We start from the raw sequence: 57,671 nt of genomic DNA, 5'->3' as shown, positions 1-57,671 counted from the left end.
GTTGAGTACGATTACTTGGCATATCAGGCGGACACCGAATATGTATTAAGTGTTAAGCCGCTCTCTGCTCAAGAAATTCGTGAAAAAGAGAAAGAGTTTCAGTTTGATGGTAAGAAGCTTTCGCTCAATTTTCAGGATATCGAAGTTCGCTCAGTATTGCAGGTAATTGCCGACTTTACCGACCTTAATTTAGTGGCCAGTGATACTGTTGAAGGTCGTATTACACTTCGATTAGATGGTGTACCTTGGGACCAAGCATTAGCCCTTATTCTTAAGGCTAAAGGCTTGGATAAGCGCCAGGAAGGCAGTGTCATTATGGTTGCGCCAGCGGCTGAGATCGCTGAACGAGAGCGCCAGGAGCTTGAAACCCGAAAGCAGTTAGAGGAATTGGCTCCGCTGCGAACGGAATACATTAGTGTCCGCTACGCTGACGCAGGGGAGTTGTTTGAACTCTTCTCTGGGGGACAGAGCGGAGGTGCTGGCCAAGGTGGATTTGCGGGAGGTGGTAGTAGTGGAAACTCAAACACTCCTACAATGCTTTCTGCCCGTGGTAGTGCAATTGTGGATGAACGCACTAATACAATTATCTTGACGGATACTGAAGATAAAATTGTACAGTTTAGAGCATTAATTGAGGCAATTGATATCCCGATCCGGCAAGTGATGATCGAGGCGCGAATTGTAACTGCTACTAGTGACTTCCAGAAAGAACTAGGTGTTCAGTGGGATTATGCTGATCTTACCGAAATTGGTGATGGTACTTATGGCCTAACCTCGGCGAGTAACTGGTTGGAAGAAGACACTTCCCTGGCAGAGCTAAGTACTGAATTTGACCCAATGTTGGTTGATCTTGGAGTCACTAACCCAGCCGGTAGTCTTGCCTATCATATTTTGAAGGATAACTTCTTCCTTGGCTTGGAATTATCCGCCTTAGAGGATAGTGGACTCGCAGAAGTTGTTTCCCAGCCAAAAGTTGTTACCGGCGATAAACAGGAAGCCACGATACAATCTGGTGTCGAGATTCCTTATCAGGAAACCACTTCTTCTGGAGCTGCTTCTATTACCTTCCGAGAGGCGGTATTGGAGTTGAATGTGACCCCTCAAATTACTCCAGACAATAACATTATTATGTCTCTAAATATTGAGCAGAATAGTGTGGGTGAGTATGTAAGTGTGGGTGATGGCCAGGTCCCTTCTATTAATATCAACACCTTGGCGACCAAAGTATTGGTACGCAATGGTGAAACAATTGTTCTAGGTGGTATTTTTGAAGGTACCGCTGTAGAGAGTGAAACCAAGGTTCCCTTACTGGGTGATATTCCTTATATCGGTAACTTGTTCAAACAGACTATACGCACGGACGATAAACGTGAGATCCTGATGTTTATCACACCGCGTATTCTTGAAGATGAGGCTTTCTACTCTAAGTGATCACCCGCTCTATTTTCCTGGTCGGCCCCATGGGGGCCGGCAAGTCTACTATCGGCAGGTTGTTGGCAGCTCAATTGCAGCTGCCTTTTGCCGATACCGACAAAGTGCTGGAAGAGCGCACTGGTGCGGATATTCCCTGGATTTTTGATGTGGAAGGCGAAGCCGGATTTCGCCGTCGTGAGACTGAAATATTGGAAGAGCTCTGCCAGGGTGAGTGCCAGGTTATTGGTACCGGTGGCGGAATAGTTTTGCTCGAGGAGAATCGACGCCAGCTACAAAAATATGGCCATGTAGTTTATTTGCAGGCCAATATCGATCAGCTTCTGGAGCGCACTTCAAAGAATACCAATCGCCCGTTGCTTCGTGTACCCAACCCCCGTCAGCGTATTGCGGAAATTTTGCAGGAACGCGAGCCTCTGTATCGTGAGGTTGCAGATATTATTTGCGACACCAATGACCTCTCCCCCAAACAAGCATCCCTCCTGGTCGCAGAACACTTAGGCAGCCTGCTGTCCGATTAGTCCCAAGCGTCTGTGCTAAAGTGCGTCTCACTTCTGTTGAGATAAGCACTAGGGGATTGAGAGCAGTATGCAAAGCCTTAACGTAGAACTCGGCGAGCGTAGTTATCCGATAATTATTGGTTCAGGTTTGCTCGGTGACCCGCAATATATCCTCCCTTACATTAAAGGCCGGCAAGTTTGCATTGTTACCAATGAAACTATTGCTCCTCTTTATTTGGCGACATTATTGGAAGGGCTAAAAGGGCTCGATAAAGTGGATGTTGTCGAGCTCCCCGATGGTGAAGCTTTCAAATCACTCGACACAGTGAATCGAATTTTTGATGTGCTGTTGGAAAAGCGTCACAACCGCACTACGACACTAATCGCGTTGGGCGGTGGTGTCGTTGGAGATATGTGCGGTTTTGCTGCAGCCTGTTATCAGCGCGGGGTTAACTTTATCCAGGTACCGACTACCCTGCTGTCTTTGGTTGACTCCTCTGTTGGGGGAAAGACCGGCGTTAACCATCCCCTTGGTAAAAATATGATTGGCGCCTTCCACCAGCCCCGCCTTGTCCTTGCGGATACCGGTACCCTTGCCACATTGCCTGCACGTGAATTTTCAGCAGGCCTCGCCGAGGTCATTAAATACGGATTGATCTGTGACAGCCCATTCTTCGAATGGATCGAGGAGAATTTACAAAAGTTATTAACGAGGGAGCCCGCAGCACTGGCTTACGCTATTGAGCGCTGTTGCGCCGACAAGGCGGATGTTGTTGCCAGTGATGAGCGCGAGAGTGGTCGTAGGGCGATACTGAATCTTGGCCATACCTTCGGCCACGCTATTGAGGCAGTCCAGGGGTATGGCAGTTGGTTACACGGTGAGGCCGTTGCCGCCGGCATGGTTATGGCGTTGGAGTTATCCAGGTTGCGCGGAGATATCGATGCAGAGCTGGTGGAACGGTTGCGAGCGATGCTAGAGGCGGCTGATTTGCCGCAGCAGGCACCGCAGGGCATGACAACCGATGAATTCCTCCAAGTAATGCAGGTGGATAAGAAGGTGCTGGACGGAAAATTGCGCTTGGTGCTGCTAAAGGCACTGGGAGAAGCAATTATTGTCGATGATACCCCCAGAAAAATGATTATAAATGCACTGAAAAATTGTGGTGCCGAGTGATAACCCTGCTCTTATTGTCTAAAAAATAGGACTGAGTACCAGAAAGGTTAGCTGCTAGAAGATAAGTTTGGTTTTATTTGATTTGACAGACTAATACACTGCTAAAAGTTGAAAATGTAGTGTTGGACAAGTAATATTGCGCCCCCCCGAAAGGAAAGGCGGGGCAAAAAACCGCCAATAACAACAAAAAAAGCCCCAGCAGAGGGCTTTTTTTATCTCGGGATCTTTTTCCAAGGGACCGCAGGAGAGCGTAGCGCGAAGCTTAAAGTGACATTCGCCCATAACAGGCACTTCTTTTTTTTTTAAGCGCCAGTGGTCCCCCAATCGATAGCGACGAGGAATTCTATGGGTAGCAGTCTGTATCAGTTGGATGAGTTTAAGGACAACTGCGGTTTTGGTCTGATCGCTCATTTGCACGGTGTGGCAAGTCACAAGTTAGTGCAGACGGCCATTGAATCCCTCACTTGCATGACCCACCGGGGTGGTATTGCCGCCGATGGTAAAACCGGTGATGGTTGCGGTCTTTTGCTGCAAAAGCCGGATGCTTTCCTCCGCGCAGAAGCCAAGACCCTGTTTGGTGCTGAGCTGACAGCAACCTACGCAGTGGGATCAATCATGCTCCCACTAGATCAAGCCGAAGCCGATAAAGCCCGCAAAATTCTCGAAACTGAGTTGCAAGCTCAGGGCCTAAAGACCGTCGGCTGGCGCACCGTACCGACTAACCCGGAATGCCTGGGCCCTATTGCCCGGGATTGCCTGCCACACTTTGAGCAGTTGCTGATCAACAATGCAGACGAGCCCCTCGGCGAGGCGAAATTCAATGCCCGTCTCTATGTGGCCCGTCGCAAAGCCGAGTTGCGCTTAAGTAGCGAAGTCTATATTGCCAGCCTTTCAACCAGTGTCCTCTCTTACAAAGGCCTGATGATTCCGGCTGATCTGCCCAAGTTTTTCCCAGAACTGGCCGACCCGCGCCTGGAAACCGCGATCTGTGTTTTCCACCAGCGCTTCTCTACCAACACCATGCCCCGCTGGCCCCTGGCTCAGCCATTCCGCTTGCTGGCACACAATGGTGAGATCAACACTATTACCGGCAACCGTAACTGGTCTGTTGCTCGCACCAGTAAATTTGCCACTGACCTGATTCCAGAGCTGAATGAGCTGGTGCCCCTGGTTAACCGTGAGGGTTCCGACTCCTCCAGCCTGGACAACATGCTGGAGATGCTGTTGGCGGGCGGCATGGAGCTGCACCGGGCCGTGCGCATGCTAGTGCCACCGGCCTGGCAAAATGTTGAAGGAATGGATGCGGACCTGCGCGCTTTTTACGAATATATCTCCATGCATATGGAGCCCTGGGATGGGCCGGCTGGATTGGTGATGACGGATGGCCGCTATGCCGTGTGTACCCTGGACCGCAACGGCTTGCGCCCCTCGCGCTGGGTGATTACCAAGGATGACCTGATCACTGTGGCATCCGAAGTGGGCGTGTACGACTATGCCCCTGAAGATGTTGTGGCTAAGGGCCGCCTTGGACCGGGGCAGATGCTGTCGGTGGACACCCAAGAGGGTAAGCTCTACCACACCGCTGACATCGATAATATGCTCAAGCGGGCACAGCCCTATAAGCGTTGGCTCAAGGATAAAGCACGCCGTATCCGCTCTACTCTGGTTACTGCGCCGGTGGACAACAACTTCTCCCACCAGCAATTCAAGGTTTACCAAAAGCTGTTCAGCTCCTCCCTGGAAGAGCGCGATAAAGTCGTCCGGCCCATGGCTGAGGCGGGCCAGGAAGCGGTCGGTTCAATGGGCGATGATACGCCGATGGCGGTTTTGTCCCGTTACAACCGCTCGCTCTACGACTACTTCCGCCAGCAGTTTGCCCAGGTAACCAACCCGCCAATTGACCCCCTGCGGGAAACCGTGGTGATGTCTCTGGAGACCTGCCTGGGTCGAGAGAAATCAGTATTTGAGGAAACTCCCGAGCACGCGGACCGGGTAATCCTGTCTTCGCCAGTACTTTCCCATATGAAGTACACGGCACTGTTATCCCTTGATCGCCCGGGCTTCGAAGCGGAGATCTTCGATCTGAACTACGACCCCGCTGAACAGGATCTCAAATCGGCGATTGAACAGCTCTGCGCCAAAGTTGAGGCTTCAGTGAGGGCGGGGGCTGTGATTGTAGTGTTGTCCGATCGCGACATTCGCGAGGGGCACCTGCCAATCGATGCACTGCTGGCGACAGGCGCGGTGCACCACCACCTGGTACATGCAGGCTTGCGCTGTGATTCCAATGTTGTGGTGGATACTGCCAGCGCCCGAGATGCGCATCAGTTGGCCTGTTTGGTCGGCGTCGGTGCCACCGCAGTACACCCGTATTTCTCCTACAGCATTATCAATCACCTGATCGATACCGGTGAATTGCTGCTGGATGCCGCTGAGGCGCAGAAAAATTACCGTAACGGCATTATCAAGGGCCTGTTAAAGATCCTGTCCAAGATGGGCATTTCCACCGTTGCCTCTTATCGCGGCGCACTGCTGTTCGAGCTGGTGGGGATTTCCAAGGATGTGGTGGATCTGTGTTTCCCCGGAGCGCCCACTCGCATCGAAGGTGCCGGCTTCCCTGAACTGCAAGCCGATATGGCGGCCCGTGCCGATATAGCCTGGAAAGCCCGCAAACCTGTTTCCCCCGGCGGCCTGCACAAGTTTGTCTACGGCCAGGAGTATCACGCATTTAACCCGGATGTGGTGACTACCCTGCGGCGCGCTGCCAGTACCGGTGACTATGCCGCGTGGCGGGACTACGCGGAGCTGGTTAACCAGCGCCCCGTGGCGACATTGCGGGATATGCTGGACTTCAAGGAGAACATCGAACCGGTAGCTCTGGAAGACGTGGAGCCGGCAGAGCAGATTTTGCGTCGCTTTGATACGGCGGCCATGTCACTGGGGGCCCTGTCCCCCGAAGCCCATGAGTCTTTGGCCCAAGCGATGAATCGCCTGGGTGGGCGTTCAAACAGTGGCGAGGGCGGTGAAGATCCTGCCCGTTTTGGCACTGATAAAGTTTCCAAGATTAAGCAAATTGCCTCCGGTCGTTTTGGCGTAACACCGCACTACCTGGTAAATGCCGAGGTATTGCAAATTAAGGTAGCCCAGGGCGCCAAGCCCGGTGAAGGCGGTCAGCTGCCCGGTGGCAAGGTCAACGAACTGATCGCGCGGCTGCGCTATTCGGTGCCCGGTGTGACCCTGATTTCCCCGCCGCCCCATCACGATATCTATTCTATCGAGGATTTGGCGCAGCTGATCTACGACCTTAAACAGGTAAATCCCGATGCCTTGGTATCGGTAAAACTGGTATCGCGGCCTGGGGTTGGCACTATTGCAGCGGGTGTTGCCAAAGCCTATGCGGATTTGATCACCATCTCCGGCTACGACGGCGGCACAGCGGCGAGCCCAATAACCTCGATTCGCTATGCCGGGTCGCCCTGGGAGCTGGGATTGGCGGAAACCCACCAGACCCTGCGTGCCAATGATCTGCGCGACAAGGTTCGGGTACAAACCGATGGGGGTCTGAAAACCGGCCTCGATGTGATCAAGGCGGCAATTCTCGGTGCCGAGAGCTTCGGCTTTGGTACGGCACCCATGGTGGCGATCGGCTGTAAGTATCTGCGCATCTGCCACTTGAATAACTGTGCCACCGGTATCGCCACCCAGAAGAAGGACCTGCGTGACGAGCACTATATCGGCACCGCAGAAATGGCGATGAACTTCTTCCGTTTTGTCGCCGAGGAGACCCGCGAGTGGATGGCGCGTCTGGGCGTGCGGACCCTGGAGGATCTGGTGGGGCGTGTGGATTTGCTGCGCGTACTGGATGGCGAAACTGACAAACAGAAAAAGCTGGATCTCGCGCCTCTGTTGCATACGGATGAGCTGTTGGACAGCAAGCCGCAAACCTGTCAGTCCGCGACCAATGATCCGTGGGATAAGGGCGAACTGGCGGAGCGGATGGTGGCGGATATCCTGCCTACCATCGAAGGCTTTAAAGGTGGCGAGTTCAGCTACGACGTGACCAACTGTGACCGATCCTTAGGTGCGCGTCTGTCTGGTGAGATCGCCAAGCGCTACGGTAACCAGGGCATGGTTGAAGCTCCGGTGAAACTGCGCCTCAAAGGGGTCGCCGGCCAGTCATTCGGCGTGTGGAATGCCGGTGGTCTGGAAATGTACCTGGATGGCGATGCCAACGACTATGTGGGTAAAGGTATGGCTGGCGGCAAGCTGGTTATACGACCGCCGCAAGGTAGCTCGTTCGCCTCCCAGGAAACCAGTATTGTCGGCAATACCTGTCTCTACGGCGCCACGGGTGGCAAGTTATTTGCGGCGGGCTGTGCCGGTGAGCGCTTCGCTGTGCGCAACTCCGGTGCCTTTGCGGTAGTCGAAGGGGCGGGAGATCACTGCTGTGAATATATGACCGGGGGTATGGTCGCGGTTCTCGGGCGCACCGGATTTAACTTCGGCGCCGGTATGACCGGTGGCTTCGCCTATGTCCTGGATATGGAGCGGGATTTCTTTGATCGCTGCAACCATGAGTTGATCGAGCTGCGCCGAATCAGCAGCGAAATTCTCGAGCCACACCAGAGTCACCTGCGCGAAGTTATCGAAGAGTATGCGGCGGAGACCCAGAGCACCTGGGGCGCCGAGTTATTGGATAACTTCGATGATTACTTGAGCCGTTTCTGGCTGGTTAAACCAAAGGCGGCGAGCCTTGCAGATCTTCTTTCCGACGTGCGCAAGCGCGGCGAATAAAGGCGGGGTGGAGAAACAGTATGAAAGACAGACTGAACAATGACTTCCAGTTTATCGACGTAAGTCGCATCGATCCGCCGAAGAAGGACATCATCACCCGCACCGGCGAGTTTGTTGAAATTTATGAGCCGTTCAGTGAGCGGCAGGTGGCCAGCCAGGCGCACCGCTGCCTGGATTGTGGCAACCCCTATTGCGAATGGAAGTGCCCGGTACACAACTACATTCCCAACTGGTTGAAGTTGATCAGCGAGGGCAATGTTATTGAGGCAGCCGAACTCTGCCACGAAACCAATACCCTGCCGGAAGTCTGTGGCCGGGTTTGTCCTCAGGACCGTCTCTGTGAGGGCGCATGTACCCTCAATGATGGCTTTGGTGCGGTCACCATCGGCAATGCGGAAAAGTACATTACTGATACAGCCTTCGCCCTGGGTTGGCGTCCAGACTTAAGTCATGTTGAGAAAACGGGCAAGCGAGTGGCGGTGATTGGTGCCGGCCCGGCGGGTCTGGGCTGCGCTGATATTTTGGTGCGCAACGGCGTGCAGCCGGTGGTGTTCGACAAGCACCCGGAAATTGGCGGCCTGATTACCTTTGGTATTCCCGAGTTCAAGCTGGAGAAGTCGGTAATGCAGCAGCGCCGGGAAGTGTTTACTGAGATGGGCGTTGAGTTCTGTCTCAATACTGAGGTGGGTAAGGACATCAGTTTTGAGCAGCTGCTCAATGACTACGATGCTGTCTTTATGGGGATGGGCACTTACAACTACATGAGAGGTGGCTTCCCCGGTGAAGATTTGCCCGGTGTTCACGATGCTTTGCCATTCCTGATTGCCAACGTAAATCGCAATATGGGCTGGGAGCGCGATGCTTCCGAATTTGTTTCGGTTGAGGGCAAGCGCGTGGTGGTTCTCGGTGGTGGTGATACCGCCATGGACTGTAACCGTAGCTCGATTCGATTGGGCGCTAAGAGCGTAACCTGTGCCTACCGCCGCGATGAGGAAAATATGCCTGGCTCGCGTCGGGAAGTGGCCAATGCAAAGGAAGAGGGCGTACAGTTCCTGTTCAATCGCCAGCCGGTTGAGATCGTTGGGGATGGCAAGGTGGCCGGGGTTAAAGTGGTCACTACGGAGCTCGGTGAGCCCGATGAAAACGGCCGCCGTCGCCCTCAGGTGGTGCCCGGTTCTGAAGAAATTATCCCGGCGGATATCGTTCTGGTGGCCTTTGGCTTCCGTCCCAGCCCGGCAGAGTGGTTTCCGCAGCACAATATTGAAGTTGCCGACTGGGGTGGTGTCGTCGCTCCAGAAAAACAAAAATACAAATTCCAGACCTCCAATGAGAAGGTTTTTGCCGGCGGCGATATGGTGCGCGGCTCGGACCTGGTAGTGACAGCTATCTGGGAAGGGCGCCAAGCCGGTGAAGGTATTCTCGATTACCTGGATATTTAGTCGTTTCTGATTTGCAGTGGGGGCAGGGTCCCTCACTGCCCAATTATTCCGTGCACATTTGTGCCAGTCCCAATAGGCACCTCGCAATATCTTTGCCACCCTGTGTATAGCGGCCAAGCCCCTGTACAATGCCCGTTTTTTTAGCCCGCTCGGTGTGCCTATGTCTGATACCAAACCGTCCGAATTGAAAAACGACCGCTTTCTTCGCGCCCTGCTGCGCCAGCCAGTGGATCGAACGCCTGTGTGGATGATGCGACAGGCGGGGCGCTACCTGCCGGAATATCGAGCCAGCCGCGCCGAAGCGGGCAGCTTTATGGATTTGTGCCGCAATACCGAACTGGCCTGTGAGGTAACGCTGCAACCCCTGGAGCGCTACCCGCTAGACGCCGCCATTCTGTTTTCCGATATCCTGACTATTCCCGATGCCATGGGCCTGGGCCTCTACTTCTCTGAAGGAGAGGGCCCGAAGTTCCACAAGCCCCTGCGCACGGCGGCCGATATCGAAGCCCTGGAAGTGGTGAACAGCGAAAAGGATTTGGACTATGTGATGAATGCCGTGTCCACCATCCGCCGCGAGTTGAATGGTCGCGTGCCGCTAATCGGCTTCTCCGGCAGCCCCTGGACGCTGGCGACTTATATGGTTGAAGGTGGCTCCAGCAAGGATTTTGCCCGCTGTAAGGAAATGCTTTACAACCGCCCTGAGCTGATGCACCAGTTACTCACGGTGCTGGCCGACTCTGTTACCGATTACCTGAACGCCCAGATTCGCGCTGGAGCCCAGGCCGTACAGATCTTTGATACCTGGGGCGGGGCACTCAGCCACAGTGCTTACCGTGAATTCTCCCTGAAATATATGCAGAGAATTCTCCAGGGGCTAATTAAAGAAGTCGACGGTCGTCGAGTGCCGGCCATCCTGTTCACTAAGGGAGGCGGTCAGTGGTTGGAAGCAATGGCTGATACTGGCGCTGACGCCCTGGGCTTGGATTGGACGACAGACATTGGCAGCGCCCGCGCCCGAGTGGGAGACAAGGTGGCCCTGCAAGGCAACTTGGACCCGGCTGTTCTCTATGCGAGTCCCGAACGAATTCGCACAGAAGTGGCGGCTGTTTTGAAGTCTTTTGGTCAGGGTAGTGGCCACGTTTTCAATTTAGGTCACGGAATTACCCCGAAGGTAGACCCCAAACATGCCGGAGCCATGATTGAAGCTGTGGTAGAACTGTCAGCCCAATATCACGCCTAAACTGGCCACTGATCTCTGAGTCTGTGAATACAGTCTCACTTTGGGCGGGTGAACCTTAATATCTCTCCATGATATAAAGGTGAGCTTGCCCAGAGGACCGAGGATCTTACGCCACGGGGTCTTTCTGGGCAGCGTTTTAGCGTTAACTACAGTTGTCGGCACCTTCCCCAGTGGCAATCGAACAAGCAAAAATTTCTGTCGGTGATTTACAGCGCGGCATGTTTGTCTCCAAGCTTGACCGGCCTTGGACGCGAACCCCATTTGCGCTGCAGGGTTTTTATATCCGCGATTTGGAAGAAATCCGTCAACTACAGAAATACTGCCGGTTTGTTTATGTCGATATCCACAAAACTGTCGGTAGTGCCGGTGTTACCCTGCGCCGATTGCTCGGAGGCAGCGACACTTCCGCAAGAGGTCGTTCTTCTGGCCGCACAGCGGTCACTATCCCTTGTAAGCCTGTCACTGTTTCCCATAAAAAATACCCCCCTCCGCAGCCGGCGCAGCGAGAAGCCAGTAATGCGCGTAAGCTTCACGGCCAGATCCTCTATGGTATGAGTGAAGTGATGGGGCTTGTCGCTAACAACAGGCCCATACCGGTACAGCAGGTCAACCAAGTCGTTGAGGATTTAGTAGAAAGTGTGCTGCGCAGTCCCGATGCGTTTGCCTGGCTGGCTCGTGTACGAGATAAGGATGAGCACACTTATAGTCACTCGGTACGTGCCAGTATTTGGGCGGTGCTATTCGGCCGCCATATCGGTCTTTCACGCAGTGATTTACTAAAGCTCGGGGTGGCTACCCTGCTGAAGGATGTAGGCAAGCTGGCTATCGACGGGGAAGTGCTGCAGATGAAGCAGCGCGACCCGCGCAGTGAATTGGAGTATCGAAAGTTTGTGCAGCACAGCGTCAAGATGCTGTCGGCAGACCCACAAATAGATCCCAAGGTTATCGAAGTCATTAGTGCCCACTGCGAGCGCCACGATGGTAGTGGTTACCCTGAGGGCTTGCGCGGTGACAGGATTTCAGTGTTGGCGCGCATGTGCGGCATAGTGACTTTCTATGATGAAGCCACTAACCCTAGAGGTTCCAGTGAGCCGGTGGCGCCATCCCGGGCAGTTGCCAAGTTATATGACCTGCGGGGTATTGCCTACCAAGAACAGTTGGTAGTGGAGTTCATTCAGGCTATTGGCCTCTATCCCACAGGTACCCAGGTAGAGTTGTCCACCGGAGAAGTCGGCGTGGTGGTGGAACAGACCTACGACCGGCGCTTGCGACCAAAGATAATGATCGTTCTCGATGGGCAAAAACAGACGCTCAGCAAGCCTCGCCTGTGTGACTTAGCTGAAGTTGAGGATCGAGAACAGAAGCTTATTGAGCGTGGCAAGATGAGCGTCGAGGAAAAGGTCAGTATCCTCAGGGATATAGAACCTGGAGCTTACCCCCAGGTGGATGCGGCGAATATTCGCGACAATTATTTATTCCGCGGTGGCCGACTGGGGCAGCTGCTGACGCGCCTGACAAAATAAACGTTCTCTTTTTCAGAGGCGGCAGTTAAAACTGCCGCTGTCCCTTACTAATATCAGTCCTTGCTGGATAGTAAATTACCGAAATGCTCACCCATGCGCACGGGCGACTCGGCTTCAAGTTGGTCGAGCCAGCTCACCTGGTCTGCGCCAAATAGCATTATGACGGTAGAGCCCAGCTTAAAGCGTCCCATCTCCTCACCTTTCTCCAGGTAGATGGGTGCCTTATCCAGATAATCTGTATTGATGACTTTGCGCTGGATAGGAGCGACTTGTCCGGCCCATACGGTTTCGATACCGGCGACGATCATTGCACCCACCAGGATCATTGCCATAGGGCCGGCTTCCGTATCGAATACGCAGACCAGACGCTCGTTGCGCGCGAACAGGCGCGGCACGTTTTCTGCAGTTACCGTATTTACAGAGAAGAGTTGTCCGGGCACATAGGTCATGCTGCGCAGGGTGCCGGCCATGGGCATATGCACACGGTGATAATCCTTCGGTGACAGATACACAGTAGCGAAGTGTCCGTCATTAAATTGCGCCGCTACCTTGGGATCACCGCCCACCAGTTCAACCAGGCTGTAGTCGTGACCTTTAGCCTGGAAAATACGGCCGTTATGGATCTGGCCCAGCTGGCTGATGGCGCCGTCGGCAGGGCTGGCGAGGGCGTGTTGCCCTTCGACAATGGGGCGGGCTCCGTCCACCAGTTCGCGGGTAAAGAATTCATTGAAGGTGCGGTAGGCAGTGCAGTCGCTCTCTTTGGCCTCCTGCATATCTACACCGTACTTATCCACAAACCAGCGGGTGAAAGGATCTTTGATCCACTTGAGTTCTGTATTCGCCAACCAGCCGGCAGCGCGGGAGAGTGCGTGTTGCGGCGTTAGGTATTGCAGGGCGGCAAAAAGTTTAGGGTTCATAAATCTACGTCTTTTCTCAATGTATCTACTGCTGTACCGGCGTATTGGGCAAATTGCCCCACTCACTCCAGGAGCCTGGATAAGCGCGAATATCCAATCCCAGGGACTTGCCCACTAACCAGGTAAAAGCGGAGCGGTGATGGCTCTGGCAGTGGGTGACAATTTTGTGTGAGCTATCAATTCCCAGTGCAGCGAGGAATTCGCGGGCATCCGCACGAATACGCAAGTCTTTTTGCGGGTCCATCAATTGGGTCCACTCGCAATTGATTGCTCCAGGGATATGACCGCCCTTCATGGCCAGGACCCGCTCACCGCGATATTCCTGGGGTGAGCGAGCATCCCAAACAAGGAATTCATCATTGCCCAGTTGATCCTGGATTTGCTGGGCGTCCATCGCAGCTGCGTTGTTGACGGTGACTTGAATATCACTCGGCTCAATATCCGGTGCCTCGGTAATGAGAGGAAGGCCGGCGCCTCGCCAGGCCAACATGCCACCATTCAAGTAGCTGTAATTGCGGTGGCCTATCATTTCCAAGGTCCACAAAAAGCGCCCAGCCCAACCGCCGCCTTCGTCGTCACAGGCGACCACATGTTGTTCCGGCTTTAAGCCGATAGCTTGAAAAATCTGGGTCAGCTGTTCGATACCGGGAAGTTTGCCCGGTGCGGGGGCGGTGCCAGCCATCAGCGCCTGGAACGGCAAGTGAACAGCCCCTGGAATATGGCCGTTGAGATAATTGTGGGGTGAGCTGAGGTCTACAATAAGCAGTTCTTCGCGCTCAAGCTGAGTCGCGAGTTCTTCAGCTTCGATGATCAGTTTCAAAACTTGTTCTCCGATTCCAGGCTGTTGCGCAAATGCAGAAAACTATTCATGCGGCGCTCGCTAATTTTTCCATCGGTCAGTGCCTTATGGATAGCGCAACCGGGTTCGCCCTGGTGGCGGCAGTCGCGAAAGCGGCAGTGCCCGATAAATGGTCGGAATTCGACAAAACCTTCCAATAGGGCGGCCTCCTCCATATGCCAGAGTCCAAATTCGCGAATACCGGGGGAGTCTATCAGATCACCCCCACTGGGCAGGTGAAACAGTTCCGCCGCTGTGGTGGTGTGAGTCCCCTTCTGTGTGGCCTCTGACAAGGCACCGGTGCGGGCGCCGGCACTGGGAAGCAGTGCGTTGACCAGGGATGATTTGCCCACCCCGGACTGCCCTACAAAAACGCTACATCCCTGCGCAAGGGTTTCCAGCAGCTCCGGCAGGCCTTCGCCAGTTTTGGTGGATAACCGTAAAACCGGATAGCCGAGCCCCGGGTAGGGGGCGAGTAGCTCCTCCAATGAATCGCGATTGCGCTCATCGATCAGGTCGGTTTTGTTGAGCAGCAGCATAGGTGCTATGCCGGTGGTCTCTGCAGCTACTAGGTAGCGGTCTATGGCATTGGCAAAAGGTTCGGGATAAGGGGCGATAACGATCAATATGCGATCGATATTGGCTGCGACAGTTTTCAGGTCGCCGTAGCGATCGGGTCTTTGCAGCTCGGAATTGCGCGGCAGGCGCGCGCCGATAACACCAATGCCTCCGTCGCTATCTTCACTGGCAGGGTGCCAGGCAACGCGATCGCCGGTCACCAGGGTTTCGATATTGGCGCGCAAATGGCAGCGCTGGCGCAGGCTCGGATCACTCTCGCTCTCTACTAAAACCTGTGTGCCATAGTTGGCGATAACCAGGCCGATCTGTTCCTGCCCCAGTTGCCCCTCTTCCAGGGCCTCTTCGGCAGATTGCTCGCGCTTGCGGGCGCGGGCTTCGCGTTCCTGCTGGATTTTGTTGATACGCCACTGTTGGCGGCGATTTAATTTGCGTTTACTCATGCACTAGCACCTGGAGACTAGCGGCGGATTATAGCTATTGCAGGGTAGTTGCGGTAACTTGCGCGGAAAGTTTGAGGAGACCCGTTGTGGATCAGAACAACCTGATCTGGATTGACCTGGAGATGACAGGCCTGAATCCGGACAAAGAGCGCATTATTGAAATTGCCACAATCGTGACGGATTCACGCCTGGAGATTCTCGCCGAGGGTCCCTCAATGGTCATCCACCAGAGCGATGCCTTGCTAGATGCAATGGATGAATGGAATACCGAACAGCACGGTGGTTCCGGGCTGGTAACGCGGGTTAAAGAGTCCAGTATTTCCGAAAGGGACGCGGAAAGGGAGACCCTGGAGTTCTTGCGACACTGGGTCCCTGAGGGAGCATCTCCCATGTGTGGCAACTCTATCGGCCAGGACCGCCGCTTCCTGGTGAAATATATGCTGGAGTTGGAATCCTATTTCCACTACCGAAACCTGGATGTCAGCTCGGTGAAGGAATTGGCTCGCCGCTGGCGCCCAGAGGTTTTGGACGGGGTTAAAAAACACAGCAGCCATTTGGCGCTCGACGATATCCGCGATTCTATCGAGGAATTACGCCACTACCGCGAGACTTTTTTCCGCCTCTGACGACCACCCCTGATTAGCCAGCGGGCTTGCGTTTGATTTTACGCTTGCGCCTGCGCCCGCTGCGCAACCGCTCCAGCGCCCAATCGATATGCTCCAGAACCAGGGGCGTGGCGTCGGCGCGGGCACTCTCCAGGGTATCGATGACTTCGGGCGTGGCCTCCCCATTGCCTAAGGCAACAGCCAGGTTGCGCAGCCAGCGCTCGTGGCCGATTCGGCGAATCGCCGAACCCTCAGTCTTGCGCAGGAACTCCTCTTCGCTCCAGGTAAACAACTTCAGCAGCTCGCCATTGTCCAGTCCATGTCGTGGATGAAAATCTTTTTCCTTGGTGGGTTTGGCGAATTTATTCCAAGGGCACACTATTTGGCAGTCGTCGCAGCCGTATATCCGGTTGCCGATGGGCTCGCGAAATTCCTCAGGGATTGGGCCTTTGTTTTCAATAGTGAGGTAGGAGATGCAGCGCCGCGCATCCAGGGTGCGGTCATCGATAAAGGCATCGGTGGGGCAAACCCTGAGGCAGGCGACACAGTCGCCACACTGATCATGCTCCTCGCTGATATCTATGGGGAGTGGCAGGTTGGTGTAGATTTCGCCGAGGAAAAAGTAAGAGCCGGCGGTCGAATTCAGTACCAGCGTATTTTTACCAATCCAGCCCAGGCCGGCCTTGGCTGCCAGGGCCTTCTCCATTACCGGGGCGCTGTCGGTAAAAGCCCGACCTTTCGATTCAATGCCCCGCTCGGCGCAATAGGTATCAATTTGCTTTGATAGATTGGCCAGGCGTTTGCGGATCAACTTATGGTAATCGCGGCCATTCGCATAGCGGGATACATAGGCCTTACTCGAATCCTTCAACACTTTAATCGGCTGGGTGTCCGGCGGCAGGTAGTCCAGACGCACGCTGATTACCCGCAGTGTTCCCGGCTCCAATAATTCGGGGCGCCAGCGTTTCTCACCGTGAGCGCCCATCCAGTCCATATCAGCGTGATAGCCCGCATCAATCCAGGCGCGCAGGCGTTCCCCTTCCTCCTCCAGCTGGCAATCGGTAATACCCACTTGTTGGAAGCCCAGTTCTCTGCCCCAAATTTTGATCTGTTGGGCTAAGTCGGCGAGCAGTGATTCGGTCATAGATAAAGCGGCTCGATATTCCCTGCAAGCACAATGCCTGGCCGGGGCGGTATACTTTGCGGTTGGCGCAAACGATGGCGATGTAATTGCCTATTTTGCCACAGATGAATTCTTGACCACATCGCGGGAGCTGCATGGACACGCCTCAACCTCTATACAGTGCCGAGTCGGTACGTGAGCTGGATCGACAGACGATTGCTGCACTGGAAATCCCCTCCATTCAACTGATGAAGCGCGCCGGTCGCGCGGCTTTTTCACATCTACGCAGGCACTGGCCGGAGATCGGCCGCCTCCAGGTTTTCTGCGGTGGTGGGAACAACGGTGGGGATGGCTATGTGATTGCCGCCCTCGCCGCGCAAAAGAAAATCCCGGTCACCGTCTATGCGTGTACCGATCCTCAGCACCTGAGGGGCGATGCCCGGGAGGCCTATGAGTACGCCTGCAGGGAAGGTGTCCAGGTGGTGAACTCTCTCGCAGAACTGGATACGGCGGATGCCAATACACTGATTGTGGATGCATTGCTGGGAACGGGCTTTAGCGGTGAGCTGCGCTCCGGCGTGGCGCATGCGGTTGAGCGAATCCGCAAAAGCCCTGGCCCGGTGTTGGCTGTGGATATCCCCTCCGGTCTGAGTGCCGATACCGGCAGTGCCGGCGAGGCGGTCAGTGCCGATATAACGGTGACTTTTATCGGCCGCAAAATGGGGCTCTACTGCGGTCGCGGCCCGGCGCTCTGCGGAGAGGTAATTTTCGAAGGCTTGGGGGCACCTGAGGCTGCCTACCGAGCAGTTGAGCCTTTGGCTATGCGTTACGAGGCTGATGCCATCCGTCGCCTGCCAGCGCGTGCCGCCGATAGCTTTAAAAACCAGTTTGGCCATATTTTGGTTGTCGGCGGTGATACCGGATTTGGCGGTGCTGCATTGATGGCTGCGCAATCCTCAGCGCGCTGTGGAGCCGGGCTGATTTCCCTGGCGACCCGCCCTGAGCATTTGTCCGCAGCGTTAACTCGCAGTCCAGAAGTGATGGCCCATCCGGTGATTTCCGGGCAGGAGCTGGAACCGCTGCTCGAAGGCCCCAGCGTAATTGCAGTGGGCCCCGGTTTGGGACGCTCCCCCTGGAGTGAGCAGCTGCTGGCGCGAGCCGGCCGAGCTGAGGCGCCCTTGGTCGTAGATGCCGATGCATTGAATATTCTCGCCGAGGGCCGGGTTCTGGCCGGGGTCCGGCGGGATGACTGGGTGTTGACCCCACATGTGGGGGAGGCCGCCCGCCTCCTGGGTTGTGATACCGCCGAGGTGCTCGCCGATCCGCGCGCAGCTGCTATTGCAGTTCAGCAAAAATTCAGTGGCGTGGTGATATTAAAAGGCGCCGGCACCCTGATTGCACATGATGGTGGTGTTGACCTTATCAACAGCGGTAACCCGGGTATGGCTTCCGGTGGTATGGGAGACCTTCTCACCGGTATTGTTGCAGCATTGATTGGCCAGCACTTGCCGCTGGTGGAGGCTGCCCGACTGGCGGTGTGGTTACATGGAGAGGCGGGTAATCGCGCTGCCGAAGAGGGTATGCGGGGATTACTCGCTACGGATTTATTGCCCTGGATTAGACGTTTGGTAGATTGATGGCGAGTGAATTGAAATTACATTTGGCCGATGAAGCAGCCACCGTATCCGGCGGCAGCTCGCTCGGGCAGGCCTGTCTTGCGGCGGGCCTGCAACAGGGGCTGACGCTGTATTTAAATGGCCAGCTGGGCGCGGGAAAGACAACTTTTTGTCGGGGGGTACTGAGGGCCTTTGGGCACGAGGGTGCGGTAAAGAGCCCCACCTACACCTTGGTGGAACCCTACGAACTCGAGGCTCACCGGGTTTACCACTTCGATCTTTATCGTCTGGGTGACCCGGAAGAGTTGGAGTTTATGGGGGTGCGGGATTATTTCTCTGCGCAGAGCTTGAGCCTTGTAGAGTGGCCTGAGCGGGGCGAGGGCATATTGCCCGCTCCAGACTTGGAAGTTGAGTTGGAAGTGCCGGAAAGTGGTCGCCAGCTCAGGTTAATTGCGCACTCGCCCCAGGGGGAGCGCGTAATAGACCTGCTGCAAAAGCTGCTGCGAGCATCCTGAAAACGCCTGAACACAGGGAAATACTGATACCAATAAGCAAAGGGGCTGGGAAGTAATGAGTTTTATGTGGCGGTCTCTGTTCGTTGTCGCGCTGTGGCTGGCAGTTTTCCTGCCAGCTTCTGCGACGCAAGTGGAAGGTGTGCGCGTCTGGCGAGCACCCGACCATACGCGTCTGGTTTTAGATTTGAGCGGCCCGGCAGAGCACAAGTTATTCACCCTCAAGAGTCCCCACCGGGTGGTTGTCGACCTCTCTGATACCGAGTTGAAGGCCGAGCTGGACAAGTTGGACCTGGAGAAGACGCCGATCGCCCGGGTGCGCCACGCCCGTCAGAATAAAAAAGATCTACGGGTTGTATTGGACCTTAAGCAGCAGGCCAATCCGCGCAGCTTTGCTTTGCGGCGCCATGAAAACCTGCCGGATCGATTGGTGATCGATCTTTACGACGAGGTTAAAGGCAGCGAGAAGACGCTGGAGCAGGTCAGTAGTGAACGCAATATCATTGTCGCTATTGATGCAGGGCACGGCGGGGAAGACCCCGGGGCTTCCGGTCCCGGTCGCTTGCGGGAAAAGGATGTGGTGCTGGCGATTGCCAAACAGCTGCACAAAAAGATAAACGGTGAGAAGGGCTTTACCGCCAAACTGGTGCGCACCGGGGATTACTATATTCCTCTGCGGGAACGGGTAAAAATTGGGCGCAATATGCGTGCGGACCTTTTTGTGTCGATCCACGCCGATGCCTTTACCCGTAAAGATGCCCGTGGCGCTGGGGTCTATGCGGTCTCTTCCCGAGGCGCAACCAGTGAAACCGCCCGCTTTTTGGCCGCGCGGGAAAACGAATCCGATCTTATCGGTGGTGCCGGCAGTTTGAGCCTGGGCGATAAGGATGACACCCTTGCCGGCGTATTGCTCGACCTCTCCATGACTGCCACCATGAATGCCAGCCTGGATATCGGCGCCAGTGTGCTGTCACAGATTGGCACCGTCACTCACCTGCATAAAAAACAGGTGGAGCAGGCCAATTTCTCGGTGCTGCGTTCGCCGGATGTGCCTTCAATTTTGGTGGAGACGGGTTTTATTACTAATCCCCAGGAAGCGAAACGCCTGCGCGATCCCAGTTTCCAGCGCAAGCTGGCGCAAAAGCTCAGTGACGGTATAGTGGCGCACTTTAAGAGTCGCCCCCCGGCGGATACCTGGCTCGCCGCCAACCAGAGCGATAAGTCTCGCAACCACGTTATTGCCCGCGGGGAGACCCTTTCGGGTATCGCGGCGCGATATAATATTTCCGTCGCCGCCCTGATGAGAGCGAATGGCATCAAGAACTCCGTGATTCGAGTGGGGCAGATCCTGAGCATTCCTTCCGGCTGAGACCTCAGTGTCGAGCGGTCCTTGCAGCATTAACAGGCCAGATTCATGCACGATAAAATCCAGCAACTCTCTCCCCGCCTTGCCAACCAGATCGCGGCTGGTGAAGTCGTTGAGCGCCCGGCATCAGTAATCAAGGAGTTGCTGGAAAACAGCCTTGATGCGGGCGCTACACGACTTGAGGTCGATGTGGACGGCGGGGGTAGCAAGCGCATGAAAGTGCGCGATAACGGCAAGGGCATAGAGCGGGAAGACCTGCCAATGGCCCTGGCCCGCCATGCGACTTCCAAGATTCACGCTTTGGAGGATCTGGAGGCGGTGGCCACCCTGGGCTTTCGCGGTGAGGCCCTCGCCAGTATTTCCTCGGTGGCGCGTCTGGCATTGACCAGCAGCCGCGATGAAAGCGGCAAGGGGTGGCAGGTAAGTGCGGAGGGCCGCGACATGCAGGCACAGCTCGCGCCCTCGGCTCACCCCCGTGGCACCACGGTGGATGTGCGCGACCTGTTCTTCAATACGCCCGCTCGGCGGAAATTCCTGCGCACAGAAAAAACAGAATTCAATCGCATTGACGAGACGATTAAGCGCTTGGCGCTGTCCCGATTTGATGTCTCTATCAGCCTGCGCCACAACGGCAAGGGTGTGCATAATCTGCGCGCGGGCACCGGGCGGGTGGAAATGGAGCGCCGTGTCGCCCAGGTGTGTGGGCCGGCGTTTATGCAGAATGCGCTGCATATCGACGTGGAGCGCAGCGGCCTGCGCCTGTGGGGGTGGGTTGCGGAGCCCGCATTCTCGCGCTCCCAGGCCGACTTACAATTCTTTTATGTCAATGGCCGGGCTATTCGCGACAAAGTGGTCAGCCACGCGGTGCGCCGGGCGTTCGCCGATGTTTTGTACCACGGTCGACATCCGGCATTTGTACTTTACCTGGAGCTGGACCCGGCTTCCGTCGATGTGAATGTGCACCCGACCAAACACGAAGTGCGTTTTCGCGATAGTCGCCTGGTGCATGACTTCCTGTTTGGCAGTTTGCATCGGGCCCTGGCGGATGTGCGCCCGGGGCAGAAAGAGGAAACAGAAAGCGAGCCGGAGCAGGAACGCCAGGAACAGGTCACGGGTTTGCAGGCCGGTGAATTTGCCGGGCAGCATAAAATGCCACTCAGCAATCGCCCCTCGCCCTCAAATTTGCGCGAGCAGATGAATGCTTACGGCGCTCTGCACCAACCGTATGAGGACTCATCTCCGGCGACACAACAGCTGCAGGATGCCCCTAGCAGCCGGCCAGTGTCTGTGCCCCAAGCGTCTTCCGGGGCGACCATAGGGGCCGGTGCGAGCATTGAAAGCGAATCAGAAGTGCCGCCGCTGGGCTTTGCCCTGGCGCAGTTGCACGGAATCTATATTCTCGCGCAAAACGAGCACGGGATGGTTGTTGTCGATATGCACGCTGCCCATGAGCGCATTGTCTATGAGCAGATGAAAGTGGCTTATGCGGCCGGTGGAATCCAGGCTCAGCCCCTTCTGGTTCCTGTAAGCCTGGCCGTCAGCCAGCGGGAAGCGGACTGCTTCGAGGAGCGCAGCGAGGTGTTTACCGCGCTTGGTTTCGTATTGCAGCGGGCCGGCCCGGAGACTTTGCTGGTGCGCCAGGTACCCACAATGCTACACGGCGCGGAAGTGGAACAGCTGGTGCGCGATGTACTCTCAGACCTGCTCGGCGAAGGCGACAGCGCCCGTATTGGTGAGCGTATCAACGAAGTGCTGGGGACAATGGCTTGTCACGGTTCTGTTCGCGCAAATCGACGCCTGACAATCCCGGAAATGAATGCTCTGTTGCGGGACATGGAACGCACGGAGCGCAGTGGCCAGTGTAACCACGGTCGCCCGACCTGGACCCAGGTTAAACTGGCAGATATGGATAAGTGGTTTATGCGCGGCCAATAGGTACGCGGCAGAAGTGGGTGGTAGTTTGAATAACAGCTTGCCGGGTGATCAGCCCCGTGTAATTTTCTTGATGGGTCCAACGGCCTCCGGCAAAACGGATCTGGCCATGGCGCTCGCCGATCGTTTGCCCGTGGAATTAATCAGTGTTGATTCCGCTCTCGTATATCGAGGCCTTGATATCGGCTCGGCCAAGCCCTCAGTAGAAGAGCTAGCAGCATACCCTCACCGCTTGATCGATATCTGTGACCCGTCTGAGTCCTATTCGGCAGGTCGTTTCCGCAAAGATGCGCTGGAAGCTATGGCAGAAATTAGCGCTGCTGGTAAAGTGCCATTACTGGTTGGCGGAACTATGTTGTATTTCCGTGCTCTGTTGGAAGGCATGGCAAAATTGCCTGAGGCGGACGCAGCGGTGAGAGCAGAAATAGAAGCTCGCGCAGAGCGTGAAGGGTGGCCCGCATTGCATGCAGAGCTGGCCCAGGTGGACCCGCAGTTGGCGGCAGAGCTACATCCCAACCATTCGGTGCGTATCGAAAGGGGGCTGGAAGTTTACCGCCTCACCGGTGTTCCGCTTTCGCAGTTGCGTCGCGAGCAGGAAGCTGGGGGAATACAGGAGCAGTACCAGGTGTGCCAGATGGCCATTATGCCCCGCGATCGCTCCCTGCTTCACCAGCGCATCGAACTGCGTTTTCGCAAGATGCTAGCGGCGGGCTTTATTGATGAAGTCAAGGGTCTGCTGGACCGAGGAGACCTGCACGAGGACTTACCGGCAATTCGCGCGGTGGGATATCGACAAGTTTGGCAACACTTGCAAGGCCAAACCGATTACGATGATATGGTGGCCGCTGGAATTGCGGCGACGAGGCAGCTTGCCAAGCGCCAGTTAACCTGGCTGCGGCGCTGGCCAGACCTGCTAACTTTGTACACTCAGGATGAGCAAGGTGGGGTGCGTGAGAATGACGAAATATTGGCTGAAGCCTTGAAATTTCTCGCTTAAGCATCCATAACGTGGTTGGGCTATTAAACGACAAGCCCGTTCAGTCAGTTTTCACAGAGTCCGGCCTTTTCCGGCTCGCTACTACACTACTTATACGCGTATTCAACCTCAGTCGTTTTTTGATCCGCGCTCTTCGCGGGTGCGATTGCGGCCTGCATACCGCATTCAGCTTTTTGACAAGGAGAAAAAAGATGTCAAAAGGGCACAGCTTACAAGACCCTTACCTCAACGTATTGCGCAAAGAGCGTATTCCGGTTTCTATCTATCTGGTAAACGGCATCAAGCTCCAAGGGCAAATTGAATCCTTCGACCAGTTCGTGGTGTTACTCAAAAATACTGTGAGCCAAATGGTGTATAAGCACGCCATTTCTACGGTTGTTCCGTCGCGTGCAGTGCGCGTACCGCTATTGAATCCCGCAGCCCAGCACGGCGGCGAGGGTAATGGTGAAGGCGGTGAGCGCGAATCCTTTAGCTAAAAGATCCGTATCAATTTCACCTGCCCCCCGTTTTGCCGGGGCGCCAGCAGCTCGGTGAGCCCCTTGCAGGGCTTGCCGGTTGTCACCTCAGTCAGGGCTTATCGCGCCCTTTTCGCAATAGAGAATTCCCATTGTTTTTCGATCGACCGGAATCCGGTGAGCTCGCAGTACTGGTACACCTAGAACTCTCCGCCATCGACAGTCCCGACGACCCTCGTGAATTTGAGGAGTTGGCCCTATCTGCCGGAGCAGATCCTGTCAGTTTTATTTTCGGCCAGCGCGCCACTCCAGACCCAAAGACCTTTGTTGGCCGAGGTAAGTTGGAGGAGATTCGCCAGGTGGTCAAAGATCAGGAAGCCGCCTTGGTTATCTTTGATCACATCCTGTCTCCGAGTCAGGAGCGCAATATTGAGCGCGAATTAAAGTGCCGGGTGCTGGATCGCACAGGACTTATTCTGGATATTTTTGCCCAGCGTGCGCGAACTCACGAGGGTAAGCTTCAGGTGGAATTGGCCCAGCTGCGCCATATGGCAACGCGGCTGGTGCGAGGTTGGACCCACCTGGAGAGGCAAAAGGGTGGTATCGGCTTGCGTGGGCCCGGAGAAACCCAGTTGGAGACAGACCGGCGATTGCTGCGCGCGCGCATAGACTCCATCGAGAAGCGGCTGGAAAAGGTACGCCGCCAGCGGGAGCAGGGGCGCCGCGCGCGTTCCCGGGCAGAAATGGCCACCGTATCTCTGGTTGGCTACACCAATGCGGGCAAGTCGACCCTGTTTAATCGCCTGACCGATGCAGATGTCTATGTCAGGGACCAATTGTTTGCCACCCTCGACCCGACCATGCGCAGGGTTGAATTACCCAATGTTGGCGCCATGGTATTGGCTGATACGGTGGGATTTGTCTCTCACTTGCCGCATAAACTGGTAGAGGCATTCCGGGCAACCCTGGAAGAAGCCGCCAGTGCGACGTTGCTTCTACATGTGGTGGACGCTGCGGCAGATGATCGGTTACACCTGATGGAAGAGGTGCAAACGGTTCTGGAGGAAATTGATGCTTCAGAACTGCCGCAACTGGTGGTTTATAACAAAATTGACCTGCTGGCAGATTTTGAACCGCGTATAGACCGGGATGATCAGGGTGTACCCCGGGCAGTTTGGCTCTCTGCGGTAACAGGCGCGGGTTGTGAACTTTTAATTGAGGCTATTGCCGAGCGCCTGGGCGAGCAAATGGTGCGCGGGCAACTGGTAGTGAAGCCTCATCAGTCCAGACTGCGAGCGCAGCTATTTGAAATTAATGCGGTACAGTCGGAAGTCTATCGCGACAATGGTGACTGCGAATTGCAAATATTATTGCCGCGTAGTGATTTCCAGCGTCTGCTGGCGCCACATATTGCTGGCAATGACGCGCCGGAATGGGTTTTGGAAGAACCCATTGCTGAGTAGTTGTCGTATAAACATTGATTTTAAAATTCAGGTCATATTGCGACCTTTAGTCGAATTTGTTCGGGGTTGGTCTCCGCAGACTGCCCACTTGCCTCAGGCTAGGGCCTGTCGGCAATATTTTGTCGGCAATGGATGCTAGAATCCGCCGAAGTAAAAGATTAAGTGATCATAGTTGGAGTAAGTTAAATGGCCTGGAATGAGCCGGGTGGTAACAATAAAGACCCCTGGGGTGGTGGCGGTAACCGCAATAACGGAGGCCCGCCCGATCTCGATGAACTACTGCGAAAAATTCAGCAGAAACTAGGTGGCCTGTTTGGTGGTGGTGGCAGCGGCAGCCCAAGTGGCGACTCTGTCAAATTTCCCTGGGTACTGGTTATTGGTCTCGCCGTATTGATTTATGGCGGCCTGGGGATTTACCAGGTCAACGCCAACGAACAGGCGGTTGTTTTGCGCCTGGGCAAATACCACTCCACGGAATCTGCTGGCCTGCACTGGAATCCGCCGCTTATCGATAACGTCACCAAGGTCAATATGACTGAGGTGCGTACCGAGCGCACTACCGGTCAGATGCTGACCGAAGACGCCAATATCGTAGAAGTGGTACTCACTGTGCAGTGGCAGGTTGGGGATGCTGAGTCTTTTGTACTGCGTGTTCGCGATCCGGTGAAGAGCTTGCAGGAAGCCACCGACAGCGCCCTTCGTCACGTGGTGGGCTCTCTCACTTTAAACGGTGTGATTTCCCAGAACCGGACCCAAGTATCTGCCGATACGCAGGAACGATTACAGGAATATCTGGACCTGTACCAGACCGGTATACGCATTGATGTGGTTAACCTGACTGATGCTAAGGCGCCGCGCGAAGTGCAGGATGCGTTTGACGATGTAACCAAAGCCCGTGAGGACGAGGTGCGTCTGCAAAATGAAGCTCAGGCTGATGCTAACCAGATAATCCCGGTTGCCCGCGGTCAGGCTCAGCGCATTATCGAAGAGGCCGAGGCATACAAAGCCCGCGTCATCGAGAGTGCCCGAGGTGAAGCTGTGCGCTTTGAGAAACTGCTGGCTGAATATGAGCGTGCCCCGGAAGTTACCCGCGAGCGTCTCTACCTGGATGCGGTACAGGACGTGATGGCCAACACCTCCAAGGTGATGGTGGATGTCGAGGGCGGCAATAACATGATGTACCTGCCACTAGATAAATTGGCACAAGGCGGCGCTGGAGCAGCGCGAGCAGCCCAAAGCCAGGACACCTCGCCTGTAATGATTGAGGAAGTCTATCAGCGTGTTATTGAGCGCCTTCGTCGGGATGACGCCAGCACCCGTCGCAGTCAGACTATTCGCTAGGAGGGGATGATATGAATAACAAAACACTGGGTATCATTGTTGTCATCCTGGTTGGAGTACTGGTACTTTCTTCCAGCGCCTTTGTAGTGAAAGAGACTGAAAAAGCCGTGTTACTGCGCTTTGGTGAGCTGGTGCGCACCTACACCGAGCCGGGTCTCTACTTCAAAATCCCTTTTGCGGAAAGGTTGCGCAAGTTTGATGCGCGTATTCAGACGGTGGATTCCAGCCCCGTTCGTATGCTCAACAGTGAAAACAAATTCATGATGGTTGATTCGTATGCCAAATATCGAATCTCTGATGTGGATAAGTTTTATATCGCCACTCGTGGTGACGATCGCAATGCGGTGCGCCTGCTGTCGGAGCGGATCAATGATCAGCTCCGGAACGAGTTTGGTGTGCGCGATCTGCATGAGGTAGTCAGTGGCGAGCGCGATGAGTTGATGGCGGAGATCACCAAGAACCTGAATAAGGTGGCTCAGGATGACCTGGGAGTGCATGTGATTGATGTGCGCGTCAAGCGGATTGACCTGCCACCGGAAGTCTCCGAGTCTGTGTTCCAGCGTATGCGCGCTGGCCGTGAGCTGGAGGCGCGGGATCATCGCGCCAAGGGTCAGGAGGCCAGTGAGCGTATCAAGGCTAATGCCAATCGCCAAAGAGTGGTGATTGAGTCTGAGGCCTACCGCCAGGCGGAAGAGTTACGCGGTGCGGGTGATGCAGAGGCGGCAGCTATTTACGCTGCGGCCTACAGCAAGAATCCGGAGTTTTACCGCTTTACCCGCAGTCTGCAGGCTTATAAGGAGTCCTTCCGGAGCAAGTCAGATATGCTGCTGGTCGATCCAGATAGCGAATTCTTCCGCTACCTGAAAGACCCGAAAGGAGAGTAGGGCTGAAAATGCTGTGTAGCACTGGGCAACTGGTGCTATAGGCGCCGGGTTAGATTCGATAACCCTACCTTCCTGTTAGCACTTGATGCTAAAATCACGCAAACCGGGCCCAGCCCGGTTTTTTTGTGGGAAGTGCTGCGGCTCGTTTGTGGCAAGCGCTGTGGCACCGCAATTTCTTCGCTGACGAATTCATTTCATCATGACTCAAGCCGATCGCTGGATGTTACCGGATGGCATTGCAGAAATTCTGCCTGCGGATGCCGTGCAATTGGAGACTCTGCGCCGCCAACTACTGGACCTCTACCACTGTTGGGGGTACGAGTTGGTGATACCGCCGATGTTGGAATTCACCGAGTCCCTCCTGATTGGGATGGGCCATGATGTAGATCTGAGCACCTTTAAGGTCACCGACCAGATATCTGGTCGCACTTTGGGTATACGCGCGGATATGACTCCGCAGACTGCCCGGATCGATGCCCACAGCTTTCCCCGCAGAGGCGCTAACCGCCTCTGCTATGCCGGTCAGGTGGTGTACACCAAGCCGCGAACCCCGATGGGTTCGCGAGCGCCGATACAGGTTGGTGCCGAACTGTTTGGTGTGGACAACCTCGGTGCAGACCTCGAGGTGATCTCGCTGATGCTGCAAAGCCTTCAGGTAGCGGGTGTCAGCCAAGTGCACCTGGACCTGGGCCACGTCGCGATTTACCAGAGTCTGGTTGAAGCGGCGGGCCTCAATGACGAGCAGCGCAGCGCCCTGTTGGCAATGTTACAGAGCAAGGCGACTGCTGATCTGTGCGAGTGGGTCGAGGAGAATGTTGGCGACCAGAAGGCTGCCGAGTGGCTGAAGGCACTCCCGGGGCTGGTTGGGGGACGGGAATGCCTGGATAAGGCTCGTGAACTCTTTTCTGGAGCCCCGCAAAATTTGTTGGCGGCAGTCTCCGATTTGAGGCAGGTAGCTGAGGCTCTGAATGAGCGTTATCCAGAGGTGACACTGTTCTTCGATTTGAGTGAAGTACGCGGCTACGACTATGAAACAGGTCTGGTATTCGCCGCCTACACACCGGGCCACGGCCAGGCATTGGCCAACGGTGGACGCTACAACGGTATCGGAGCCGTGTTTGGGCGCGATCGCCCAGCAACAGGCTTCAGTAGTGACCTGGTGGCATTGAGTAATCTGGGCAGCGCCGCCGTTGAAGAGGGCGCTGCGATACTGGCGCCAGATGTCAGAGGCTCCCAGGGCGCTGAACTGTGGAAGGCGATTCACGAGCTGCGGGCTCAAGGCGAAGTGGTCATCACAGCTCTCGCTGGTGGTGCCGATAGTGAACTGGATTCCCGCTGTGACCGCGAGTTGGTTGCTGAGGGTGATTCGTGGGTAGTAAAACCACGAGACTGATTTTTCGGGCGCAGTGGATGTGCCTATTATCGCGCGGGCCTACCCGCAGACATCCATTTATGTGGGGCCCCGGCTCCCGCAGAGAAAAACCTGAGTTTAGAGATTTATACAGATGGGCAAGAACGTAGTAGTACTGGGTACCCAGTGGGGCGATGAGGGCAAGGGCAAGATTGTCGATTTGCTAACCGAGAAGGTCTCGCTAGTAGTGCGTTTCCAGGGTGGTCACAATGCGGGCCACACCCTGGTTATCGATGGCGAAAAAACCGTACTGCACCTGATTCCCTCCGGTATCCTGCGCCCCAGCGTAACCTGCTTGATCGGTAATGGTGTGGTGCTCTCCCCGGAGGCGCTGCTGAAAGAGATGGCTGAGCTGGAAGAGCGCGAAGTTCCTGTGCGCGAGCGCCTGCGTCTTTCCCCGGCGTGTCCGCTGATCTTGCCTGTGCATGTTGCCCTCGACCAGGCCCGTGAAAAAGCACGCGGCGCCAAAGCGATCGGTACTACAGGTCGCGGTATTGGTCCCGCTTACGAAGATAAAGTTGCTCGTCGCGGTCTTCGTCTGGGTGATCTGTGCAACTGGGATAACTTCTGCCACCAGCTGAAAGAGCTGATTGATTACCACAACTTCGCCCTGACTGAATACTACAAAGTTGACCCGGTCAGTTATGAGGACACCGTTGAGCAGGCCAAGATCTGGCGTGAGCAACTGGTGCCGATGATCACCGACGTTGCCGACCACCTGCACAAAGCGCGCGAGAACGGAGAGCATATCCTGTTCGAAGGCGCCCAGGGTTCCCTGCTGGATATTGACCACGGTACCTACCCGTTCGTAACCTCCTCTAATACCACTGCTGGCGGTACCGCTACTGGTTCTGGTTTTGGTCCTCTGTACCTGGATTATGTATTGGGCATTACCAAGGCCTACACCACCCGCGTTGGCGGTGGCCCATTCCCTACCGAGCTGGACTGCGAAGTTGGTCGTCACCTGGGTGAAAAAGGTCACGAGTTTGGCGCTACTACTGGCCGCCAGCGCCGCACCGGTTGGTTTGACGCTGTTGCTGTGCGCCACGCGATCCGAATCAACAGTATTTCTGGCCTGTGCCTGACCAAACTGGATGTTCTCGATGGCCTCAAGGAGGTAAAGGTTTGTGTGGGCTACCGCAACAGCGCTGGTGAAGAAGTCCCAGTACCATTTGATGCGGCAGGTTGGGAAGGTGTCGAGCCGGTTTATGAGTCTATGCCCGGTTGGACAGAGAACACTGTCGGTGTGCGTCGTGAAGCGGATTTGCCGGCCAATGCACGCGCCTATATTGCTCGAATCGAAGAGCTGGTGGGCGCTCCGGTAGACATTGTTTCTACAGGCCCCGATCGCAACGAAACTATTGTTCGCGAATCTTCCGCTTTGTGCGAAATGGGTATTCACAACGCTAGCGTTTAAGCCCTGACCGCCCGGTTGTGAATGTGCAGTCTGGTGATGGCCTTGCTATTTTAAGTGAGGCCTCTGATCATTAGACCTGTTCCAAGTTATTGGTCGTGCACTACACGCAGGCTTATGACCTGAATTTAACCGGGCTAATTTATGTCATCTTCTGTTTCCGTTGCCAGTCGTTACAGTTTTGCTGAAGAGATCGCCAATAGTGTGACACATGGTGTTGGAGCTCTTCTGGCGATTGCCGGTCTGGGTGTATTGACCGGATTTGCTGCCCTGCGCGGGGACGCCTGGCATATTGTCAGCTCCAGCGTTTATGCCTCCACCCTGATACTCTGTTTCCTAGCCTCCACGCTGTACCACGCAGTCAGCCATATCGGCGCCAAAGCGATACTGCGGACCCTGGACCACTCGTCAATCTTTCTATTGATTGCTGGAACCTATACTCCCTTCACCCTGGTTACCCTGAGGGGCCCTTGGGGTTGGTGGCTGTTCGGTATTATTTGGGGGCTCGCGCTGATCGGATTGATTATTCAGTTCACTCCGCTGAAGAAGATTCGAGCTCTGTCTATCACTCTCAGTGCCTTGATGGGATGGGTCGTGGTGGCTGCTATCAAGCCGCTGTCGGATAGCCTAGAAACTGGCGGTTTGTGGCTGTTAGTTCTCGGTGGTCTCTGCTACACCGGCGGAATCGCTTTTTACCTCTGGCGCAGCCTGCGCTTCCACCATGCAATTTGGCATCTCTTTGTGCTGGCGGGCGGTATATTGCACTTCTTTGCGGTGCTGTTTTACGTCATTCCCTAATCTTCCCGTTTTGCGGCGGAGCTCACCCTAAAGGTGAGCAGCACGAACTTTCCTCTCATGTGACTGTCCAGTTTAATAGTGGGTGGGAAGTTCAACGGTTACCAGCCAATCCACCTTTCGGATAAGAGTGGCTCGTTCTACCCTTGAGCGAGCAAAAGTTGTGTCGAAGGTAACTCCATGCCCAAATTGCAATGGTTTCAATATCTGTCTGCCATCCTCGTGATAAGCGCAGTTCTCCTGGCTTCCAATACCCATGCACAAGAGAAAGCCGATCCGGCCTTCGAACAATGGGTAAAGGAGTTCCGCAAAACCGCGATTAAGAGTGGAATCTCTGCGGAGGTTTACGACCAAGCTTTTAAAGGAATCACTTCTCCAGACCAATGGGTTCTGGATCGTGCAGCCTATCAGCCTGAATTCAAAGCGCCGGTGTGGCAATACTTTGATAACCGGGTGCAAAAGAGAGCGATTGAGCGAGGCAAGCGGGAAAAGGAGAAAATGAAGCCCTGGCTGGATAAGATCCAGAAACGCTTTGGGGTGGACCCCAATATCCTGCTGGCGATCTGGTCTGTGGAGTCCAGCTTTGGAGGCATCCTCGGCAACGATAAGGTAATGCGCAGTGTCATTCGCTCCCTGGCAACACTGGCCTATGCGGATCCCCAGCGCAAAAAGTTTGGCCGACAGCAGTTGCTGGCTGCACTAAAAATCTTGCAGGCCGGTGATATTGAGGGCCAGCACCTATTGGGCTCGTGGGCCGGAGCTATGGGGCATACTCAATTTATCCCTACCAGCTACCAAGCCTATGCGGTGGATATCGATGGTGATGGTAAACGGGATATTTGGAATTCTATTCCGGATGCACTCGCTACCGCTGCCAATTTGCTATCCAGTAATGGCTGGCAGCGAGGTAAACCCTGGGGGTATGAGGTCAATATACCCGCTCGTAAAATGCCTGCAGGGAAAATGTCGGTAGCCGAATGGGAGAAGCTCGGTGTCACACGCGCCAATGGGGAGCCCTTTCCCAGCAAGAAAGCCATTGCCGAATTAAAGTTACCAGACGGCCGCAATGGCCCGGCATTTTTAGTGTTCAAGAACTTCTTTGTTCTCAAGCGTTACAACAATTCAGATCGCTATGCGATAGCTATAGGCCTGTTGGCAGACCGGATTGGCGGCGGTGCGCCTTTGGTAAATGATTGGAAGCGCCCATTTACTCCACTGGATAGTGTTCAAGTGGAAGAGTTGCAGAAGTTTCTCAAACAAAAAGGGTTTTACACCGGAGAAATTGATGGCAAGGCAGGTCCGGGTACCCGCAAAGCGGTGAGTGAATTTGAAAAGAGTGCCGGCGTTGAAGTTCAGGGTTACCCGAGCAAGGAAGTCCTGGAGTTGTTGAAGAAACAATAGAGACTCCCTAAAAGTTCTCATCCGGTAGGAGCGTATCCTGGAGTAGCTCCAGATTCTCGACAACACCCTCGGGTTCACGGAAGTAGGCGATGTGATACATCGCCTCGCCTTCCTGGACCAGAGGGATATTCTGTCGCCCAATAATGATTCCATCCTCATTGCAGATCAGTTGGTCCAGTTCCTGGCCGTATGGATCTGCAATGGTCGCCAATAGGTCGCCCCGGTAGACCTGATCCCCGAGTGCCTTAAGATGATTGGCGATGCCGCTATCCCCCGCGCGAAGCCAACCGCTGCGTCGAGCAACAAATGGCTCTATCACATTTGTCTTCCGGGTTTGCGGCAACATCTCCAAGTGCTTCATCATATTGATCACACCTTTAACACCGGCGCGGATACTGAGTTCATCAAAGCGCAGGGCTTCACCAGCTTCATAAAGTAATACTCTTACCCCGAGATCCGCGGCTGCTTGGCGCAGGGATCCATCGCGAATAGAAGCGTTGAGTAGCACGGGAACACCAAAGGCCTTGGCGAGTTTTCGGGTTTGCTCATCGTCCAAGTTAGCGCGAATTTGGGGGAGGTTACTGCGATGTACGGCTCCTGTGTGTAAGTCGATGCCATAGTCGCATTTGGTGACTATTTCCTTGAGGAAGACGTGAGCCATACGTGCGGCGAGAGACCCCTTTGCCGAACCTGGGAATGAGCGGTTTAGGTCGCGCCTGTCAGGTAGATAGCGGGTGTGCTGCAGTACCCCGTAAACATTAACCATTGGAACTGCAACCAGGGTCCCGCGCAATGACTTCAGGCGGCCGCTTTGGATAAGTCGGCTTATTATTTCAATACCGTTGAGTTCGTCACCGTGTATGGCGGCACAAACGAACATCTTGGGACCATCTTTTTTACCGCGCTGCACATAAACTGGGATTGCCATTTCTGTGCTTGTGTAAAGCCGCACAACGGGCAGATCAATATGGCAGGACTCGCCCCTGGCGACATGGACCCCGCCGATCTCAAAATCCGAGCGCTCTTCCATAACACTCATAGGCAAATAGATATACCCATAGTGTATAGGCAGATAAGAGTTGACCCGGGCAGCAAATGTTGATGCAGCTGCCCGAGTACTTCGCTACAGCTGCCCGATTGATTGGGCAGAAGTCGCCAGGTTATGAGAGCGGTCCCCATTTAGCCAGATACCGAGGGCAGGGCTCCAGTAGCCTGAGGGGTGGTACCACAGCCCAGTCTCTACATCCGCGAGCAAGTTAGTTCCCCGCCAGGCACTCGGCCCTTGATTGTGGGGGTCTTTTCCTTTCTCTCCAGCCTCCCCACCTTGTGACCACTGAGCGGCACCTTGGGTATCAAAAATCGCGAGTGGCTTGCCGTCGGGGTTGGAAAGGTAATGCTCGATATTGTCGGCAGTCCATTGGCAGAGAATGGCATTGGTTTGAGGTTGGTGAATCCAATGGCTTAAACCTCGGGACTTGCCGTCAATATTGTGAATTTCCCCCCAGATACCCAGGCTGCTCCAAATAGTGACAACGCGGCGCTGGCGGGTTGATTTTCGGTGGGTACATGTCTTGCTTAACCGCCGACCGAAGGGGTCGTAGCGGAAATAGGTTTTAAATTCCCCGCACTCCGCGTGGCTCATCAGGCCCCAGCCGTCGTACTGGTATTGATAATCCTTGCGGCCTGGTATGTTGCTTTCACTAATAATATTGCCGCGCTTGTCACTTTCTGTTTGAGGTTGAGTCGGACTTTGCTGTGCCCGCAGCGGGTTGGTCATTTGCAGGGGAGGGGATTTATCGAAGTGCCAGGAAAGTGCTTGACCTGACTCCATACCTACCAGGCGCCCAAATAAATATTTGTGATTACTGCGAACCTCCCCTTGAACCTGAAGGATATCTTGGCCTTTGGATTCGGTGCGAACAATGGCTTCACCATTGGCATCGATACCATACAGGGCTCCACAAGGGGCGAATGTATAAGACAAGTCGAGATTGTCGGAGCTGGCACTCTTTAACCAGCCGCGTTTGTCATATTGATACTGAAGGCTGAAATCCCGGATATCGGCGCTGTCGTGATGCTCTGCGGTTACCCGACCGCGGCTGTCGTATTTAAAGCGCACTGAGGAAAGGGCATTATCTGCCTGTACCAGCCTGTTGTGTTGGTCGTAGTGGAACTCACTATTTTGGCCACTGTTATTGCGAATACCGGTTAATACACCGCTGTTGTTATAATTGAAGTACCAGCGAGAGTCATTATCACAATATTCATGCAGGCTGCCGTCTATATTGTAATGCCAACGCCAAGATCGATCCTGTGGTGCCTTGTGGCTGACTAATTGCCCGTAGTGATCATATTCCCAGTAGTAATTCCCTACGGGGCTCTCCAGGCAGGTGAGTTCATCCCTTGGGCTGTAGATTAATTCCCAGTTGTTACCATCAGCGAAATTGATATGGCACGGGCGGCCCGCGTTGTCATAATCACAAAGAATACTCTGTCCACTGTCTCCGTGGATGGCATTGGGCAGGCCGCGTTCAGAGTAGTCCAGACCGTACTGGTGAATACCCAGGTGGGCTTCACGCAATTCACCCGCATTGCCATAACTCCACTCACGCCATACTTCGCCATTCATCTTAAGCGAAGTGATTCGTTGCCAGTGGTCGTACTCAAAGCTCAGGACTTTATCGTCTCTACGAACGGACTGCAGCTGGCCTTGCCCATCCCAGCTGAAGTCCACTTTGCCTCCCTCTGGGTCCTGAATCTGTGTGATCTGCCCCCTATCTGTATAGAGAAACAGCCAAACATGTTTTGCCGGGTCGACAATACGTTCTGGGCGTCCCTTCTCGTTAAACTTGTATTGCCATAGGGTCTCTCCATTGATAACTGCCGCTTGTAAATAGCCGCGATCGTCATAGAGATATCGATTACTAATATTGTGAGAGGTGGATCGGACAAGCCGGCCGAATTCATCGTGACGGAAGAAAAGCCTATGGCCGTTGGCCTGAATTTCTTCACTGAGATTACCGTAGGAATCAAAAAGCCAGCTAAGGCTACGAGATTGCTGCTGTTCAGAAATTCTCTGGCCGAACTTGTTAAAGCGTATATAAATGGGACCGGACAGCTCTGACTCGATCGTGCAGGTATTATGACTTGCGTGCCAGTTAAGACTGGTGATTAATTCATTGGACTGTATTAGCTGGCACCGGTCGTGTGTATCGTAGGTAAATTGATGAATTCCAGATTGGCTATTATTTAACTGTACCAACTGTGTATTGTTATATTGGTATCTTTCTCTTTTAAGGCCGCTACAACTTTCGAGTAGTTGACCATCTTGATAATTGTAGTTGCAGAGGTCGCTTTGACCTTCGGCAGCGTGGCTATTTATTAAATTATGGATATGACCGTTCTGGCAGTTAAATTCAACAACACGACCCCAGGAGCTGACCATTTTCTTAGGCAGGCCCTCCTGATAGTCGATTGTTATGGCGTTACCAAATTGATCCCTGATTTCTACAAGTGGTAGAGCGCTATTTACACCATCAGCGCGAAATATTTTGTGATGCTGATTGAATGTCGTCAATCGATAACTGTGCAGGCTTTGCCTGAATAACATCAACCGCTCAAAGCGGTTGTAGCACCCGTGACCAATGGCGGGTAATTTGAATTTTACAGACCTCCCTTCGGCAGTAACCAGCTTTACAACGTTATCGTGTACAACAAGCTTTTCACTGAGAGAGTGCCGCCAGCCCACACCAATGCCAGTATCCTCATTGAGAGAGGAGCGAAAATATCGTTTCCATTCAAACGGCAGCGGTCCAGGAATAAGTACGTCTGTTCGCTCGAAAGCGACTTCCCCTGTTGCGGTAACGACGTGCCCGTTAATTCGATGGCAACGATCTAAAGCTGGTACCACCTCGTTCTCGGGGTTAATACCAGGGGTATTGGTGAATTGCGTGGGGTTGTCTTCAGCTTCATACAGGAGGGGTAATATTGGTGCTGAATCGATACTAAAGCGATTAGACGTGATACTTGGCAGCTTTGGCCAAAAGCCCTCACTCACTGGAGTGGATGAGATGTTTTTTAAAGTATGTTCGACCTGAGAGAGCCAGCGCACAGCCGATGCAGGGCTCTCATGAGAAAGAGTAATTGTCGGAGGGGTAAGCGTATTGAGTAAGTTAGGTATTAGCTGGGTTAGACGTTCCGGTGTCATATTACAGTATCCGGTAAATCAAATTAGCGGTGTAACTTTCTAATTGTTACGTCAGAAGAACTGGGACGTTCGGTAACACTTTGTTCGTGGGGGAGTATTTGACGCAATGATTGTGAAGAATATTCCAATATTCCTGCAGTAATATTGTCGCGCCCACCTAGGCGATTAGCATCGTCAATAAAACGATATACACACTCTAATGCCGGACGATGAGTGGCCAGTACGCGCTCTATCGCATGATCATCAAGATATTCAGTGAGCCCGTCGCTACATAACAAAAGGAGTGCGTTTTGCGTGAGTTTCCAGCTATTTATATCCGCCTCTACACTGCTGGAAACCCCCAAGGCACGGGTAATATGGTTGCGGACATTGGACTCTTTGGCTTGCTCGGGGGTTAATTGACCTGAATCAATCATCTCCTGTACAACGCTGTGATCTCGTGTAAGGCGCTGCAATCCATAATTGTTCCACAGGTATGCGCGAGAATCGCCAATATGTGCAACGATTAAAAAGTCGCGCCACATGACCGCGGCAACCAAAGTTGTTCCCATATTGGAAAACTGGGGGTTCAGGTTTTTGGTATTGATTAGAGCTGTATTTGCGCTGTTGACTGCGTCGATAAGGGTGGCGCGCAATATAAGCTGTTGCTGTTCAGACGTGCAGGAGAAAAAAGTGTGTTTCAGCAGGTCATCGAGATGGGCTTGAACCGTCTCAGCTGCAATTTTACTGGCGGTGGCGCCACCGGTGTAACCGCCCATCCCGTCGGCTACCACAATATAGGCAAAAGGCTGCTCCGCCGACGCGTACCAGCGAATGCTATCTTCGTTTTCCTCACGAACCTGACCAATGTCAGTGCGCCCGTTGACCGCCAGACTAATTTGATCCATGTCTGGTGCAACTCCCCTTTAATAAAAAGCAATACAATGCGGCGTAATATTATTACAACCGATCACCGAGGCTAATGTTAACTTGCTCGCATACCAAGTTTGAAATACTTTTCACTGATTTGCGATAATAAGAGCCTTACCTCTCTACAGAAAAGGCTTTAAGCCAGCTAAAAAAGGACCCATAGGCAAAATGCCCCGTTTGCCCAGGCTCAATTTGATAAATGTTCCCCAGCATATTGTGCAGGTAGGCCACAACAATCTGCCCTGCTTCTTTGATGAGGAGGATTATCAATATTATTTGATTAGTTTGCGTAACGCGTCAGACCAATATGGCGTTGATGTTCACGCATATGTTTTATTGCCCAATATGATCCAGATCATAGCTACGCCCACGATACCGGATGGGATATCATCTATGATGCAATCCCTTGGGCGTCGCTATGTGCAGTTTGTCAATCACCGTTACAAGCGCTCCGGAACACTATGGCGAGGGCGCTATAAGTCCAGCTTGATTGATTCTGATGCGTATTTGTTGACCTGTTACAGATACGTAGAGTTGCGCCCACTGTATTTGGGATTGTCAGACTCCCTTGAGGATTATGAGTGGTCAAGTTTTAACCATCACGCAAACATTAAGAAAGATAATTTGATCAAGGATCACCGCTTGTATCTATCTCTTGGGAATACAGTGGTGGAGAGAGCGCAATCTTATAGGAAGTTATTTCAGTATAGCTTTGATCGAAAGTTGCTCGACTATATCGCTGAAACGATTAAGTTAGGTCATGTGCTCGGCGGGGATGCGTTTAAAGAGAAAATTGAGCAGATTGTTAACCAAAGAGTACGACCGCTTAAGCGTGGTCGTCCTAAAAAAGCAAATAAAGTCGAAAAAGAACCAAAAGAAACTGCCTAGCTAAAACCTAATGTCGGGTTGAGGGCATTAAAAGGCCATAAGAAGTAGGGTAATTAAGCCCTGTCAGCAGGTGACAAATTGTGAGTAGGCCCAGCATTTCAACGGGATTTCAGATCCTTGGCGATAACAATAAGGAAAAACCAGTTATGGATTTTGGCACTGATAGATTGAAAGTTGCGATCCTGGGTGATTTCAGCGGGAGAGCGAGTCGCCGCCAGTGTGAACCCGAAACGATTTCCAGTCGAAGGGTATACCTGTTGAACCGCGATACCTTTGAGGGCGTTTTTGCTGATCTAGGTGTGAGTTTGCAGTTGCCCGTACTGGATCGCCCTCTGGGATTACCATGCTTTGATGATTTACACCCAGATTACCTTTATAGCCGTTTGCCACTGTTTAAGAAGTTTATTGAGCTGGAGCGCAGGCTGCTCGATCCACGTCAGTTCCAGCAGGCTGCTGAGGAAATTCAACAGTGGAAACCAGAGTTAGCCACTCAGCAGGACTTGGGTCAGCGCGATAGCGAGCAGTCGATATTGGATGAAATCCTGGCTGCAGGTCGAGAGCGTAATGCAAAGGAAGGTCAAAATACTTTCCAGGTTGACCAGCTAATCAAAGATATTGTCGCTCCTTACGTGCAGAAAAGTGAGGACCCTCGCCAGGGTGAATATCTAAATGCCCTGGCTGAAGCTACGTCTGATGCGATGCGTAAACTGATGCATCACAGTGATTTTCGTCAGTTAGAGGCTAGTTGGCTGAGTCTGCAACTTTTGCTGAGACGTGTCGAAGAGCACGGGAACCTGGACTTTTACTTAATAGACGTTAGTAAAGAAGAGCTTCTAGCTGATTTTGCTGAAGCCGAAAGCGACTTGGAAAAGTCGCAGACATTTAAGTTACTGGTTGAGCGTGAAACAGCTTCTGGGAATATGCCCTATAACCTGGTCATAGGGGATTACTTTGTTACTGATGAGGAGCGAGACCTTCACCTGCTGATAGATTTATCCACGATTGCAGAGGCTGCGGGAAGTGCACTTTTATTGGGTGGGGATCCAAAATTAGCAGGCTGTCCAAACTTGTCAGGTTCAGTAGATCCTGATGATTGGTACTATCCGTTGAGCGATCAGTTTGCGGAAAGTTGGCAGGCGGTCCGTGAATACTCTGCTAGTGAGCATGTTGCGTTGGCAGCTCCCAGATTTATGCTGAGACTCCCCTTTGGGAAAAATACTTCTACAACAGAGTATTTTAATTTTGAAGAATTAACCCCAGAGCAGGGTCATGAATATTATCTTTGGGGGAATAGTGTTTATTTATTGGGGTTAGCGGTTTGCCAAGGCTTTTCTCAAACTGGCAAATTACAGCCCCCTTCGTCTGCAAGCTATGAAGACTTACCCCTTCATTTACGCAAGTTACCTAATGGCGAATTATTGACGCCCTGTGCAGAAGCGCTCCTGACAGATAGGGCAGCTGCAAAATTTATGCAGGCTGGTATTAGCACTATGCGTTCAGTGCAAGGGCGGGATCAAGTCATTCTTCCGAGCTTTAGCTCTCTGGGTGGCGGTACCCTCAAAGGCCCTTGGGTGTAAGTGTAGGGATTGGATCTTTACAGGTATACGCAGGCAAAAATCTACCTGAAGACTATGAATAAACCACTATTGTGAGTCAGGAATAAATGGATCTAATTCTATCAGTATTGGCCGACCCTTCTGGCGCCAATATGCTTAAACATACAAAACTGTTCACGAAAGCTGGTGGCAGTTTGGGTCGCTCTGCCGATAATTATTGGGTTTTACCCGATCCAGATCGAGTGGTTTCCTCAAAACACGCACAGATTTCCTTTACCGATAATCAGTTTTTTCTGGTAGATACTAGTACTAATGGAACCTATTACAATGATTCAGAAAATCCGTTAGGAAAGGGAAATCAAGTCCCATTAAAAGAGGGCGACATGATCGTTCTCGGGGAATATAAATTGAAAGTTTCACTGCGACAGCCTAAGGAAGAGGGAGATCTTCCCAAAGGTCTGGGAAGTGCAGATTTTCTCGATACCTCGGATCGAACAACATTCAGCGCGGATGCCATGGCAAAAATGCAAAGCCAGGCAGAAGCGAAAGAATTGGATAGTTGGCTTGAGCCGGGTTCCAGCCCGCAGTCAGATGTGGCTCAAACTGGGGAGTGGGGCTCGATTGGGCTGGGTAATCAGGCTAATACCCCAACTAGCGATAGTCTTCTCACCTCGGAATCGGGCCCTCTGGACCCACTTGCAGCCTTTGGCCAATCTGACCCGTCTGGTCTTGTTGGTGGTATTCCTGAGATGTCACCCGTCGGTGGCTTAGTGGGTTCTACGGGTCAGCAGCAATCCAGTAATCAATGGTCTGATGATGAGTGGTGGAAAGATGGTAGTGACGATGATCATGTGCCAGCTGACCAGCACTCAATGCAAATAAATCCCCAGCCGGTACCGGAACCTGTCGTTGAGACGGTTGCGGTGCCTGAATCTCAAGTGGTATCTCCGCAGCCGCAAGTTCCTATGGGTGGTTTCCAGGGGATTTCACAGCAACCTGTAGCGACTCCGATACCACAACCTCAGGCTATGCAGCCACAGCCACAGCCACAGCCACAGCCACAGCCACAGCCACAGGCAATGCAATCTCAGCCCTTAGGGCAGCCCCAAGGGTTTAATCAGCAGCCAATTTCTCCGCCTGCTCAAGATAACCCCTTTGCAGACTCTTTCGCTGCTATGCAGGGGCAACAAGTTGATGGCGCTCCAGGGTTTGGTTCCGGGCAATCGTCCTCGCAACCGCAACCGCAACCGCAACCGCAACCGCAACCGCAACTACAGCCAAAACCAAATCCACAACCGGATTTGGCTGCCCAAGCTCAGCAGTTTTCGCATTTACAGCAATCCCCAGTTGCTCAGCCCACAGGTTCTTCAGGGGGCAGCATTTTTGCATCTACTCTCGGCCTGAATATGAACCCGGTCCAGTTGCAACAGGCGGACCAGCAAGCAGCTGAAATTGTCCGGGAAACAGTAGCTCGTCTTATTGACCTTTTGCGCGCAAGAAACAGCATAAAGAATGAGCTGCGTGTGCAGCGAACCATGATTCAAACGGAAGCTAATAATCCGCTGAAATTCAGTGCTACGGAACGGGATGCATTGGAAGCCATGTTTGCGGGTACCGGTGCTTTTATGAATCCTGCTGAGGCAGTGAAGGATAGTTTTGATGATTTGTCAGATCATCAAGTTGCGGTTTTGGCTGGAATGAGAGCAGGTTACAACGCCATGCTCAAATTCTTTAGCCCGGAAAATATTGAGCGCAGACTGGGGAATACTTCCGGCGTTTTTGGAAACAAAAATGCAAAAAAATGGGAAGGATTTACTGCAATTTACAGGGAGCTAGTTGGTGATCCGGATAATTGCTATCGCAAGTTGTTTGGTGATGAATTTGCAGTTACTTATGAAAATCAATTATCAGAGTTAAAAAATGCGCGAAGCATTAAAAATTAATAAGTTGACGGAAAAGAGGGAATTGCTTGTGTCGATAAAAAAATTATTTCAGGTCAGTTTAATCGCTGTTTTGGCAGTTGCAGTTGTTGGTTGCCAAACAACGAGGCGGACTCTAAATCTGGATACCAGTCTCGAGTTGGTTGTAGAGACACAGAATGACGTAAACCCAGATGATGATGGCCGAGCTTCTCCCGTTGTTATACGAGTGTTTATGCTCGCGGATGAGCGCCAGTTTGCCCGTGAAGATTTTCTTAACCTTTACGAGAATGCTCAATCCCGCCTCGGCAAGGATTTGATTGATACTGTAATCCTTAAAGAGTTTGCTCCAGGGGAACAGCGTATAGAAGAACTGGCTTTAACGCCGGACGTAAAATATATCGGGCTTCTAGCTGAGTTTGTACAGTATCAGGATGCAGAGGCACTAATGGTGCTGCCAATTACAGACCACAAAAAAAATGAATATGAAGTATCGCTGGCCGATGTACGAATTGGTTCGCCAGATGATATTGCCAAGCGTCGTCGAGCAAAAATGACTACTCGTGGCAGCGAAGATGATAGTGGGGAAACAGTTACAATCTCCAAAGAAGATTATGAAAGAATGAAAAAAACGCTCCCTGATATGCAGCGGTCTCAATAGGGCAGAAATTATTGCCCGGGCAATAAAAATTGCTGCCCTGGAAATATTACGAGAGCTTTTTAAGGAACATTTATGTCGGCAAACAATAAAGTGATCTGGAGCGAGGGCATGTTTTTACGCCCTCAGCATTTTCAACAGCAGGATCGCTATCTCGAACAGCTTGTCGAAGCGCGCACAGCTCCGCTCGGGCCTTATACCTGGGGGATTGTAGAGCTGGCGATCGATAGTGAGCCATTATCGATGGGAAAAATTTCTCTATCGAGAGTGAAAGCTGTTTTTCCCGATGGTACCCCGATACTTGCCCCTGAAAATGAGCATTTGCCGGATGTTCTGGATGTTCCGGTTAATACTCGTGATGAAATAGTCTATTTATGTGTGCCGATGAAGCGCCCAGGTAGTCAGGAGTCGATTCGAGATCAAGAGGACTTCCCGCAGGCACGTTATCAGGCTTCGAACTTTGATGCCCGTAATAGTGCGGCGTCTTCTGGTGAGTCCGCGCGTATCCAAGTCGGAAAGTTAAGAGCTTGTCTCAAATTAGGTAGTGATGATCTGAGTGGCTATGCTGCGGTTGGGGTTGCCCGAATTAAAGAGCGTCAACCAGAAAAGCCGGTAGAGCTTGATTCTGACTATATCCCACCGCTGTTAAATGCGGAGACTTCTGCGGTTATCAATGCATATATTGAAGAAGTAAAAGGATTGCTCGACCATCGAGGCTCGGCTCTGGGTCATCGTTTGAGCGACAGCGGAAGAAGCGGATCTGCAGAAATTGCTGATTATTTGTTGCTGCAGGTTATTAACCGCTTTGAACCCTTATTAAAGCAGATAACGGCTCAGCCCCGATTACATCCGCACAACTTATTTCTTGAATTATTGCAGTTGGCAGGCGAACTTTCGACGTTTACTGCTCCGTCTAAGCGCCCTCCAGAAATTCCAGTGTATGCACATGAAGATCTGCAAGTAAGCTTTGCCGGGCTGTTTTCAGCACTTAGGCAGTCGCTCTCCACAGTACTGGAGCAAACTGCAATTGCTATGGAATTGGTGCAGCGCAAATTTGGGATATATGTTGCGCCGGTTACTGATCCTTCATTATTAAAATCAGCCAGTTTTATTATGGCCGCAAAAGCGGATATGCCTGGCGATCTATTGCGCAGCCGCTTCCCCACGCAGGCAAAAGTTGCCCCTGTCGAGGCGATTAGAGAACTTATCTCAGCGCAGTTACCCGGCTTGACTCTGCGCCCTCTTCCCGTGGCTCCTCGACAAATTCCCTATCACGCAGGGTTCACTTACTTTGAGGTGGAGCGCAGTGGAGAGTTATGGCAGGCCATGACTCGCTCGGGTGGTTTTGCAGTGCATCTGGGCGCAGAGTTCCCTGGATTAACTATGGAACTCTGGGCCATAAGGAATAATTAATATGAGTAATGACAGCTTTACTCCTCCACGGGCCCCTAATGCTGGGGATAGAACGGTTTTGATACCGACACCCGGTGCCGCAGCGGCACCGGCAGCAGCTCAGGCTCAGCCACAATTCTTTGCCAGCCAAGATGCCCCGGTCGAGGCTCAGGTCCGCAACAGTCTTAATCCATTGGTGTCTGCGGCTTCAAAATTGTTAGGCGTAATTATCAAATTGCGCACAACGATGAACCACGCCAACGTACCAGATCTGCACAAGCGACTTACTACGGAAATCCAAAGCTTCGAGCGTGAGGCAAAGCAGCTGGCTTTAACACCTGAATCAGTGCTAACAGCCCGTTACTTGCTATGTACTGTCGTGGACGAGGTTGTTTTGACCACGCCTTGGGGTACAGCTAGCGGTTGGAGCCAGCACTCTCTACTTAGCCTATTTCACAAAGAGACTTTTGGAGGGGAGAAGTGTTTTGTCATTTTGCAGCGCATGCTGGAAACTCCCGCAAGTCATTTGGAACTCCTTGAGCTTTTTTATCTGTGTTTGAGCTTGGGCTTTCAGGGTAAGTATCGGCTCGTACAGCGTGGACACGAACAAATAGAACAGATTCGTGATGAGCTCTACAGAACAATTGAACAGCATAAGCAGCCAATGGACCGAGATCTTTCGCCGCGTTGGCAAGGATGCGTAGAGCGAAAATCCCGGCTGATTCACTATATACCCCTCTGGGTGATTATGAGTGTTGTCCTGGGATTGTTACTTGCAACTTATAGTGGTTATCGCTGGTGGCTCTATGAAACGACGACACCGGTCGCAGACCAGATTTTAGATTTGTCCAAAAGTGATGATGAGTCTCCGCAAGGAGAAGGGTAACACTCGGGCTGATATTGATCCTGGGTATGGTCGATACCCTGGAAGACGGAGCAATTCATGAAACGCTTGCGTAACTTTTTTACCAATAAGTGGGTGTTGGGGCTCATAGGGCTCTCAGCTCTTTCCCTCCTCATTTGGTTTGCGGCTGATTACATTAAGTTTGGTAGTGATAATGCCACGCTTTCTCACTCTGTCCGACTAACTATTATTGTTTTTATTTTTGCTATTTGGCTTGTGTGGAATATCAGCCAATGGTTGGTAGAGAGACGCCAAAACCAGGCTTTAATAAAAGGCATTGAGGAATCACAAGAAGCCGATTCTACAGATCCAGACGAAGAACGCTCGCTGGAAGAGTTGAATGCTCTTTCTGGTCGCTTCCGTGAAGCGATGGGTGTATTACGTAGTGCTCGGTTTAAATCTGACAAGGGACAAGTTTCCCTTTATCAGCTTCCCTGGTACATCATTATTGGGCCTCCCGGTTGTGGTAAAACAACAGCCCTGGTGAACTCCGGGTTGGAATTTCCTCTGGCGCAGAGTCATGGGAAGGAAGCCCTGGGTGGGGTAGGGGGCACCCGTAACTGTGATTGGTGGTTTACCAATGATGCAGTTTTAATTGATACCGCAGGGCGTTATACGACTCAGGACAGTCACCGGGTTTACGATAATAGCGCTTGGAAAGCTTTTCTGAGCTTATTGAAAAGATACCGCCGCCGCCGCCCGATCAATGGTGCTCTGGTTGCAATTAGCTTGCAAGATTTAATGGTGCAAACTGAAGAGCAGCGCCAACACCAGGCAAAAATTATCCGCCAGCGTGTAAATGAACTGCAACAAGAGTTGGGTATTCGCTTCCCGATTTATCTCACTTTCACAAAATGTGACTTAGTTGCAGGGTTTACAGAGTTTTTCGACAACCTCTCTCAAGCTGAGCGTGAGCAAGTTTGGGGAATGAGTTTTCCCCGTGAAGCTAACGCCACTGTAGGGGCCCCTCTCGATAATTTCAAAGCAGAATTTGAGCAGCTGATAGAGCGTTTGAACCAACGCGTATTGTGGCGTGTTCATCAGGAGAGGAATGTAGAGAAGCGGGCGTTGTTGCAAGGTTTTCCTGCCCGAATGGAAAGCCTTACAGATATTTTGACAGATTTTGTAAAGCAGACTTTCGGTCCAAATCGTTACGAAACCGTCCCTATGGTCAGAGGGGTCTACTTTACTAGTGGCACTCAGGAGGGCAGTCCTGTTGACCGTATGATGTCCTCCGTAACTGCTGATTTTGGACTAGAGCGTAGCGTCGGGCCAAAATTCCAGGGTGTTGGTAAGAGCTTTTTCTTGCATCGACTATTGAAGGATGTCGTTTTCCCCGAGGCTGAATTAGTAGGCGTTAATCGCCGGATTGAGTCAGCTAACCTTTGGTTACGCCGGGGAGTTTTTGCTACTTTGGCGGGAGGCTTTGTCGGAGCTATTTTCTTATGGAGTGGCAGTCTCGCACAGAATAAATTATCCATGGGAGAGGTTAGCGATAATCTCAGCGCGTACCAAGGTGCAGAGAGTGAGCTGAAAGGTAAAAATATTACGCCCATCAGTGCCTTAAATTTGTTAGAGCCTTTGAAGCGGGCTAGTGCGGTCTACGATCGTGAGGAACATCCGTGGATTGGCAATTTGGGACTTTATGACACCAGAATTGATACCGCGGCAAATGATCTCTATCGCCATAAATTAGAAACTATTTATCTTCCCGCTTTACTTCGTGATATAGAGAGTGACTTAAGTCGTCTCGGAAGTAATGATCCCGCTTTGGTAAGTACTCTCAAAACCTATTTGATGTTTTTTAATCCAGATAAAATGGATTTGAAAACCATAGAGGCTTACTACACTGCTCGCTGGGAGCGTCAGCTACCCGGTGAAGCTGGGAGGCAGGAAGAACTGCGCTACCACCTGGATCAACTATTTATTCAGCCTCTACCCAATTCAATTGAAGAGAATGAGAGGGTGGTAGCTCGCGCGCGACAACAACTGCGTCGTATCCCTGTGCCTCAGCGGTTATTTGCTCAACTACAAAATAGTGACTTCGGATTGACCCCTGTAGATCTCTATCAAGAAATTGGTGGAGACACTCAGCAAATTTTTGGCATGGGAGCCAATAATCCAAACTTCACGATTCCCTTCCTCTATACAAAGGCGGGTTATAAAGAACTGGACTTTGGAGCGGACTCTCAGCTGATGACAAATATGGCTGAAGAGCGCTGGATTTATGGAGGAGATCTGAGCGGTGAGGACTTTACCGAAGCCGACCGTGAAAAGCTTGGTGAGGAAGTAAAACGAATCTATCTTGGGGAGTACTTACAGCGTTGGCAGGGCTTCCTTGGCGGGTTCAAAATACAGAGGTTTGGTAGCACTTCACAGGCTTTGGATGTGTTGTCAAAGTTGTCTGATCCTATTTACTCACCCCTGCTTGCGATTACCGAGATCACTTCAGATAACACTCGTCTGACCCTTCGACCTGAGGTTCCAGTCGATGCTTCTGGGGTACCGCTACCTGTATCCAGTACTACTCGAAAGTTGGGACAAGCCGCACTGGGTAGTGCAACCAGTGCCTTGCAGGATCATTACAAGCCAAACATTGTTGATGTTAGGTTTGAGGAGGTCCAGCGAATCACTCAGAGTGAGAAGGGGCGGCCAGCGCGTATCCAAGAATACCTGGATACTATTAATAAAATTCAGGAATACCTCACTGAGATCGACAGCGCTCCCGATTCGAATCAAGCGGCCTTTGGACGTGCCAAAGCGCGTTTTGCCGGCGGTAGCGATGCGATTAAACAGTTAAGGGTTAAGGCTGCCAATGCGCCAGCACCTTTTGACCAGTGGCTGACAGATATTGCTGATAGCGCTTGGGGGCTGGTAATGGCCAAGACTAAGGCGCATATCAACCGTGTCTGGCGTGAAGAGGTGTATCAAAGCTATAGCAATAGCCTGGCAAACCGGTACCCACTGCGTAGCGACCGTGACCAGGAAGTGCCGGTGATGGAGTTTAACCAGTACTTCAAGCCAGGTGGTATTGAGGAGAAATTTGTCAATCAGTATCTGAAGCCATTTGTGGATACCAGAAACTGGAAAATCAAATACGTTGAAGGGCAGGGTATTAGCCTTTCAAGGGAAGCCCTTTCCCAGTTGCGTCGAGCTGAACGTATTCGAAAAACTTTCTTCAGTGCCGGCGAAGGAGCTTCTTACTCTTTCCGTATTGAGCCCACGAAACTGGATTCCAGTGTTCGTTTGTTTGAACTTGAACTTGGAGAGCAACGAGTTCCTTACTCCCATGGCCCTAAAACCACTAAAAAGCTGACTTGGCGTGGTGGTGAAAGTAATCGCGTCCGCATTATCTTTGAAGATCTGAATGAGACTGTTCATCGCAAGCATTTTGAAGGGGACTGGGCATGGTACAGGCTGTTAGCGAGCTCAGATTTGGAAGCCGGGCGAAGTAACGCAGAACACTTTGTTACTTTCTCTGAGGAAGGGCGAAAGGCTCAATTTAAATTGATTGCATCTAATGTAAACAATCCGTTCGACCGCAGTTTACTGCGCGGATATCGATGCCCTGAGACCCTGTAGACGGAGTAGATGATTTGCAAAATACAGTTGGTATTTTTGGTAAGTTGCCGGGTCACGGGGACTTTGTTCAGCGGCAGCTGCCAGGTAGTTTTGTCACTGTATGGGATGGCTGGTTACAACGAGCGGTATTTGGATCTCGTGAACTCGTTGGTCAAGAGTGGTTGGACTACTACTTGACCAGTCCTGTTTGGAGGTTTGTCCACAGCAAAGGCATCATTGATGCCAATGCGTGGGCCGGAATTTTAGTACCTAGTGTGGATAGTGTTGGGCGCTATTTTCCGTTGACATTTGCTGCTCCGCTATCCCCGGTAGTGGATGCATTTGCTTTTATGTCTGATGCTAAGAGCTGGTTCCAGAGCTTGTCTGAATTAGCAATTACATCGCTGCAAAATATGCTACATGCAGACCAGTTATGTGAGGCATTTAGTGCCCCCCCTGACAGGGCGGGCATTATCTCTCTGCCTCCAGCACAGGGAGACTTTGTCGTCTCCACAGGCCAATCGAATACTCTGGAAAGAGGTTTTGCAGGTCTATTAGGGCAGATGAGCAAAAGTAGCTACTCCGCATATAGTCTGTGGTGGAGTGAGGGGTCTCAACACTTGGCCCCGACAACCTTGCTGTGCCCATCATTGCCAAGCCCTGAGCTCTATAGCTCAATGCTTGGTGTGCAGTTACAGAAGAATATAAGTTAGGATTGAGGGCACAGCGTGAGACAGCTGGTTATCTTGGATAAGAAGAAGCATCGCAATTGCAAATTAATCAAAAGTGATCTTTCCCACAGTAAGAATTCGCATATTTGCCCAATCTTATTGCCTGAATTCATACCGGTGGCGCGTGCCTGTCCTATTATATTTGCTCGATCAAAAGAGACGGGAAAGCTTGAGAGCTGTGCATTACTTGGCGTAACACCTGGAGAAAACCTTTTTTGGCAAGAGGGACAATGGCAGGGTGATTATATTCCCGCATCTATTCGCTCTTATCCCTTCTATTTAAAATATAAAGAAGGTGACTTTTCCAATGCATTTGTTTGCGTTGAATCGTCTCTATTATCTGAAGACGGAAATAGTTCTTTAGGTGTTAGGTTGTTTGAAGAGAATGGGAATCCAAGTGGTCACTTATTGGAAGCGCAGCGCCGCTTAGAGGATATCCATCTTAAAAAGACGCAGGTTTGGAAGTTTGTCGGTATTTTGCAGCGGAATAATTTGCTGGTAGAAAAAGAAATAAATATAGACTTGCCAGGTGATGTTAAGCATAAATTAACAGGTGTTTATTGTATTTCAGAGAAGAGATTGGGAGAGCTTGATTCTGCAGCTTTCCTGGAATTGCGTGAATCAGGTTGTTTACCTTTTATTTATGCACATCTTTTCTCCTTGCAGAAGTCGACAGCTTTAAGTGCGCTGCATAAAAAATTTCATGCGAAAATTCTTCACTGATATTAAGAGTGGATTTTTGCTTTTTACCTATGGATTTGTTGATCAGAACGTTAATTTAAGAAAACCTATAAAGTTTGATTGAATTTAGATAATTGTATTAGAGGTTCTGGTTGTAAAGTGAGTATCAGAGCAGGAAGCTAAGGTTACTGATATGTCTTACAGAATAATTTTTACTGGGGAGATAAGAGGTTCTGTAGAGCGGCGCTATGCAATTGCTGCATTGGGGCGTGAATTTGGTTTGGGCTTTAGTCAAATAAAAGGACTGCTGACTGGGGCAAAATCTCAAATCAAGGCTACGGAAGATAGAAGGGAAGCCTGCCAGCTAATGAAAAAGTTCTGGGAAGCGGGATGGCATACTCAGCTCTGCTTGGGTGATCAATTAATACACTGTACTGAAAAGTCTAGTAATTGTGGTGACCCTCCGTTACCTCCCGCTCTAGAATTTTTGGAAAGTACTGATGGCACAGTTTCTATTGGTATTCCAGCCGGTTGGCAAGGGTTTGACAATCTGAATAGGGAAGCTGTGATTCAGGCCGGAAGTTCAGAGTTAAGTCGCTATTTGATTGTACTAAAGCAAGATCGATCTCTGCTTCCCCACGATTTGTCGATTGAGCATTTCGGTAAAGCACAAATACAGCAGTGTCTGACTAGAGTGGAAAATGGCGTTATTATATCCGGGCCTGAACCACTGATAAGCAACAGTCAAAATGGCCATATTTATGAGATGTCTGCTGAGGTTGTAAAAACACCAGTTCGCTATTTGGTCACTTTCTTTCAGAGCCCGGATAGTTTCTATTCTGTGTTTTTGTGGTCATCTCTTGAGAACTTTGAAAAGAGTAGGTCTGAGTTTTTGCATATTTTTGCCACATTTAAACTTGTGACTAGTATGGGGAGTTTCGATTCAACAGCAGTTCCTATGTAATGGCTTGGAATAAGAAGCCAAAATCTAACAAAAATAAATAGCGTAAAATTGTCAACTGAACATGTTTTTTAAAGTAATAGGTACCAAGCGCATTATTTGCCTTGATTAGATATCTACAACGTGTACTCTTCTCAGAATTCTGATTAAAGGATTTGATTCGGTATAAGGGCCTTTTTTGATGGCATTCCCAAACACGATAAATATCGATGAATTAGTTGCTCCAATCTCAGAGGATAATCCCGTAGGGGAAGATATCCGAGAAGATCGTTCGCCAACTTCTGATTATTACTCGATCAAAGATGCTCGCAACAGTGCAAGAGCTGCTGAACGCTCCGCAATGTTCGATGATGCAGACACAGACCTACTTGCACCTTGGAGGGATGTAGCAAAAGCTGCAGAAAATATCCTAGGGAAAAAGAGTAAGGACTTGGAGGTTGCCAGCTGGTATACCGAGGCCTTGATTCGCTTACATGGCTTTATTGGCTTGAGAGATGGCCTGCAGGTGATCGACTCGTTAGTAGAGCAATATTGGGAAGGTCTGTATCCCTTACCAGACGAAGACGGCCTTGAGACAAAAGTAGCACCCCTGACAGGTTTGAATGGTGATGGTGGTGATGGCACCTTGCTAATGCCTATTCGCAGTGCCGGTATTACTCCCGAAGGGGATTATGGGGACTATTCATTCTTCCAATTCCAACAGGCTCGGGATGCTGACAGAATTGCAGATGACGATGCCAAGGCTGCTCGAATAGAAACACTGGGTTACAACCTTGAGCAGATTGATCAATGTGTAAACAGTGCGAGTGGTGAATGGGCTCAAAACCTCGTCCAGACAATCGAGGCAGCGCTGGGGCACTTTAAGACCATAAATGATAGCCTGCGACAAAGCTGCGGCCATGATGCCCCCCCATCCACGAATATTTCATCTCTATTGGATGAGGTGTTGCGGACAAGCCGTTTTATTTATAAGACGCACTTGGAGTCTATGGAGCAGACTCAAGAAGATGTGGCGCCTGAATCATCAGAAGTGCCTGCTGGGGAAGTTCAAGCTGGAAATGCAGCTGCAGCAGCGGTTACTTCTGTGGCTGCCTCTGCTGTAGCTGTCCCTACCGGTCCGGTAGTGTCCAGAGAAGATGCCTTAAAATTGCTTGAGCAGGCGGCAAAGTATTTTCGTACCTATGAGCCGCATACGCCGCTGGCGCCCGGCCTGGAGAGGCTGATAGGCTGGGGACGAATGACCGTTTCACAATTGATGTCTGAATTGCTACCTGATGATCAGTCGAAGGCGCTTTACTCCCAGTTGACGGGAGTTCGTCTCGATGGCACGGATACACAAAAATATATAACCCCACCAGTGACTACAAGTGGCACGTCATCAGCTCCTGCGGTTGCCGCAGATACACCTACTGAAAGTGTATCCGCGCCAGTCTCTGATGAAGGTTGGGGTGAGCAACCGCAAGAAGAAGCCAGCACTGGTTGGTAATTAACTGAGAACAGCAGTCCCTAAAGTCGGAAAGGAGACCTTAGATGTCTGAAAGCATCCACAACAAACTTAAGCGCGTGCGTAAGCCGCGTGTACATATCACTTACGATGTTGAAACTAACGGAGCCGAAGTCAAAAAGGAGCTTCCTTTTGTGGCGGGTGTTATGGGTGATTACTCTGGTGATAATGCCGAGAATCGCAAGGCACTGAAAGATCGTAAGTTTATCCAAATTGACCGCGATAACTTCAACGACGTAATGGGTAAAGTAAACCCAAAGTTGAACTTGCAGGTGGAAAACACCCTGACTGGTGACGGTAGCAAGATGGCTGTTGATCTCGACTTCAACAACATGGACGCCTTCTCGCCGGAGCAGATTGTTGAGCAGGTTGAGCCACTAAAGCAATTGCTTGAAGCCCGTAGCAAGCTGCGTGATCTGCTGAGTAAAGCTGATCGTTCTGAGGAGCTTGAAAAAGTACTTGAGGATATTCTCAAGAGCACAGAAAACGTCAGCGCTATCTCTGACCAGTTGGGCTTGAATGAGGATAAAGGAGAGGACTCAGAATGAGCACTGAAGTAGAAAATGTTGCAGGAAGTGAAGCTGAAGAGCAATCGGCGAGTCTCCTAGATCAGGCGATTGCGGCAACTAAACAAACTGAGCCTCAAGAAGCACAAGACTTGCTTGCGAATTTGACAGAGCAAGTAATGAAAGGGACGGTCACCTGGGATCGCAACCTGACCCAGACCATCAAGAAAGCTGTTAGCGCGATTGATAAGGCCATGTCCCAGCAGCTGTCTGCGATTTTGCATGACGAGAAATTCCAGAAGCTGGAAGGATCATGGCGTGGTCTGAATCACCTGGTCATGAACTCGGAAACTGGCGCTACCATGAAAATCCGCATGCTCAATCTGAGCAAGCGCGAGCTCTTCCGCGACCTGGATAAGGCAGTTGAGTTCGACCAGAGCCAGACCTTCAAAAAAATCTATGAAGAAGAGTTTGGTACTGCGGGTGGTGAGCCATACGGCGTAATGATCGGGGATTTCGAGTTCACCAGCCACCCTGAGGATATCGAGCTTCTGAGCAAGATGTCTAATGTTGCTGCGGCTGGCTTCTGTCCGTTTGTTGCAGCTGCCGGTGCCGGCATGTTTGGTTTTGATGACTACACGGAACTTTCCAAGCCGAGAGATCTGGGTGGTATTTTTGAATCCGCCGAGTACATCAAGTGGCGCAGTTTCCGTGACAGTGACGACTCCCGTTTTGTCACCTTGGTAATGCCGCGTACCCTGGCCCGTACCCCTTATGGTGCTAACACCAAGCCGATTGAAGCTTTTGACTTTGAAGAGTTTGAAGTGGATGAAGACGGCGTTTCCCGTCCAGCAGAGCACGATCAATACTGCTGGATGAATGCTTCTTATGTTATGGGCACCACCATGACTCAAGCATTCGCTGAGAACTCCTGGTGTACTGCAATTCGCGGTGCTGAGGGTGGTGGTAAAGTAGAAGGATTGCCATCTCACGTGTTCAAGAGTGACGATGGGGATCTCGATCAGAAATGCCCCACAGAGATTGGTATTACCGATCGCCGTGAAGCGGAGTTAAGCGCTCAAGGCTTCTTGCCTCTGTGTCACTACAAGAATACGGATTACTCGGTATTCTTTGGTGCTCAAAGTGCGCAAAAGGCGAAGGCATACGATGACCCTGACGCCACTGCTAACGCAGCTATTTCTGCTCGCTTGCCTTATTTGATGGCGACCTCTCGTATTGCACATTACCTCAAGGTAATGGCTCGCGATAAAGTGGGTTCCTTTATGGAAGCTGGTGATTGTGAGCGCTGGTTGAACAAGTGGATCTCCCAGTACACTAACTCCAACCCCGACGCGAGCCCTGAAATGAAAGCGAAGTACCCGCTTTCTGAGGCGCGAGTAGAAGTAAAAGAGATTCCGGGTCAGCCTGGATGTTACAGTGCGATTGCCTATCTGAGACCCTGGTTACAGATGGAAGAATTGACGACGTCCTTGCGTATGGTGGCAAATATCCCATCTGCGGGATAAGGCTCCGGGCCCGCCTCTAGGGGCGGGTTCTCTCTTCACATGGCCTTGTTCAAGGCCTGCGTTTTACCATTATTTATTCAAATAATAATTCTTGTTGGAGTATACCGGTGCCCCGTGCAGCACATGACCAAATATCGGAAGATCAATCAGATGTTCTACCGGAGAAATTGGCGAGAGGGCAGCAGAGAGAGCTACATAAATTTCTGCAGGAACCGGATGATCTTTTTGCATTTGAATATTGGCTCACAGAATTATCCCCCTGTACAAATAGGGATAATTATTCCGTTCGCCATTATCTGAGTCGAATTATCGCCGAGTTGGACGAACTAATCTGTGACCAGCTGAATTGTATAATTCATCACCAGAAGTTTCAGAGACTTGAAGCGAGCTGGCGGGGGATATCCTTATTGGTGTTTGATACACCCCACGCTGAAAATATTAAAATCAAACTCTTGGATGCCAGCTGGAAAGACCTCGCGAAGGATATAGAGCGGGCCCCGGATTTTGACCAATCTGGGCTGTTTCATCTTATATATAATGAAGAGTTTGGTACTCCAGGCGGCGAGCCATTTGGTTTGTTACTTGGAGATTACTATGTATCCCATCGGCCGCTGCCTGACCACCCTTATGATGATGTATTTACTTTGCAGGGCATCGCGCATACTGCAGCCGCAGCCTTTGCCCCGTTTGTTTGTGCATCAGCACCGCAACTTTTTGGTGTAGACAACTTTTCGGATCTAGCAAAGCCTATCAATTTTTCAGAAGTGTTCCGTCAAAAAGAATACATTCGGTGGAATGGCCTTCGGGATCTGGAAGACAGCCGATTTATCGCTTTGACACTTCCTCAAGTTTTGATGAGAGAACCTTATAATCAGGAATTTTCATCCTATCGTGGTTTGAGGTTTCAGGAGCAGGTACGGGCATCCCATAACCAGAATTATTTATGGGGGAATGCCTGCTTTGCATTGGGTGCCGTACTGTTAAGAGAGTTTAGTGAAGTTGGCTGGTTTTCACATATTAGAGGGGTTGCACGTGACCATCTGGGCGGAGGGCTGGTAACCCAGCTTCCAATGGTGCCTTATAGGCCAGATAGTACTCCTGGCATGATCCGAATGGCCACTTCAATTTTGGTAACTGATTTTGCTGAGCGGGATTTAAGTGACTTAGGGTATGTATGCTTGAGTCATTGTTACGATACTCCTTACAGCGCCTTTAATAGTGTTCCATCACTTCAAAGGCCGAAGCAATACACATCTAAAGCAGCCACGGCTAATGCGCGTATTAGCTCTATGTTACAACAAATACTTTGCGCATCCCGATTTGCTCATTATATCAAGGTAATGATAAGGGATAAGGTGGGTGCCTATATGAATGCTGCAGATTGCGAACGGCAGTTGCAGCATTGGTTGGATGAATACACAACGGGAAGGGATGACCTTTCCTGGGAAATGCAGGCTCGATACCCTCTACGGGAGTCCCGGGTGCAAGTAACGGATGAACCAGGCAAGGCGGGTAGCTATCAAAGTGTGATTCATCTCAAGAGTCATTACACCGTTGACCATCTTGTATCCGAGCTAAAACTTACAACCGCATTGGCAACAATCGGCGTCGGAGCTACCTAATTAATATGGTTAGAGAGAAGCGATTATTGGCCCCGGTATTGGATCGATTATTACAATCATCTAGTAAATTGGATGTACATCAATCCCATCAAGTGTTGAGGCAGTTGCGTGAAGGGGTGCGTCGTGATTTGGAATACTTGTTCAATACAAGATTTAAATGTATTTCCGCACCTTCAACTCATGAAAGTTTAGAGCAGTCAAATATTAACTACGGGTTACCAGACCTATCAACAGTCAATCTTTCCTCTGCCGCTAGCCGAAAACAGTTTTGTCGAGATATTGAAAAAACAATTTTAAATTTTGAGCCCAGAATACGTTCGGTAAAAGTAACCACCCAAGACAAAGTGGATGTCGAAGATCCTAGTATACGCTTTCGTGTTGAAGCTGTATTACATGTAAATCCAGCGTCGGAAGTTATTGTATTTGATTCGGCACTCAACCCAGTTACCCAGCTGGTGGATGTCTCTGAGATTATGTGATGAGTGAAAAATTAATAGATCTCTACGAGCGAGAGCTCGCATTCATTCAGCAAACTTCTGCTGAATTTGCAAAGATGCACCCAGCTGCCGCATCCCGACTTCAGCTGGATGCAGACACAGTTGATGATCCTTTAGTAGGGCGACTGTTGTCCGGCTTCGCTTACATGAATGCTCGGGTGCAGCAAAAGCTGAGTGATGATTTTCCGGAGTTAACGGATGCAATGCTGGAAACTCTGTATCCTCATTATCTTCGTCCAATTCCTTCTTGTGCCATTGTTCAGTTTGAACCGGAAAAGGATTTGGATGCGATAACCCGGGTAGAAACGAAGACGTTACTCGAAAGTGACAGCTTTCAAGGGCAAACCTGCCGCTTTACAACTTGTTATCCAGCAGAAATTTGCCCATTTCAGGCGGTGAGTGCCACCCTGATGCCAAGGCCATTTATCGCTCCGGGCTGTAATGACATTCAGGGCGCTAATGCAGTTTTAAAATTATCCCTTAAAACTTTTAGCCCAAGCATAAAATTTTCTGAGCTAAACCCTGAGAGTCTCCGCTTTTTCCTTCGTGGCCAACCATCTCATATCTATAGTTTATATGACTTGCTACTAAGTAAGTGTGTAAGGTTGGTTGTTGCCAATGGGGAGAGTGATCCAAAGCCAACTTTTCTCTCTCCGGATGAAATATGTCAAGTGGGGCTAAGTCCAGATGAGGGTTTATTGCCATATCCTGATACCGCATTCGTAGGATATCGACTCCTAACTGAATATTTTGCTTTTCCAGAAAAGTTCCTTTTCTTGGATATGTTGAACATTGGTGAGGCGTTAAACGAGAGCTTTGACGACACGTTAAATCTGTATTTTTATTTATCCGAAACTCATGAGGAGTTGGAAAAACAGATTTCTCCAAGCATGTTTGCTTTGGGCTGTGCTCCGGTTGTTAATTTATTTAAACAAAGTGCAGATCCTATTCCACTTAATCACTCGCAGTATAGTTACCATGTGGTCCCTGATGCCCGCAGGAGTGATGGCTTAGAAATATACTCAGTGGATGAAGTTGCAGCAACTAATGGTGATGGAGAGACAACCAGTTACCGGCCTTTCTATGGAATTCGACACAGTCAACATCATGCTGATCAATCTGCATTTTGGTTTAGTCGTCGCAGAGATGTGATCGAAGGAGAGCATCGGAATGAACAAGCATCTGAGATTGATATAAGCTTAGTCGATCTGGACTTTAATCCGCATAGAATTAGTGATCAGACATTAGATATTAAGTTAACCTGCTGTAATCGAAATCTAGCCAAAAAATTACCTAGTGGTAGCGCCCAGCCTTATTTAGAGGTTGTTGACGGTGATTTGCCAGTTAGCCGAATTAGTTGTGTGGTTTCCCCAACGGCAACTATACGACCGCCTCGACGAGAGCGAGGGTATTGGAGGTTAATTTCTCACCTTAACTTAAATCATCTTTCTCTATCAGG

General features: G+C 51.6%; 44 protein-coding genes (2 of these 44 running past the window's edge). 37 read left to right on the top strand and 7 right to left on the bottom strand.

Annotation, left to right across the window (positions count from 1 at the left end):
* The 7 genes from ACJJIS_RS20580 to ACJJIS_RS20550 form a co-directional block, all read left to right on the top strand.
* Positions 1–1,431 carry the 3' portion of a type IV pilus secretin PilQ gene (locus ACJJIS_RS20580; RefSeq protein WP_475708946.1) on the top strand. It extends 747 nt beyond the left edge of the window, so 1,431 of the gene's 2,178 nt are visible here — the last part of the coding sequence; its start codon lies off the left edge, out of view; the stop codon is at positions 1,429–1,431.
* Positions 1,431–1,952 carry a shikimate kinase AroK gene (aroK, locus tag ACJJIS_RS20575; protein WP_413665828.1) on the top strand — a complete coding sequence of 174 codons (522 nt, stop codon included), beginning with the start codon at positions 1,431–1,433 and terminating at the stop codon, positions 1,950–1,952. Before ACJJIS_RS20580 ends, aroK begins: the two co-directional genes overlap by 1 nt.
* Positions 1,953–2,019: 67 nt before the next feature.
* Positions 2,020–3,105: a 3-dehydroquinate synthase gene (gene aroB, locus ACJJIS_RS20570; RefSeq protein ID WP_475708945.1), complete on the top strand. Its 1,086-nt coding sequence runs from the start codon at positions 2,020–2,022 to the stop codon at positions 3,103–3,105.
* 345 nt (positions 3,106–3,450) lie between these two features.
* Complete coding sequence (gene gltB / locus ACJJIS_RS20565) at positions 3,451–7,899, top strand: glutamate synthase large subunit (RefSeq protein ID WP_475708944.1); 4,449 nt, start codon at positions 3,451–3,453, stop codon at positions 7,897–7,899.
* 20 nt (positions 7,900–7,919) lie between these two features.
* Complete coding sequence (locus ACJJIS_RS20560) at positions 7,920–9,338, top strand: glutamate synthase small subunit GltD family protein (protein ID WP_282930294.1); 1,419 nt, start codon at positions 7,920–7,922, stop codon at positions 9,336–9,338.
* A 160-nt stretch (positions 9,339–9,498) separates the two neighbouring features.
* Positions 9,499–10,578, top strand: a complete 1,080-nt coding sequence (hemE, locus tag ACJJIS_RS20555; protein ID WP_108731435.1) for a uroporphyrinogen decarboxylase — start codon at positions 9,499–9,501, stop codon at positions 10,576–10,578.
* A gap of 170 nt (positions 10,579–10,748) precedes the next feature.
* Complete coding sequence (locus ACJJIS_RS20550) at positions 10,749–12,101, top strand: cyclic di-GMP phosphodiesterase (RefSeq protein ID WP_444918810.1); 1,353 nt, start codon at positions 10,749–10,751, stop codon at positions 12,099–12,101.
* Positions 12,102–12,154: 53 nt separating this feature from the next.
* Here ACJJIS_RS20550 and asd read toward each other — a convergent pair whose 3' ends face one another.
* Genes asd through rsgA form a run of 3 tightly spaced genes read right to left on the bottom strand, consistent with a single transcriptional unit; the run spans position 12,155 to position 14,875 of the window.
* On the bottom strand, positions 12,155–13,018 hold the full coding sequence (asd, locus tag ACJJIS_RS20545; protein WP_475708943.1) for an archaetidylserine decarboxylase: 864 nt from the start codon (positions 13,016–13,018) through the stop codon (positions 12,155–12,157).
* Between the two features lie 25 nt (positions 13,019–13,043).
* Positions 13,044–13,838: a sulfurtransferase gene (locus tag ACJJIS_RS20540; protein ID WP_475708942.1), complete on the bottom strand. Its 795-nt coding sequence runs from the start codon at positions 13,836–13,838 to the stop codon at positions 13,044–13,046.
* A complete protein-coding gene (rsgA, locus tag ACJJIS_RS20535; protein ID WP_475708941.1) occupies positions 13,835–14,875 on the bottom strand; it encodes a small ribosomal subunit biogenesis GTPase RsgA in 1,041 nt (346 codons plus the stop codon). Before rsgA ends, ACJJIS_RS20540 begins: the two co-directional genes overlap by 4 nt.
* Positions 14,876–14,961: 86 nt before the next feature.
* Between rsgA and orn the strand changes: the two genes are divergently transcribed.
* Entirely contained in the window at positions 14,962–15,501 is a 540-nt protein-coding gene (orn, locus tag ACJJIS_RS20530) for an oligoribonuclease (RefSeq protein WP_475708940.1), read from the top strand.
* 13 nt (positions 15,502–15,514) lie between these two features.
* Here the strand turns inward: orn and queG are convergent, their stop codons facing one another.
* Entirely contained in the window at positions 15,515–16,624 is a 1,110-nt protein-coding gene (gene queG, locus ACJJIS_RS20525; protein WP_475708939.1) for a tRNA epoxyqueuosine(34) reductase QueG, read from the bottom strand.
* A 134-nt stretch (positions 16,625–16,758) separates the two neighbouring features.
* Here queG and ACJJIS_RS20520 point away from each other — a divergent pair, with 134 nt between their 5' ends.
* The 13 genes from ACJJIS_RS20520 (at position 16,759) to ACJJIS_RS20460 (ending at position 32,190) form a co-directional block, all read left to right on the top strand.
* A complete protein-coding gene (locus ACJJIS_RS20520) occupies positions 16,759–18,240 on the top strand; it encodes an NAD(P)H-hydrate dehydratase (protein WP_445355228.1) in 1,482 nt (493 codons plus the stop codon).
* Positions 18,240–18,734, top strand: coding sequence for a tRNA (adenosine(37)-N6)-threonylcarbamoyltransferase complex ATPase subunit type 1 TsaE (tsaE, locus tag ACJJIS_RS20515; RefSeq protein ID WP_108731443.1), 495 nt, complete (start codon positions 18,240–18,242; stop codon positions 18,732–18,734). Before ACJJIS_RS20520 ends, tsaE begins: the two co-directional genes overlap by 1 nt.
* Before the next feature lie 55 nt (positions 18,735–18,789).
* On the top strand, positions 18,790–20,100 hold the full coding sequence (locus ACJJIS_RS20510) for an N-acetylmuramoyl-L-alanine amidase (RefSeq protein WP_475708938.1): 1,311 nt from the start codon (positions 18,790–18,792) through the stop codon (positions 20,098–20,100).
* A 45-nt stretch (positions 20,101–20,145) separates the two neighbouring features.
* Positions 20,146–22,032 carry a DNA mismatch repair endonuclease MutL gene (gene mutL / locus ACJJIS_RS20505; RefSeq protein ID WP_444934689.1) on the top strand — a complete coding sequence of 629 codons (1,887 nt, stop codon included), beginning with the start codon at positions 20,146–20,148 and terminating at the stop codon, positions 22,030–22,032.
* Between the two features lie 70 nt (positions 22,033–22,102).
* Positions 22,103–23,026: a tRNA (adenosine(37)-N6)-dimethylallyltransferase MiaA gene (miaA, locus tag ACJJIS_RS20500; protein ID WP_444935152.1), complete on the top strand. Its 924-nt coding sequence runs from the start codon at positions 22,103–22,105 to the stop codon at positions 23,024–23,026.
* Positions 23,027–23,217: 191 nt separating this feature from the next.
* On the top strand, positions 23,218–23,502 hold the full coding sequence (gene hfq, locus ACJJIS_RS20495; RefSeq protein ID WP_020413623.1) for an RNA chaperone Hfq: 285 nt from the start codon (positions 23,218–23,220) through the stop codon (positions 23,500–23,502).
* A gap of 131 nt (positions 23,503–23,633) precedes the next feature.
* Complete coding sequence (hflX, locus tag ACJJIS_RS20490) at positions 23,634–24,944, top strand: ribosome rescue GTPase HflX (RefSeq protein WP_413664097.1); 1,311 nt, start codon at positions 23,634–23,636, stop codon at positions 24,942–24,944.
* Positions 24,945–25,130: 186 nt separating this feature from the next.
* Positions 25,131–26,285: an FtsH protease activity modulator HflK gene (gene hflK, locus ACJJIS_RS20485; RefSeq protein WP_282930282.1), complete on the top strand. Its 1,155-nt coding sequence runs from the start codon at positions 25,131–25,133 to the stop codon at positions 26,283–26,285.
* 11 nt (positions 26,286–26,296) lie between these two features.
* Positions 26,297–27,169 (top strand): protease modulator HflC, encoded by an 873-nt coding sequence (hflC, locus tag ACJJIS_RS20480; protein WP_282930281.1) that lies wholly within the window; start codon positions 26,297–26,299, stop codon positions 27,167–27,169.
* A 199-nt stretch (positions 27,170–27,368) separates the two neighbouring features.
* Positions 27,369–28,562 carry an ATP phosphoribosyltransferase regulatory subunit gene (locus tag ACJJIS_RS20475; protein ID WP_413664099.1) on the top strand — a complete coding sequence of 398 codons (1,194 nt, stop codon included), beginning with the start codon at positions 27,369–27,371 and terminating at the stop codon, positions 28,560–28,562.
* A gap of 112 nt (positions 28,563–28,674) precedes the next feature.
* Positions 28,675–29,997: an adenylosuccinate synthase gene (locus ACJJIS_RS20470; RefSeq protein ID WP_475708937.1), complete on the top strand. Its 1,323-nt coding sequence runs from the start codon at positions 28,675–28,677 to the stop codon at positions 29,995–29,997.
* Between the two features lie 141 nt (positions 29,998–30,138).
* Entirely contained in the window at positions 30,139–30,792 is a 654-nt protein-coding gene (gene trhA, locus ACJJIS_RS20465; RefSeq protein WP_282930278.1) for a PAQR family membrane homeostasis protein TrhA, read from the top strand.
* A 177-nt stretch (positions 30,793–30,969) separates the two neighbouring features.
* Positions 30,970–32,190, top strand: a complete 1,221-nt coding sequence (locus tag ACJJIS_RS20460; RefSeq protein WP_475708936.1) for a lytic murein transglycosylase — start codon at positions 30,970–30,972, stop codon at positions 32,188–32,190.
* Between the two features lie 7 nt (positions 32,191–32,197).
* On the opposite strand, the gene ACJJIS_RS20455 is transcribed toward ACJJIS_RS20460, so the two are convergent.
* The 3 genes from ACJJIS_RS20455 to ACJJIS_RS20445 form a co-directional block, all read right to left on the bottom strand.
* On the bottom strand, positions 32,198–33,220 hold the full coding sequence (locus ACJJIS_RS20455) for a succinylglutamate desuccinylase/aspartoacylase family protein (RefSeq protein WP_445359322.1): 1,023 nt from the start codon (positions 33,218–33,220) through the stop codon (positions 32,198–32,200).
* Positions 33,221–33,313: 93 nt separating this feature from the next.
* Positions 33,314–36,397 carry a DUF6531 domain-containing protein gene (locus ACJJIS_RS20450; protein WP_475708935.1) on the bottom strand — a complete coding sequence of 1,028 codons (3,084 nt, stop codon included), beginning with the start codon at positions 36,395–36,397 and terminating at the stop codon, positions 33,314–33,316.
* Between the two features lie 23 nt (positions 36,398–36,420).
* Positions 36,421–37,284 carry a Stp1/IreP family PP2C-type Ser/Thr phosphatase gene (locus ACJJIS_RS20445; protein ID WP_413664103.1) on the bottom strand — a complete coding sequence of 288 codons (864 nt, stop codon included), beginning with the start codon at positions 37,282–37,284 and terminating at the stop codon, positions 36,421–36,423.
* A 190-nt stretch (positions 37,285–37,474) separates the two neighbouring features.
* On the opposite strand from ACJJIS_RS20445, the gene ACJJIS_RS20440 reads away from it, so the two are divergent.
* From ACJJIS_RS20440 to tssF, 16 genes are all read left to right on the top strand, one after another.
* Positions 37,475–38,194, top strand: coding sequence for a transposase (locus tag ACJJIS_RS20440; RefSeq protein ID WP_475708934.1), 720 nt, complete (start codon positions 37,475–37,477; stop codon positions 38,192–38,194).
* 80 nt (positions 38,195–38,274) lie between these two features.
* Positions 38,275–39,771: a type VI secretion system contractile sheath domain-containing protein gene (locus tag ACJJIS_RS20435; RefSeq protein ID WP_475708933.1), complete on the top strand. Its 1,497-nt coding sequence runs from the start codon at positions 38,275–38,277 to the stop codon at positions 39,769–39,771.
* 86 nt (positions 39,772–39,857) lie between these two features.
* The gene (gene tagH / locus ACJJIS_RS20430; RefSeq protein ID WP_475708932.1) at positions 39,858–41,693 is read left to right on the top strand and encodes a type VI secretion system-associated FHA domain protein TagH; all 1,836 of its coding nucleotides are present in this window, start codon (positions 39,858–39,860) and stop codon (positions 41,691–41,693) included.
* Positions 41,671–42,330 (top strand): type VI secretion system lipoprotein TssJ, encoded by a 660-nt coding sequence (tssJ, locus tag ACJJIS_RS20425; RefSeq protein WP_475708931.1) that lies wholly within the window; start codon positions 41,671–41,673, stop codon positions 42,328–42,330. The genes tagH and tssJ overlap by 23 nt, the downstream gene beginning before the upstream one ends.
* A 72-nt stretch (positions 42,331–42,402) precedes the next feature.
* Entirely contained in the window at positions 42,403–43,740 is a 1,338-nt protein-coding gene (gene tssK, locus ACJJIS_RS20420) for a type VI secretion system baseplate subunit TssK (protein ID WP_444906611.1), read from the top strand.
* A gap of 1 nt (position 43,741) precedes the next feature.
* Positions 43,742–44,605, top strand: coding sequence for a type IVB secretion system protein IcmH/DotU (gene icmH / locus ACJJIS_RS20415; RefSeq protein WP_413664109.1), 864 nt, complete (start codon positions 43,742–43,744; stop codon positions 44,603–44,605).
* 57 nt (positions 44,606–44,662) lie between these two features.
* Complete coding sequence (gene tssM / locus ACJJIS_RS20410; protein WP_413664110.1) at positions 44,663–48,205, top strand: type VI secretion system membrane subunit TssM; 3,543 nt, start codon at positions 44,663–44,665, stop codon at positions 48,203–48,205.
* Positions 48,206–48,219: 14 nt separating this feature from the next.
* On the top strand, positions 48,220–48,897 hold the full coding sequence (gene tagF, locus ACJJIS_RS20405) for a type VI secretion system-associated protein TagF (RefSeq protein ID WP_444914957.1): 678 nt from the start codon (positions 48,220–48,222) through the stop codon (positions 48,895–48,897).
* Between the two features lie 15 nt (positions 48,898–48,912).
* The gene (locus tag ACJJIS_RS20400) at positions 48,913–49,638 is read left to right on the top strand and encodes a SapC family protein (protein ID WP_475708930.1); all 726 of its coding nucleotides are present in this window, start codon (positions 48,913–48,915) and stop codon (positions 49,636–49,638) included.
* Between the two features lie 220 nt (positions 49,639–49,858).
* The gene (locus ACJJIS_RS20395; RefSeq protein ID WP_475708929.1) at positions 49,859–50,560 is read left to right on the top strand and encodes a hypothetical protein; all 702 of its coding nucleotides are present in this window, start codon (positions 49,859–49,861) and stop codon (positions 50,558–50,560) included.
* A gap of 178 nt (positions 50,561–50,738) precedes the next feature.
* On the top strand, positions 50,739–52,043 hold the full coding sequence (gene tssA / locus ACJJIS_RS20390) for a type VI secretion system protein TssA (protein ID WP_444906607.1): 1,305 nt from the start codon (positions 50,739–50,741) through the stop codon (positions 52,041–52,043).
* Between the two features lie 44 nt (positions 52,044–52,087).
* Positions 52,088–52,609 carry a type VI secretion system contractile sheath small subunit gene (tssB, locus tag ACJJIS_RS20385; protein WP_413664115.1) on the top strand — a complete coding sequence of 174 codons (522 nt, stop codon included), beginning with the start codon at positions 52,088–52,090 and terminating at the stop codon, positions 52,607–52,609.
* Complete coding sequence (gene tssC, locus ACJJIS_RS20380; RefSeq protein ID WP_413664116.1) at positions 52,606–54,093, top strand: type VI secretion system contractile sheath large subunit; 1,488 nt, start codon at positions 52,606–52,608, stop codon at positions 54,091–54,093. The genes tssB and tssC (ACJJIS_RS20380) overlap by 4 nt, the downstream gene beginning before the upstream one ends.
* A gap of 107 nt (positions 54,094–54,200) precedes the next feature.
* Positions 54,201–55,715, top strand: coding sequence for a type VI secretion system contractile sheath large subunit (tssC, locus tag ACJJIS_RS20375; protein ID WP_444906606.1), 1,515 nt, complete (start codon positions 54,201–54,203; stop codon positions 55,713–55,715).
* A 26-nt stretch (positions 55,716–55,741) separates the two neighbouring features.
* Positions 55,742–56,194 (top strand): type VI secretion system baseplate subunit TssE, encoded by a 453-nt coding sequence (gene tssE, locus ACJJIS_RS20370; RefSeq protein WP_444906605.1) that lies wholly within the window; start codon positions 55,742–55,744, stop codon positions 56,192–56,194.
* Positions 56,194–57,671, top strand: the 5' portion of a protein-coding gene (gene tssF, locus ACJJIS_RS20365) for a type VI secretion system baseplate subunit TssF (protein ID WP_444906604.1). Its footprint extends 352 nt past the window's final position; the window shows 1,478 of its 1,830 coding nt (coding positions 1–1,478); it begins with the start codon at positions 56,194–56,196; its stop codon lies off the right edge, out of view. The genes tssE and tssF overlap by 1 nt, the downstream gene beginning before the upstream one ends.

It is taken from the genome of Microbulbifer maximicatervae (SeqCode) (assembly GCF_056231245.1).
The sequence above is the reverse complement of the archived record's forward strand: the minus strand, read 5'-3'. Positions and strand labels throughout refer to the sequence as shown.

Excerpts from the sequence above, each read along its gene's own strand:
- aroB (WP_475708945.1), top strand. The coding sequence starts at position 2,020 with ATGCAAAGCCTTAACGTAGAACTCGGCGAGCGTAGTTATCCGATAATT.
- gltB (WP_475708944.1), top strand. The coding sequence starts at position 3,451 with ATGGGTAGCAGTCTGTATCAGTTGGATGAGTTTAAGGACAACTGCGGT.
- ACJJIS_RS20560 (WP_282930294.1), top strand. The coding sequence starts at position 7,920 with ATGAAAGACAGACTGAACAATGACTTCCAGTTTATCGACGTAAGTCGC.
- hemE (WP_108731435.1), top strand. The coding sequence starts at position 9,499 with ATGTCTGATACCAAACCGTCCGAATTGAAAAACGACCGCTTTCTTCGC.
- asd (WP_475708943.1), bottom strand. The coding sequence starts at position 13,018 with ATGAACCCTAAACTTTTTGCCGCCCTGCAATACCTAACGCCGCAACAC.
- rsgA (WP_475708941.1), bottom strand. The coding sequence starts at position 14,875 with ATGAGTAAACGCAAATTAAATCGCCGCCAACAGTGGCGTATCAACAAA.
- queG (WP_475708939.1), bottom strand. The coding sequence starts at position 16,624 with ATGACCGAATCACTGCTCGCCGACTTAGCCCAACAGATCAAAATTTGG.
- ACJJIS_RS20520 (WP_445355228.1), top strand. The coding sequence starts at position 16,759 with ATGGACACGCCTCAACCTCTATACAGTGCCGAGTCGGTACGTGAGCTG.
- tsaE (WP_108731443.1), top strand. The coding sequence starts at position 18,240 with ATGGCGAGTGAATTGAAATTACATTTGGCCGATGAAGCAGCCACCGTA.
- ACJJIS_RS20510 (WP_475708938.1), top strand. The coding sequence starts at position 18,790 with ATGAGTTTTATGTGGCGGTCTCTGTTCGTTGTCGCGCTGTGGCTGGCA.
- mutL (WP_444934689.1), top strand. The coding sequence starts at position 20,146 with ATGCACGATAAAATCCAGCAACTCTCTCCCCGCCTTGCCAACCAGATC.
- miaA (WP_444935152.1), top strand. The coding sequence starts at position 22,103 with ATGGGTCCAACGGCCTCCGGCAAAACGGATCTGGCCATGGCGCTCGCC.
- hfq (WP_020413623.1), top strand. The coding sequence starts at position 23,218 with ATGTCAAAAGGGCACAGCTTACAAGACCCTTACCTCAACGTATTGCGC.
- hflK (WP_282930282.1), top strand. The coding sequence starts at position 25,131 with ATGGCCTGGAATGAGCCGGGTGGTAACAATAAAGACCCCTGGGGTGGT.
- hflC (WP_282930281.1), top strand. The coding sequence starts at position 26,297 with ATGAATAACAAAACACTGGGTATCATTGTTGTCATCCTGGTTGGAGTA.
- ACJJIS_RS20475 (WP_413664099.1), top strand. The coding sequence starts at position 27,369 with ATGACTCAAGCCGATCGCTGGATGTTACCGGATGGCATTGCAGAAATT.
- ACJJIS_RS20470 (WP_475708937.1), top strand. The coding sequence starts at position 28,675 with ATGGGCAAGAACGTAGTAGTACTGGGTACCCAGTGGGGCGATGAGGGC.
- trhA (WP_282930278.1), top strand. The coding sequence starts at position 30,139 with ATGTCATCTTCTGTTTCCGTTGCCAGTCGTTACAGTTTTGCTGAAGAG.
- ACJJIS_RS20460 (WP_475708936.1), top strand. The coding sequence starts at position 30,970 with ATGCCCAAATTGCAATGGTTTCAATATCTGTCTGCCATCCTCGTGATA.
- ACJJIS_RS20455 (WP_445359322.1), bottom strand. The coding sequence starts at position 33,220 with ATGGAAGAGCGCTCGGATTTTGAGATCGGCGGGGTCCATGTCGCCAGG.
- ACJJIS_RS20450 (WP_475708935.1), bottom strand. The coding sequence starts at position 36,397 with ATGACACCGGAACGTCTAACCCAGCTAATACCTAACTTACTCAATACG.
- ACJJIS_RS20445 (WP_413664103.1), bottom strand. The coding sequence starts at position 37,284 with ATGGATCAAATTAGTCTGGCGGTCAACGGGCGCACTGACATTGGTCAG.
- ACJJIS_RS20440 (WP_475708934.1), top strand. The coding sequence starts at position 37,475 with ATGCCCCGTTTGCCCAGGCTCAATTTGATAAATGTTCCCCAGCATATT.
- tagH (WP_475708932.1), top strand. The coding sequence starts at position 39,858 with ATGGATCTAATTCTATCAGTATTGGCCGACCCTTCTGGCGCCAATATG.
- tssJ (WP_475708931.1), top strand. The coding sequence starts at position 41,671 with ATGCGCGAAGCATTAAAAATTAATAAGTTGACGGAAAAGAGGGAATTG.
- tssK (WP_444906611.1), top strand. The coding sequence starts at position 42,403 with ATGTCGGCAAACAATAAAGTGATCTGGAGCGAGGGCATGTTTTTACGC.
- icmH (WP_413664109.1), top strand. The coding sequence starts at position 43,742 with ATGAGTAATGACAGCTTTACTCCTCCACGGGCCCCTAATGCTGGGGAT.
- tssM (WP_413664110.1), top strand. The coding sequence starts at position 44,663 with ATGAAACGCTTGCGTAACTTTTTTACCAATAAGTGGGTGTTGGGGCTC.
- tssA (WP_444906607.1), top strand. The coding sequence starts at position 50,739 with ATGGCATTCCCAAACACGATAAATATCGATGAATTAGTTGCTCCAATC.
- tssB (WP_413664115.1), top strand. The coding sequence starts at position 52,088 with ATGTCTGAAAGCATCCACAACAAACTTAAGCGCGTGCGTAAGCCGCGT.
- tssC (WP_413664116.1), top strand. The coding sequence starts at position 52,606 with ATGAGCACTGAAGTAGAAAATGTTGCAGGAAGTGAAGCTGAAGAGCAA.